Origin of the sequence: Kaistella solincola, assembly GCF_000812875.1 — a bacterium.
In the GTDB taxonomy this organism is placed as follows: Bacteria; Bacteroidota; Bacteroidia; order Flavobacteriales; family Weeksellaceae; genus Kaistella; species Kaistella solincola.
Genome location: NZ_JSYK01000003.1, coordinates 980,417 through 1,038,087 on the forward strand (window position 1 = coordinate 980,417; position 57,671 = coordinate 1,038,087).

Consider the following 57,671-nt stretch of genomic DNA (forward strand, 5'->3'; position numbering starts at 1 on the left):
GATCCGGAAAAAGACAACCATTTACGAAAGTAATGACATTTAAATAACATAAATAATAGGATATCAGTTAGTTGATATCCTATTTTACTTTTGTAACGGTAATTACATTATTCTTGTTTACATTTGTATTATACATTTGTAAAAATTAATATTACATTTGTAATATGGATTTAAAGGAAAGAATTTCACAGGTTATCGCATATTCGCAATTTTCGCTTTCAGAATTTGCAGACGAAATCGAAGTACAGCGTTCCAGCATTTCGCACATTACATCCGGAAGAAATAAACCGTCGCTGGATTTTCTGATGAAAATTAAAACCCGTTTTCCGGAACTGGAATGGGAATGGCTCATCGAAGACAAAGGTGAAATGCTAAAAAATGCCGAAACAGCGGCAAATAATTCGGAAATTGAACTGAAACGGAAAACTACTTCCCTGCCCGATTTATTTTCTTTAATTAATGACGAATCTTTCGGGGTAACCGAATCTGAAGATAAAATCGTGGCGCAGCCTTCCCCAGAATCGCGTGAAACTAACAGTGAGCCGGAAAAAAAAGAAATAATCGATTCTCAGCGATTAGAATCTGCAGCGATTTCAGAACCCAAAACTGCACCGGCGAGTCCTCAATCTAATGTGAAAAGAATTGTGCTGTTTTATGAAAACGGCAAGTTTGAAACTTTTGAGCCGTAAAGTAAAAAAAAATTATGTTGTACATTTGAGTATCATTCAAATTTATAATATGAAACTTGCTGAACTCGCTAAAGAATTAAAAATATCCATTCAAAGTTTTCTTAAATTCATTCAGGACTTCGACCTGGAACTCGCCGATTGTCTTACCACCACTTTTGAAGTAAAACCGGAATTCATCAAATTTGCACGCGAAAACAAAGATTTTCTGAGAAAATATGCTGAAGATTTAACCAAAACCAAATCAGTACAGCAAATTGCTGATAACATTAAGCAGCCAACCGAAAAAGTTGCACAGGTTATTAAGGACGAAAAGCCGCAAATTTTCGAAAATGGAATGTACCGTTCATCGGTTTCAAGCTTTGGTATCGATAATAAACTGGGCGGAAATTACCAGTTTGTTTATAACTATTTCGGGAAAAACACGAAACTTACCAAACGCAGTTTTATCGGATACCGCGACCTTTTTTTCTTCATTTCTGAAGCTTTGGAACCTTATCTAAGCAATGTTTCTGTGGAAAACTGGGGAATTCACAAGCCCGCGGGAATTATTCTTTATGGTCCACCGGGAAGTGGAAAAATTTTCTGGGCGAATAAAATTGCTGAGATAATTGGTTATGATTTTAAAGAAATTAAAAAACATTTTCTCGGAACTACGCTTGTTGATAATGAGAAAACCGATTTTAATGATTTTCTGGTAACGATGATGCAGGAAGAAAATGTGATTTTGTTCCTCGAAAATTTCGATCAGTTGATGGCTGTGAGAAATGAAGAAACTTCCGTAAATGGCTGCGATGAGGAAACCAAGGAAATTATTCTGCATTATATCGGCCATTTTGAAGAAGAAAAAATCCTGATGATTGGTGCGGCGGATTCTTTATTTAAAATTGACCGCGAATTGTTGGCGCCAGGAAGATTTGATGTTGCAATACCGATCTTTCCGCCGAATGCAAAAGAGCGCTCAGAAATGCTACTGTATCACATGACTAAAGAATTGGCGTCGGACGCGCTTTTGCTGAAAATTTTGGAATTTAACAAAGCAAATTTGCTCCCTTTCTGGCAGGAAATTGCTGAAAAAATGAAAGCTTATTCCAACACCATGTTGGTAGATTTTACCCAAAGTCTCAAAAAAAGGATTCGGAATCTTTATCAGACCGAAAATTCAACTGAGATTAAGATAACAAAAAACCTGCTGGAAGCTGCTTTTAAAGACGCTGCCACCAAACTGACCGACCAATACTTAAACCAGGTTGAGCAGTTTTTGAAGGAAGTATCACGAAATAATTTTGAGGATTTCCAGCTGCGCATACGCGCCTTGGCGGAAGAACTTGAATATTATCGTGTGGTGGAGAAACCACGGAAATCGATCGGTTTTAAATCCGGCACAGACAGCTAAAAAAAAATTACCGCTTAAAAGCGGTATTTTTTTTATTATTTCTTTTTTTGTTTTGGCACTTTCAAGCCGTCTTCTTTTGCTTCGGAAATGCCAATTGCCACCGCCTGTTTGCGGTTGGTTACTTTGTCGCCTGAAGAAGATTTCAGCTCTCCTTCTTTAAACTCGTGCATTACTTTTTCAATTTTGTCCTGCGCTTTTTTTGAATATTTTTTTTCTGCCATTTTGCTGTATTTTAATGGTTAGAATTCCGTAAAACACCTATTTCATAAACATTTGCATGTTTTAAATATTTTGATCTTTCGCGCGACGTGATGGATTCAAACTGGTCATTTTTCAAAACGATAATCGGATCTTCCGTCATTTGCGGTTCTGCATCGGTGATGTATATTTCCTCCGGGCTTTTTTCGCGCAAATCAGATTGAATTTCCTGCAGATGATCCGCATAATCTTTAAAATCCGGATCAGACGAGTGAATGAAACGATATTCCGGCCCAGCCTGAACATTAAAATGTAGTTTCCGGTTCACCAAACCTACTTCATTGGTCACCCGCGGATTATCATTTCCATCGGTAAAAGCAACTTCCACCAGTTCACCTAAATTCTGCGCTGCATATTCTTCAGCCGCCTGAAATGTGGGAAAACCAACATAAAGTTTTTGGTCATCGATCTCATATTTTACCAGTTTATCACTGTCAAAAGTTTCCATAATTGCGTTTTTTTAATGTGCTTCGATACATCAATAATTTTGCCAAGATAATGAGAGCAGAAGTTCGCCGCGTTTTGGTTATTTTATTATCTTTGAAAATTATCCTATTTAATTATGAAAAAAATCCTCATTTCGCTGGTTATTTTTAGCTCGATCTCCTTTTTCTCGCAGACGATAACTTTAGACAAAATTTACTCTGGTTATTACCGCGGCAAAGGAATTTCCGGAATTTCTTCGCTAAAAAACGGCGAAAATTATGTTGTTATCGAACCTGATGGAATCGCAAAATATTCCTATAAAACCACCAAAAAAGACGGAAATATAGTGGAAGGCAACTTCCAGTCGTATATTTTTAATGATGATGAATCCAAGATTTTATTATTAAAGGAGAGTCAGCCAATTTACCGTCATTCATTTTTAGGAAAGTTTGACGTCCGCGATCTGAAAACTGGAAAAACAGTGAGTTTAAACGGCGGAAATTTCGTTCAGGAACCCACTTTTTCACCAGACGGCACCAAAGTAGCTTTCGTGGCTGATAATAATCTTTTTTATCAGGAATTAAACTCCGGAAATATTCTAAAAATCACAAATGATGGAAAGAAAAATTCCATTCTGAATGGGCTTGCAGATTGGGTTTATGAAGAAGAATTCGGGCACGCGAGATTGTACGAATGGACTAAAAATTCTGATGCCATTGTTTTTGTAAAATCTGATGAAACCGAAGTTCCGGAAATGTACATCCCGATTTACGAAAAGCAGCTCTACCCGTCGGAAATGCGTTTTAAATATCCGAAAGCGGGTGAAAAAAACTCGGTTGTTTCAGCACAACTTTTCCGTTTGGATAATGCTAAAACCATTGCTTTAAACCTTTCCAACTTCAAAAATTATTACATTCCAAATGTATATCACACGGCAAAAGCTGATGAAATTATTTTAATCACTTCAGAAAGACTTCAAAATGCTTCCGATGTTTTAAAGGTGAATACAAAAACCGGAAATGTGACCAAACTCTTCACTGAATCGGACAAAAGATGGATTGATACCGACAATGTGACTTTGGAATTTTTAGATGACAATTCTTTTATTTGGGGCGCTGAGCGCGACGGTAACCGACATCTTTACTGGTACGATCAAAACGGAAAGTTGAAAAAGCAAATCACCAACGGAAACTGGGAAGTAACCAATTACTACGGCTACAGCCCGAAAACAAACGAGGTTTTCATCCAAACAACGCAGCTGGGAAGCATTAATAAAGTGGTATCAAAAGTAAATATCAAAACCGGGAAATCCACCGTAATTTCAAATAATTCCGGGACAAACAGCGCAAATTTCAGCCAGAATTTTAATTATTTCATTGAGACCTCATCTTCAGCACAAAAACCTTACACGTATGTTTTGAAAGACGGAAACGGAAAAGTGCTGAAAGAACTTCAGAATAATCAGGAACAACTGAAAAAATTGGAAGCTGATAATATGGTTACCAAAGAATTTTTCACCATTCCGAATGAAGCTGGCGACCAGATGAACGCCTGGATTATGAAACCAAAAGATTTCGATCCGGCAAAAAAATATCCGCTTTTCATGTTCCAATATTCCGGTCCGGGCTCGCAGCAAGTGACCAATTCCTGGGACACAGGAAATGGTTTATGGTTTAATCACCTCGTTCAGCAAGGTTATATTGTAGCGTGTGTTGACGGGCGCGGAACAGGTTATAAAGGAACCGATTATAAAAAAGTAACCTACATGAACCTTGGGAAATACGAAATTGAAGACCAAATTGCTGCTGCAAAATGGTTCGGAAAACAACCGTACATCAACAAAGACCGTATCGGGATTTTCGGCTGGAGTTACGGTGGTTATATGGCGTCTTTAGCGTTGACAAAAGGTGCTGATGTTTTCAAAACCGGAATCGCCGTGGCGCCAGTAACCAACTGGAGATATTACGATACGGTGTACACCGAAAGATTCATGAGAACGCCGCAGGAAAATCCGAAAGGCTATGATGACAATTCGCCGACGAGTTACGCACAGCTTTTGAAAGGTAAATTTTTGCTGATCCACGGAACAGCCGATGATAATGTACATTTCCAGAATTCAATGGAGTTTTCGGAAGCTTTAATTCAAAACAAAAAACAGTTTGAATTTATGGCGTATCCGGACAAAAACCACGGTATTTTCGGTGGACAAACAAGACCACAACTTTACCAGAAAATGACGAATTTCCTTTTGGAAAATCTTTAATCTCGTTCAAATTAAACTTAAAGCCGCTCAAATCTGAGCGGCTTTTTTTTGCCCTTAAAACAGCAAATTTTTCCAAAAATTCTAAAAGCAAAAAATTGGTCAAAATAAGGCGGAAAAAATTCAATTAAAAAAGTAAAAATTTAGAAAATCAGAAATAAATGCCGCTTTAGCAGCAAATTTTTTAAAAGCTTTCGCCGGTTTTGGTATTCGAGAAAAAATCCTATTTTTGAGAAAATTAAAAACTTTATGGAAAAATCGACCAGAAAACATCCGAAAGGATTGCCGTATTTATTTTTTACGGAAATGTGGGAGCGTTTCGGATACTATCTGATCCTCGGAATCTTTGTTCTGTACATGATCGACAGTGAAAAAGGCGGCCTTGCCTTCAGTGATAAAAGCGCCGATGATATCTTCGGGACTTTCATCGCTTTGACCTATTTAACGCCTTTCCTCGGCGGGTTTTTAGCGGACAAAGTTCTAGGTTATATCAAGGCAATTTATATTGGTGGAATATTAATGGGACTCGGATATTTGGGCGTTGGCTTGTTCAAAGAATTACCACTTTTTTATGCTTCTTTAGGTTTGGTTATTTTAGGAAACGGTTTCTTTAAACCAAGTATTTCCACGCTTTTAGGAAATCTTTATAACGAAGAACCTTACAAAGAAAACAAAGATGCGGGCTATAATATTTTCTATATGGGAATTAATATCGGTGCCTTTATCTGCAATATTATTGCCGCTTTTATGCGGAATAAATATGGTTGGGGACCGGCTTTTATGACGGCTGGTGCAGGAATGTTCATCGGTTTGATCGTTTTCACAATGGGAAGAAGGTATATTTTAGAAGCCAATATTTTGAAACCGTCGCAGGAAGGTGACACTAAAATTTCCGACATTTTAATTAAGGTATTTTTACCTGCAATTGTCGCTGGTTTTATCGGTTGGATGATCCCAAATAATATTTTCGGCAGCGATTCTACCGACGCGTTTATTTTCGCCTGCATACCGGTGATTTATTTCTACGTAATGCTGTATGTGAAAGCAAATTCCGAGGACAAAAGACCAATCGGCGCTTTGCTGGCAATTTTTGCGGTCAGCGTAATGTTTTGGGCGGTTTTCAAGCAAAACGGAACGGCATTAACCCGTTGGGCGAAAAACTATACCGACCGTTCTATTCCGGCGCCTTTTGTTGAACCGCTGCGTGCAATTAATTTAATTGACGGTAAAGACGGCGTACAGGGAAAAACCTACGAAATGAAGGAAGTTTCGGTTTACGATGACCAGTACAGAGCCGAAAAAGATGCAAATGGCGAACCGAAGAAAGAAGTAGCACCAGACATTTATTTCCGCAATATTTCCGAAGAGCAGAAAGCGCATTTAGCTGAAAATCCGCAGAAGGAAATTGCACTCTATAACACCGAACTTTTCCAGTCGATAAATCCGGGGTGGGTAATTTTGCTAACGCCTGTAGTTGTAGGCTTTTTCATGTATCTCCGCAGAAAAGGTAAAGAACCAACAACGCCTGGTAAAATTGTTTTAGGGCTTTTCATTTCAGCACTTTCGTGTCTCGTCATGGTCGGCGCGGTGTATGCCGGAGATAATGGTTTGGTAAAGGTTTCCGCTATTTGGCTTATCGCTTCCTACGGTGTAATTACACTGGGCGAACTGTGTCTTTCACCGATGGGACTTTCATTGGTGTCAAAACTTTCACCACCACGAATTACGGCTTTGATGATGGGCGGATTTTTCCTCTCCACGTCAATTGGCAACAAACTTTCGGGTGTACTTGCAAGTTTCTGGTATGAATATGATAACAAAGCCAATTTCTTCATCGTAAACTTTGGTTTGCTGTTGCTCGCCACTTTGCTGGGCTTATCAATCCTGAAAAGATTGAACAAGATTATGAAAGAAAAAGGGGTGAATTAAGGCTAATTTTCTTTAACGCTAAAACCGCAGAACAATTCTGCGGTTTTTTTGTTTAATATTGTGAAATATGTTTGTAAAAACCCAAAAAAAACTATATTTGCTAATCTTAACAAATAATTAACACTGAAAAATTATGGATAACACAGTACAGAAAGGCCACCCGAAGGGATTGTACCTTTTGTTCATGACCGAAATGTGGGAGCGTTTCAGCTACTACGGAATGCGAGCGATCTTCGTTCTGTATATGACCAAAATGCTTTTAATGGGCGATGCCGAAGCCTCCGAGATTTATGGAAGTTATACCGGCTTGGTTTATTTAACACCGCTTTTGGGAGGTTATCTATCTGACCGCTTTTTAGGAAACCGCCGAAGTATTGAAATTGGTGGTATTTTGATGGCTCTGGGTCAGTTTTTCATGTTCTTTTCAGCTTCTACTTCCGGCGCGAGCGCAATCACGCTAATGTGGGTCGGACTTACACTCTTGATTATTGGTAATGGATTTTTCAAACCAAATATTTCCACCATGGTGGGCCAGTTGTATCCAAAAGGCGACCGAAGAGTAGATTCAGCCTTCACTATTTTCTACATGGGAATTAACTTGGGAGCGTTCTTCGCACCTCTGGTTGCAGGTACATTAGCAGAAAAAGTTGATTTTAAATGGGGCTTTTTAGCTGCAGGAATTGGGATGATAATCGGTTTAATCACCTTCATGCTCCAAAAAAACAAATTATTGGTTGATGAAAACAAAGAACCTATCGGTTTGCCAACTAACAAATTTGGGATCGCCCAGTTCGGAATGGTTGCCGGCGCAATTGCCATGATTTTCTTCTTCATGAACTTTAAAACCATGTTCAAGAGCGATTTAGATATCATTGGATATCTAATTTATGGCGCAATGATATTAATGCCGTTAATCGTATTAACCGATAAAGGTCTTTCGAAAGAAGAGCGTGATCGTATTATGGTCATCTTTATCCTCGCTTTCTTTGTAATCTTCTTCTGGGGTGCATTTGAGCAGGCAGGAGCTTCATTAACAATTTTCGCAGACAGACAAACCGACCGTACCATTTTTGGTTGGGAAATGCCTGCCAGTTATTTTCAGTCTGTAAATCCACTCGCGATTATCTTGTTGGCACCACTATTCTCTTCACTTTGGTTAAATCTTGGAAACAGAAACCGCGAACCTTCTTCACCGAAAAAGATGGCATTAGGTTTAGCGCTAGTAGCTTTAGGATACGTTGTTATCGCCTTTGCAGTTTACGGAATGGGCGCAATGGACAAAGTTTCTATGTTCTGGTTAATCGCGTTGTACGTAATCCACACCATGGGTGAGCTTTGTCTTTCACCGATTGGACTATCAATGGTTTCCAAACTTTCACCACTTCGTTTCTCTTCATTATTAATGGGAACCTGGTTCTTGGCGAATGCCGCAGCAAACAAATTTGCCGGTACGCTTTCAGCTTTGATTCCAGGAACAGGCGAAGAAGGTTCTGGTGCAAAAGTGACTTCATTCCTCGGTTTCCAGATTGAAAACCTGTTCGATTTCTTCCTGGTATTCATCGTAATGTGTGGTATTGCAGCTGCAGTACTTTTCGCAATGAGCCGTTGGTTAGAAAAGAAAATGCACGGTGTGAACTAAAATTCACGTTTTAAATTAATACAAAAACCATCGATTATTCGGTGGTTTTTTCTATTTTCGTGTGTTCCATATTTAGGAAAAAGCTTGGACCAACTATTTTTTACCGCCTAAAACGACTATTTTTTATAAAATAATATGAATTTAACACTAGAACAAATACAGGATTTTAAAGGGAAATATCCGAAACAAATCTGGTCACTTTTCTTCTCCGAAATGTGGGAAAGGTTCTGCTTCTATGGAATGCGCGGAATGCTTGTCTTTTTCATGATTTCGCAACTGAAGTTCGGTGATGAGCAGGCGAATTTGCAGTATGGTGCCACGCAGGCTTTTGTATACGCATTTACATTCGTGGGTGGGCTTTTCGCCGATAAAATTCTGGGTTTCCGGAAATCGCTCTTTTGGGGCGGTTTGCTGATGATTGTCGGAAGTTTAATTTTAGCCACTAATCCGCATGATTTTTTCTTTTTGGGAATTTCATTTACCGTTGTCGGCACAGGTTTTTTCAAACCAAATATTTCCACCATGGTCGGCAAGCTTTACCGAAATGGCGATCCGCGTACAGATGCAGGTTTTTCCCTCTTTTATGCCGGAATAAATCTTGGCGCGCTGCTCGGCGGGTACCTTTGTATAGCAATTGGTAAAGGCGAAATGCTTTCAAATCTGATTCCGGAAGACAAAAGATGGAACGTCGCTTTCGGTTTGGCTGCAGTCGTAATGCTCATCAGCTTAATCAATTTTGTTTTCACCCAAAGAAGCCTTGGGCCGATCGGTTTAATGCCGCAGAAAACACTTGCCGACGGAACTTCTGTTCCAATTGAAAAATGGAAAGTTTATGGCGTTTATGCGCTGACATTAGTTTTCGTTCCGCTGATTATGACCATGGTTTCTGTGCCGCAATACACCGATTATTTTATGTGGACTGTAGGACCTTTAACCTTGATTTACCTCTTTTATGAAATGTCCAAAGTCACCCCTTCTGAAAGAAAAAAACTGTGGGCTGCGCTTGTCTTCATCATGTTTTCTATTATTTTCTGGGGAATTTACGAGCAATCCGGCGGTTCACTAAGCATTTTCGCGGCAAATAATTTAAATAAAGATTTGCTCGGACTTGATCCAAACGGCGTGAACAATTCCGGTGGCGCATTTTTCATTATTTTCCTGGCGCCGGTTCTGGGTTTATTCTGGATTTGGCTCAGCAAAAAAAGACTGGAGCCGAATACTTTAATTAAATTTGGGCTGGGCTTTATTTTCCTCGGTTTAGGTTATTATGTGCTCTTCGCGACAAGGTTTTTCGCTGATTTGCAAGGCGTAACTTCATTGAACATTTTCACCATCGCGTTGTTGGTCATCACTTTTGGTGAACTGTGCTTATCTCCTATTGGTCTTTCGATTATGACCAAACTTTCCACCGAAAAACTACAGGGAATGATGATGGGAATGTGGTTTTTGGCTTCAGCTTACGGCCAGTACGTCGCCGGTATTATCGGAGCAAGCATGGCGACCGCAAAAGAAGGCTCCACCAACATGGACGCGCTTTTGGCATATACCGAAGGTTATAAGCAGCTTGGCTTATATGCTGTAATTGCTGGTGTTGTTTTAATAATAATTTCACCTTTGGTTAAGAAATTGATGCAGGATGTTCGGTAAGCTAAAAAAATGGCTTATTCCTAAAGCAAATGAAAAAAATTTCCCTCTTTTTTACCCTTTTTTTTCTGATTTTTACGTCCGGTCAGATTAAGTGGATGACGTTGGAAGAAGCTGTGGAAGCGCAACGAACGGTTCCGAAAAAAATTCTGATCGAATTTTATACAGACGTTTGTGTGACGTGCAAAAAGATGGAAACCGAAACTTTTAACCATCCGCAGATTGCGGAAAATTTGCAGAAAAATTATTACCTCGTGAAATTTGATGCCGAAAGCAAAAAAAATATTACGCTGTTTGGCCGAAAATTTTCAAATTTAGGAACATCGAAAAGTAAAAATGGAGCCTCTCTTCACGAATTCACCAAGTTTATGAGCGTAAATGCGGTTCCAACAACGGTTTTTTTAGATGAACAAAGCATGCCGATCACGTTGCTGCAAGGCGCTATTACCGCAAAAGAACTGGAGCCGTACGTGACTTTTATTTCTACGGATGATTATAAGAAAATAAGTTCGCGTGATCAGTGGGAATCTTACCAGAAAAAATTTAAATCGAAAATTAAAGATTAACTTCGGTTTACTTGATAAAAAAGACTTTCAAATAATTTTTGGAAGTCTTTTCTATTTTGTCGAAATTCGCTACCGTTTAGAAAATTAAGCAATTTGACCTTAGAAACGCCCATAGAATTTTTAAAAGGAATCGGTCCCGAAAGAGCTAAATTCATTAAAAATGTCTTGGGCTTCACCACCGTTTACGATTTTCTCACCTTCTACCCTTTGCGTTATATCGACAAAAGCAAGGTGTACGCAATTAAAGATTTAAGAGCGGATTTCGAAAATGAAATTCAGCTTAAAGGAAAAATCACCGATTTACAAGAAGTCGCGTACGGCAGCGGAAAAAAGCGGCTTTCCGGGAAATTTCGGGATTCTACAGGATCAATTGAAATTGTGTGGTTTCGATATTCAAAATGGATGAAAGAGCAAATTCCGCTGAACCACGAAATCTTTATTTTCGGAAAAATTACCGAGTTTAACGGCATATTTTCTATGGCACATCCCGAAATTGAAATCGATGAGAAAAAAGCCATTTCAGGAAGTTTATTGCCGATTTATCCCGGTAGCGAAAAGCTGGCAAAACGCGGCCTGAACAATAAATTCTTTCAAACAGTTTTAAAGGAAATTCTGAAAAATTTGCCCAATTTAACAGCAGAAAATCTTCCGGAAAATTTGCTGAAAAAACTGAAACTCATCGGTCGACTTCCAGCGCTTTACAATATTCATTTTCCGAAAGATATCAATCATTACAAACACGCTGAAAAACGTTTAAAATTTGAAGAAGCGTTCTTTTTTCAGCTTGGTTTTGGTTTGAAAAAACAGCACCACAAAACTTCGGTGGTCGGTAATCCTTTTCCAAAAATTGGCGATAATTTCAATGATTTTTACAATAATCAAATTCCGTTTGAATTAACCAACGCACAAAAAAGAGTGCTGAAAGAAATCCGCACCGACCTGAAAAAGCCGATTCAAATGAACCGTTTGCTTCAGGGCGACGTCGGTTCCGGCAAAACGATGGTCGCGCTGTTATCGATGCTGATTGCGCTTGACAATGGTTTTCAGAGCTGTTTTATGGCGCCTACCGAAATCCTGGCGCAGCAGCATTATAATTCGTTGCAGGAACTTTTGGTGAATACCGATATTAAAATTCGCCTGCTCACCGGTTCCACCAAAACTTCGGAACGGAAAATTATTCATAAGGAATTGCTCAGCGGAGAACTCGCAATATTGGTCGGTACGCACGCGGTTTTGGAAGATATTGTGCAGTTCAAAAACCTTGGACTTGCCATCATTGATGAACAGCACCGTTTCGGCGTGGCACAGCGCGCGCGATTGTGGGCTAAAAACAGAATTCCGCCAGATATCTTGGTCATGACTGCGACACCAATTCCGCGCACTTTAGCGATGAGTTTTTACAGCGATCTGGATGTTTCGGTAATCGATGAACTTCCCGTCGGCCGAAAAGCCATTATCACCGCTCATCGCCGGGAGAAAGACCGTTTGACGATTTTCCGCTTCGCGAAAGAGGAAATTGAAAAAGGCAGACAAATCTATTTCGTTTATCCGCTGATTGAAGAATCCGAAACGCTGGATTATAAAAATTTATTGGAGAATTTTGACCATATTTTGGAGTTTTACAAAGGTTATAATGTCACCATGTTGCATGGCCGCATGAAACCTGCGGAAAAAGAAGCTGCGATGAAATATTTCGCTTCCGGAAATGCTCAAATTATGGTCGCAACGACGGTTATTGAAGTCGGTGTAAACGTTCCGAATGCCTCGGTAATGATCATCGAAAGTGCCGAAAGGTTCGGGCTTTCCCAACTCCATCAGCTGCGCGGCCGTGTCGGGCGCGGCGCGGAACAGAGCTATTGCATTCTGGTGACTTCCGACAAATTAACCAGCGACAGCCGCACCCGCATGAAAACCATGGTGGAAACCAATGACGGTTTTAAAATTTCCGAAGTTGACATGAAACTACGCGGTCCCGGCGATATTCTCGGGACTCAGCAAAGCGGCGTTGTAGATTTTAAAAAACTTGATTTAATTACCGACAGCAACATCATTAAAGCTGCTAAAGCCGCGGTAGAAGAACTTCTGGAAGCAGATCCGCGATTAGAAAACTCCGAAAATTTCGCATTGCGGACGTATTATGCAAAGCAGTATAAAGGCAAAAATAAATGGAGCCGGATTTCGTAGGTTTATAAAACTTTAAAAAAATTATGCGTTTTAACAGCTAATTTTTCACCGATTACCTTTTTTCGTTGCTAAAAATTTGCTGTTTTTATTCTATTTTTTTGAATACTTTTGCTTGGTATGAAAAAATGTTTATTCGCGCTCTTTTTCTTTGTTTCCCTTGCCGCTTTCGGGCAGTCCAAAATTACTGTTTTCAGCACCGGCGATCGTGTTCCAATAGTGAACGCAGAGATTTTCTGCAAAGAAAAATTAGCCGGTAAAACGGATAAAAATGGCGTTTTATCTTTTAAAACGAAATGCAAGCAGGTTTCGGTAAAAGCTGCCGGTTATTATGAAGACGATGTTGTCGTGGATAAAGTGATGGAAATTGCACTGTCTAAAACCGATCCGAAAACCCAGTCTATTCAGGCTGTAATTATCGCTGATAAAAGCGACCCGCGTGCTTTGGCGATTTTAAAAAAAGTGAATGATAATTATAAAGAAAATTCACCGAAAAGCCTGGATTCTTATTCTTATAAATCCTACGAAAAAATCTCCTACGATTTAGATCAGGACAGCATTCAGCAGTACAATCAGTCGCTGGATAAAATGATTGATTCGCTGAAAATGCTTCCTACGCCAACGCAAACCACAGAACAGAAAAAAGATTCGCTGGAAACCGAAAATGTAATGAAACTCCTCGGCCGCAACAAAATGTTTTTGTGGGAACGCGCCACAGAATTCCTGTTTTCAAAAAAATATGGTGAAAAAGTAAATATTCTGGATAACCGCATTTCGGGTTTGCAGGAACCTGTTTATGAACTGCTCGCGCTTCGCTCCAACAGAAACCAGATTCCACGCGAAATCCGCGAAGAAAACCGCGCGCTATACCGTTTTTTCCTCACCGACAGCATCATGATCGATGGGCGAAAAAATTACGTCATCCGCTTTCGTCAGGCAGATTATAAAAAACCGGTCCAACGAAGGAAATTCAACGGTTATCTTTACATCGATGCTGAAAATTATGCTTTGAAAAAAATCGAAAGCAACAGCAAAGTTAAAAGCAACGGTATGATGACCAGCATTTGGATACCGATAGACAATAAATGGTTTCTGCTGCAGGAAAATTTAAAACTGAAAATGGGCAGCACCAACTTCGATGCTGAACAGCCAAAAGATAAAAACGAAAAAAAACAGCAAAAAGACGGCAAAAAATTCGGGAGCTATGTTTACATACGTTCGGATTATTTTGATTTTAAAATAAATCCGGATCTGGAACCGAAAAAATTCTCTGGTTACTCGCTATCGGTAAAAAATTCTGACGGAAATTCGCTGGATTTATACCGAACGGAACCATTAACAGAACGCGAAGAACTGACTTACACCGCGATTGACAGCGTTGGGCAAAAGTATAAACTCGATCAAAAACTGAATATTTTGAGTGGCTTGTTGGACGGAAAACTGCGCGTTGGTAAAGTAGATTTTGACGCACTTCAGCTCTTCAAATATAATCTGTATGAAGGAGTTCGTCTTGGTGCCGGCGTGAAAACCAACGAAAAATTCAATAAATATATTTCGCCGGACGCTTATTTTGGCTACGGTTTTAAAGATCACAAGTGGAAATACGGCGCCGGAATCGACATTAAGACAACTTTAGAAAAAACCTCGTATTTCCGGGCAGAATATTACAACGATGTTGAAGCTGCCGGACGCTTCAATGAAGATTTGTGGAACTTCAAAATGAAAGTAATGAACGGTGGAATTGACGCCAGCAACGACCGTTTCTACGGTTTTAAAGGTTTCAAGCTCTCCTACCAAAATGATTTGACAAACACTTTAACGCTGAAAATTTCCGCAAAAAAGGACCGTGAAGCAGCAAAATTTAATTATAATTTTAATAATCTTGGTTTTGAGTTTGAAAATTTCGCCACGCAGCTGACTTTGAAATACACGCCACGCTCGAAAAGCATGATGACGCCTTCCGGAAAAGTGACCTACAACCAAAATTATCCGGAATTTTACTTTAATTATGAACAGGCTTTGAAAACTTTAGGGGGAGATTTTAATTTCAGCCGTTTTGATTTTTTAGCGCAACATCAGTTTAAAACTAAAGCCGGTCTTACTGGACTCCGTGCTTATACGGGTTTAACGACGGATGAAGCTCCAATTTGGCATCAGTTTGCGATGAATGGACTTGGAACTGCCAGCTCTTCTTTCAATTTTAATTTTACGTCGTATCTCGGTTTTGCGACCATGGAAGGCGGAAAATATTACAACGACAAATTCATCGGTTATTACTTCACGCACCGTTTGCCGTTTTACTTCCGCACGGTTGGAAAAACGACTTCAAGCTTCAATTTGCTGTATAAAGGAATTACCGGCGACATGAAAAACCCGGAATTTCACCAGTTTAAGTTTGAAAAACTGAATCATCTTTACCAGGAAATCGGTTTTGAAACCAACCATATTTTAGGTACACCGTTCGATTTAGGACTTTTCTACCGCGTTGGTCATTACGCGACCGATTCGTTCAAAGATAATTTTGCGGTTCAATTGAAATTGAGCCTTTTAGGATTTTAGAAATGAAAAATATACAGATTAAAGCAAGTTCTTTTTTTGAACTTTTAAAAGCGAAAGACACGTCGATGTGGGAAATTTTCACACAAATGATCGATGGTAATGAAAAAGAAATTATTTTTCTTGATGACGAAGACAAAATTCTTTTCACCTACATATTGCCCGAAAATTTAGAAAAACTTGAAAGTGACCGGAAGCAATTTGCCGCAGAATACGCCGAAAAACTCTCGGGTTTAAACTAATTTTCGAGGAAAATATCCAGCGTTTTTTTGGTTTCAGCAACATCGTGCACGCGTAAGATTTTAGCGCCGTTTTTCAGTGCTTTAAGGTGCAATTTTTGCGTTTCTTCTAAGATATCCAAAGCTCCTTTTCCTAAAGGCTTGTAAATAAAAGATTTCCGTGAAATACCGACCAACAGCGGAAAAGTGCCGAATGAAAGGTATTGCAGTTCATCAAGAAGTTGATGTTGTTGCGCCACAGTTTTCCCAAAACCAAAACCCGGATCCAGAATAATATCTATCACTCCAAGTTTTCGAAGCTGTTCTACCTTTTCGGAAAAATAATAGTTTAAGGCCAGAACAATATCGTCCGGAACGACTTTCACGTGCATCTCTTCATAACCTGGATTTACATGCATTAAGATGTATGGAAGTTGCGTTTCAGCCGCGGTTTCGAACATTTTGTCATCGTACATTCCACCGGAGATATCATTAATGATATCAATTCCTTCATCAAAACCAAATTTTACCGTTTCGGAATAGAAAGTATCCAGCGAAATTAAAGTGTCGGGAAACTGTTTTTTAATTTGAGAAATTATGCCTTTTAAGCGGGAAATTTCTTCTTTTGCAGTCAGCAGTTCGGCTTTGGGACGCGTGGATTGCGGACCGATATCAATTATGTCGGCGCCGTCTGAAATCATTTTTTCTGCCCTTAAAAGGGCATTTTTTTCTGAATTAAATTTTCCGCCATCGGAAAAGGAATCTGGCGTTAAATTTAAAATTCCCATAATTTTCGGTTCCGACAAATCGATGAGGCGACCACGACAATTTATGGTGCGGAAAACGGGGAAAATCGGTGGTGAAACTGCACTTTTCATCCGACAAAAATACAATTTCGGCGCATTCCGGCGCCAAAACTCTCAGCCGAAATTCTTATCTTTGAAAAGTTTAGAATTTTTATGCAAAAAACAGCTCAACAGTTTGACCAGGTAATTGCCGAATGCCGCGAACTTTTCAGTCATAAGCTAACAGATTATGGCGCATCTTTCCGGGTTTTGCGCACGGCGTCTTTAACCGACCAGCTTTTTATCAAGGTTAAAAGTCTCAGAAATTTTCAGACCATCGGTGTTTCTAAAGTTGGTGAATCCGAAGAAGAAAATTTTATCGCGATCGTGAACTACTCTATTATCGGTCTCATTCAGCTGGAAAAAGGTGTTGCCGACGATTTTAAACAGGACAAAGCTGAAATACTGAGCTTGTACGACCGCTTTGCACAGGAAGCAAAAGATTTGATGCTGAAAAAAAATCATGATTACGGCGAAGCCTGGCGCGAAATGAGAATTTCATCCATCACCGATCTCATTTACCAAAAAGTCCTCAGAACCAAGCAGATTGAAGATAATGCCGGCGAAACGTTGGTTTCCGAAGGAATTGATGCGAATTACTTCGACATGCTGAATTACGCTGTTTTCTGCCTTATTAAATTTTCCGAGGAAAAAACGACTTTTAAACCAGATTTTATTTGATTATGTTTAAAAATATTCTGCGTATTGTAATTGCGCTTATTTTTTTAGTTTCCGGTTTTGTAAAAGCAGTTGATGTTGTTGGTTTTTCCTTTAAACTTGAAGAATATTTTTCGCCCGCGGTTTTCAATATGCCGTTTTTCGAAAAGCAGGCGCTTATTATAGCAATAATTGTGGTTGTTCTGGAGCTTGTTCTTGGCTTTTTTCTTTTACTGAAAAGCTATTTGAAATTCACACTTACCGCACTTTTGGCGCTGTGCGTTTTTTTCGCTTTTTTAACCTTTTATTCAGCCTATTTTAATGTTGTTACCGATTGCGGCTGCTTTGGTGATGCTTTGAAACTTACGCCATGGCAGAGTTTCTGGAAAGACATTATTTTGCTGATTGGTTTGGCGGTGCTTTATTTTCTTTACCGAAATGAATTTGAGGAACCTGAAGAAAAAACACAATTTAAAAAATATCTTTCGGCATTCGCTTTCATGACGATGGTTTTTGTGATCAACTGGGGAATTACGCATGAGCCGGTGATTGATTTCCGCGATTATAAAATTGGGACGGACATGAAGCTGGAAAGAAAAAAAACCGATAAAAACCCGTCAATTTTTAAAACTTTTTATGTTTTGAAAAATGAAAAAACAGGTGAAACTTTGGAGGTAAATCAGGACGAATATGTGAACGACAAAAAATATTGGGAAACCGGCTCGCCGTGGAAAATAGATGAAGCGAAAACCACTTCGAAAATGACCAAACAAGGTTACGAATCTGAAATTGGTAAATTTAAACCTGAAACCGCGGACGGAAAAGATTTAACCGATGAAATTTTAAATGCGCCAAAAGCCATTTTGATTTTCGCGTATAAACCAAAGGAAGCAAACATCAATGTTTTAGCACAAGCTGAAGCCATTATAAATCAGGAAAAAAGTGCTTTTGTGCACGGAATTTCTACCGAACCGGACACTTTTAAAACACTTCCAAATGCTACGATGGACGGCACCGCGATTAAAACAATCGCGAGAAGTAATCCGTTTGTGCTTACGCTGGAAAACGGAAAAATAGTAGACAAACGTTCTGCTGAAGACTATATTAAACAAAAAAAATAAAACAAAAATGTATTCAAAAAAATCTAATAAATCTATTGCCGGATATCATTTGCTGATGATTCTCTCGGCAATTGACGGCGAATTTGCGCCTGAAGAAGGCATCTATATCCAAAAATATCTTGCGGATGAATTTCCATTTAAAATGGATTTAGATGATGAATTAGACACCATTGCAACGCTGAAACAGCAAGACTGGAAAAAACATTTTGAGTTTCATGCGCAATGTTTTCTGGACGATTCCACAGAGGAAGAAAGAATTTCTTTCGTGAAATTTGCCAAAACTTTAATTAAAGCAGATGAGCAGGTTTCCGAGCCGGAACACGATTATTATAAAATGATGAAAAATATCTGGAAACTGGATTAAAACGCTTTGAAATGAGAAAAAATATTGTTGCAGGAAACTGGAAAATGAACAAAAATGTAATTGAAGCTCAACAATTGATGTTGCAGCTGGTAAATTATACCAAAGAAAATGCTTCCAATTGCGAAATCTGGATTGCACCACCGGCGCTGTATCTTTTGATGGCGAAAGATTTATTTGCTTTAAATGAAGTCGGAATTTTTTCGCAGGATATGAGCGAATACGAAAGCGGCGCTTATACAGGTGAAATTTCTGCTGAAATGCTGGAATCCATTGGCGCGACCGGTTCAATTATCGGCCACTCTGAGAGACGTCAGTTTCACGGCGAAACCGATTCGCACTGCAATGCTAAAATTAAACTGGCTTTAGAAAAAGGTTTAACACCAATTTACTGCAACGGTGAAACCTTAGAGCAAAGAAAGTCCGGTAAACACCTGGAAGTGGTGAAAAACCAGACTGAAGTTGCTTTATTTACTTTAAGCGCTGACGAAATTAAAAAAGTGGTCATCGCTTATGAACCGGTTTGGGCAATCGGAACCGGTGAAACCGCTTCACCGGAACAGGCGCAGGAAATTCACGCGCATATCAGAAGCTTAATTGCTGAGAAATACGGAAAAGAAGTTGCCGATGAAATTTCTATTTTATACGGCGGTTCGGTTAAACCGGACAATGCAAAGGAAATTTTTTCACAACCAGACATCGACGGTGGATTGATCGGCGGTGCTGCATTAAAAATCGAAGATTTTTCTAAAATAATTGAGGCTTTTAACGCCTAATTCTTCAAATTTGCAAAAAAAAAATGCGCTTCATTTGAGGCGCATTTCTATTTTAATTTAAAGAAGATTATTTGTTTTCTACTTTTCTTTGGAGAACTTCATCCACCATTCCATAATCTTTTGCTTCGCTGGAAGTCATCCAATAATCTCTGTCCGACGCTTTTTCTACCCATTCGTAAGTTTGACCTGAATGTTCTGAAATAATATCGTAGAGTTCCTTTTTAAGTTTCAACATTTCACGCAGGTTAATTTCCATATCAGAAGCTACACCTTGGGCACCACCACTTGGCTGGTGAATCATCACACGCGAATGTTTCAGCGCAGAACGTTTGCCCTTTTCACCCGCAACCAAAAGAACAGCACCCATTGAAGCTGCAATTCCGGTGCAGATTGTAGCTACATCAGGCTTAATGATTTGCATAGTGTCATAAATTCCCAAACCTGCGTAAACGCTGCCGCCCGGCGAATTGATGTAAATCTGAATGTCCTTAGAAGCATCTGAACTTTCGAGGAAAAGAAGCTGAGCAGTTACAATATTTGCAACCTGGTCGTCAATTCCGGTTCCCAAAAAGATAATTCGGTCCATCATTAAACGCGAAAAAACATCCATTTGAGCGACGTTTAATCTACGTTCTTCCATAATATAAGGCGTAAGGTTATTAGGACCGTACATTCCCATATATTGATCAGTAGCCAAACCGCTGTTTCCTAAGTGTTTTACAGAAAAATCTCTGAAATCTTTTTTAATATCCATTTTATATTTTTTACGCAGATTGTTTTACAATTTTTGTTCCTTAAAAAAATTATGCCCTTTTGTCAGTTGCCGGTTCAGTTTTTTATTGATTTCATTTAGTAGTGATTTCAAAATCATAATTTTCTTCAAATTCTCCAAGTATTCATTTTCATCGCCTTCGGTGGAAGAACCCAGTTTTTTTACGATGTCATAAATTAGTTTTTCAATGAAATGACTTTTATGAATCAGGATGTCATCTTCAATTTCGGCTTCAAGTTTTTCGCCGGGTTTTGGCGGAAAAATATTGCTTTTCTCCCAATTGCTCAGTTCATCGGCTTCTAAAATCGCTGATGAAACTTTCTGCACCAGACTTTCATCCATTAAAGTTAAGAAAAAACCGCTCGTAATTATTTCGTTGTTTTGAAGGCCGTGCTTTAGTTCCGAAATAATTTTCGCATTAATTGGCGACTGAATTTCATAATCATCTTCTTCAAAATGGCTGATGATTTCCTCGATCACCGTGATTTTGAACGGCTTATTTTCAGCATCGCTTTTCTCCAGCACGCGATCACCGAAATTCAGCATATGCTTTACAAGTTTTTCTTCGAGTTCCAGAAGCGGATTTACCGAAATAATTTCCGGCGCCACCACTTCCATTTTGGCTTTCTGTTGTGGCTCGGATTTTTGCTGTGGCGAATTTTGCTGCTGGATCTGTTTCTGAACATTCAGCTCATTAAAAAGCGACTGTTCCGAAAGTCCGAATTTCGTGGCGACTTCCTTTAAATAAACTTCACGCTTCAGCGCATTTTTTACAAAAGCTACCGATTTTACAATATCACGGATGGCCTCCGCTTTTTTTATGGGATCATCACCAGCTTCTTTCAGTAAAATTTCGGCCTTAAAATCGATAAAATCTTTCGCTTCTTTGGCGATGAAATTTTCCACATATTCGCGCGGATGTTTTCGGGCAAAAGAATCTGGGTCGTCACCATCTGGAAAAAGCAGGATTCTGATGTTCATTTCCTCAGCGAGGAGCAAATCAATGCTTCGAAAGCTGGCTTTAATTCCTGCCGGATCGCCATCAAAAAGAATGGTTACATTTTCGGTTAATCGTTTAATCAGTTTAATTTGATCCACCGTTAAAGCGGTGCCAGAACTCGCCACCACATTTTCAATTCCTGCCTGGTGCAGCGCTACCACGTCCATATAACCTTCCACCAAAAGACAGAGATTATTTTTCGAAATCGCCTGTTTGCCTTGGTTTAAACCGTAAAGAACGCTGGATTTATGGTAAATTTCCGTTTCCGGAGAATTTAAATATTTTGCAGTTTTAACGTTGTTTTTTAAGATTCTTGCGCCAAAACCTAAAACACGCCCCGAGAAACTATGAATCGGAAAAACCACGCGTTCACGAAAACGGTCAATACCATTTGGTGCATTTTCGGGGAAAATTGAAAGTCCGGATTTTTCCAATATTTCTTTGCCGTAACCTTTATTTAAAGCAAATTCGGTAAAAGCATTTCGCTGCTCCGGCGAATATCCGAGGTGAAATTTTTTAATAATATCATCGCGAAGTTCACGCTCTTTGAAGTAGGAATAGCCAATTGTCCTGCCTTCTTCGGTTTCAAAAAGCAGATTTTGATAAAATTCACTTGCGATTTCATGAATTTTATAAAGCAATTCTTTATCGGTTTGCGCCTGCTTTTGCTCATCGGAAAGTTCCGTCTTGTCCTCTTCAATTTCAATTCCGTATTTTTTCGCGGCGTGACGCAACGCTTCTGGATAGGTGAAATTTTCAATATCCATCAAAAACGAAATTGCTGTTCCGCCTTTTCCGGAGGAAAAATCTTTCCAGATCTGTTTGCTTGGCGAAACCACAAAACTCGGAGTTTTTTCGTCATGAAAAGGGCTGAGACCCTTGAAATTTGAACCGGTACGCTTCAGCTGCACATATTCGCCAATGATTTCTTCCACGCGGACGGCTGAAAATATTTTGTCGATAGTTTGCTTCGAAATCATTTTGTAAAAATATGAAATAAGTTTTTGTTTTTGCGGAAAATTTGGGCGTATCCCTCGCCCACGCTTAAGTTTGAACTGTGCATATTTCCCGCCGCCCGGGTCGGGCTCTTCATTACAAGTCCTCATTTACCGCGCTGCGCCTGCGGCGTAGCGCGGCGCATTCCGGGCTTTCCATTGCGATCCCTTACGCGGAACTACAAATTAAAAAATTACCGGCTAAAAGGGCAGATTTTTAATTTTTTACAATTTTGCCAAAAAAACTTCCTTAAAACGCTAAAAAATTGCCCGCCAAAACACCCAATTTTTCCAGAACATTCACCAGCGAAATCCGCGCGAGAAATGTCAAATTAGATTTCACAAATCTGTGCAATCTGTGCGAAGGAAAAGCCACGAATGCACGAAAACAAAAAAAAATCGCCGCTATATAAGCAATATTTCACGTTTTATATTTACTTAAATCTGAAAAATTCCCTGCTAAAACGCTACAAAATCTCTTTTTGGCGCGCTCCGCCTGCGGCGGAGCGCGCTACCAAAAAATTCTATAAATTTGACTCACAATTTCCTGTTATGAAAAAAATCTTTTTATCCACATTTGTAGCGACATCCCTGCTGCTTTCAGCACAGAAAAAATACGTAATGGTCATTCATGGCGGCGCCGGCACCATTCTGAAATCCAATATGACGCCGGAAAAAGAAAAAGCATACGCAGCGAAGCTTACCGAAGCTTTAAAAGCCGGTTATGCTGAAATTCAGAACGGAAAAACATCGGTGGACGCCGTGGCTGTGGCAATTGTGGTGATGGAAGATTCACCGCTATTTAACGCGGGGAAAGGCGCGGTTTTCACCGCCGACGGTACAAACGAGCTCGATGCTGCGGTTATGTACGGAAAGGACAAATCGGCGGGCGCAATTGCGGGCGTTCATACCATTAAAAACCCGATCAGAACGGCAATTGCAGTGATGCAGAAATCAGAGCACGTGATGCTTTCTGGTGCCGGCGCAGAGCAGTTTGCAAAAGAGCAAAATTTGGAAATTGTAGATCCGAAATATTTCTGGACAAAAGACCGTTGGGACGGTTTGCAGAAACTTAAAGAAAAAGAAAAAACCGCTAAAAAGCAGCCAATTTCTCAAAATACTTTGCCGGAAGCTTACGAGATCGATCAAAAGTTCGGTACAGTTGGCGCTGTTGCTTTAGACAAAATGGGAAATCTTGCGGCCGGAACTTCTACCGGTGGAATGACCAATAAAAAATACGGCCGGATTGGCGATGCGCCAATTATCGGTGCAGGAACTTTCGCGAATTCTCAGGTCGGCATTTCTGCCACCGGCTGGGGCGAATTTTTTATCCGTTCCACGTCTGCGCGCACCATAGCGGCGAAAATGGAATATCAAAATAAAGACATTAAAACTGCAGCTCGGGAAACCATTGATGAAATTGAAAAAATGGGAGGCGACGGCGGTTTAATTGCGTTGGACAAAGACGGAAACATTGCAATGCCGTTCAACACTTCCGGCATGTATCGAGGAGCGATAACCCAGGATGGTGAAATTTTGGTTGAAATTTACAAGTAAATGGAATTTAAAATAGATAAAATTGAAGACTGGCAAAAGGTAATTGATGAAATTTTGCCCAAAATCAAGCACAATATTCTTTTGCTTAAAGGAAATCTAGGCGCGGGTAAAACTACTTTTACGCAGTTTCTGGTAAAAAATCTCGGCAGTTCCGCAGAAGTTTCTTCACCTACTTACGCGATCGTGAATGAATATGACACACCGAAAGGCAATATTTTCCATTTCGATTTATACCGTCTGAAAAATGCGCGCGAGGTGGACGACATAGGCATTGATGAATACCTGGACAACGCTTTTTTGTGTATTATTGAATGGCCGGAAGTTTACGAAGAGGAACTTTCTCAGAGTCCGCACCACGAAATGCACATTGAAACCCAAGGTAATTCACGCGTGGTGAACTTCCGCTAAAATTTCTTCATTAATACTTAAATCATTGTATCTTTGCGTCTTAATTTCTACGGAATAGCCGTGGTTATATAAATTTTACACTATGGGGAACACGCATGTTTTCACTCCTTTTACCGAACAGGAATTATTACCTAAGGAGGAAAAACTCGAAATTGTAAAAAAAGGAAAACAGTTCAGCATCGGAATTCCGAAAGAAACCTGCCTGAACGAAAGACGGACATGTATCACTCCGGACGCCGTACAGGTTTTGGTCGCAAACGGACACCAGATTATTGTGGAATCCGGCGCCGGCGACGGTTCTTTTTTCACCGACCTGCAATACTCCAATTCAGGTGCGAAAATTACACAGGATCCGCGCGAAACTTTTGAGCAGGATTTGGTTTTAAAAATCAATCCGCCAACGGTAGAAGAAATAGAACTGCTGAAACCAAACATTTATCTGGTTTCTGCTTTGCAAATTAACCTACGTGATAAAGAATATTTCAAAAAACTCGCGGAGAAAAAAGTAAACGCCATCGCGTTTGAATTCATCGCCGACGAATACAAGCAACTTTCACTCGTAAGATTAATCGGTGAAATTGCCGGAAATATTTCAGTGCTTTATGCCGCCGAATTATTGGCACTTTCAAACGGTTTAATGTTAGGCGGAATCACAGGAGTCCGTCCGACAGAAGTGGTGGTGATGGGCGCCGGAATCGTAGGCGAATTCGCGACAAAAGCGGCTTTAGGCCTGGGCGCGAGCGTAAAAGTCTTCGATAATTCGCTTTCAAAACTTCGCCGGTTGCACATGATGGTGGACGGCCGCGTTCCCACTTCAATTATTGATCCCAAAGAACTGGCAAAAAGCTTAAAAAGAGCGGATGTTGTAATCGGGGCGCTTTCGAAATTAAGCTACGTCCCAATTATCACCGAAGAAATGGTCATTGGCATGAAAAAAGGCAGCGTCATCATCGATGTAACGATCGATAACGGTAAAATGATAGAGACTTCGGAGCTTACCGATATGGAAAATCCGTATATCATTAAGCACGGCGTAATCCATTGCGGTTTACCAAATCTAACCTCGAAAATGCCGCGTACGACTACCAAAGCGATTTCCAATTTCTTCCTGTCCTATCTCCTCAACTACGACGAAGAAGGCGGTTTTGATAATATGCTTGTCCATAAAAACGAAATGAAACAGTCGCTGTATATGTACAAAGGCCGACACACCAAAAAAATGATCTGCGACCGTTTCGACCTGACTTACCACGACATCAATCTTTTAATTTTCTAAATGAGAAAACTCAAATTCTTTTTATTAGGTCTTATTCCGGGCCTGGTTATAGTATTTTTTATTCTGAACAAAAAAGGCGCAAGTTGCAGCGGATATTTGCCTAATTCTCGCGTGATCGCGGAAACACTTTCAAAAGAATTCACCTATTCACCCGACTTTCAGGCTGAAATGAAAATTCTGAAAATTGATGAAAAATTTTTAAAAGACAGCATTCTCACCAAAGGAAATATTGATTTTGAACGTAGTGAAGCTCAAAAAAAGCCATGTCCGGCCTACACTTTAAATTATCCGAAAAATAACCCGCGTTTTGAGATCATTTTTGAAAAATGCGCGGAACAGTCTCATTTTCAAAGTCTGCAAAAAATCCGCTAAAATCTCAACCAATTTATAATGAAAGTAACAATTATCGGTGTTGGATTAATTGGCGGTTCAATGGCTTTAAAACTCAAGGAAAAAGGTCTTGCAGATTACGTGTACGGCGTTGATTTCAGCGAAAATCATTTGCAGCAGGCAAAAACGCTCGGAATTATTGATGAAATTTCTACGCTGGAAAATGCTGTAGAAAGTTCTGACTTGGTTATCCTCGCCATACCCGTGGATGCGACGCGAAAATTGTTGCCGAACGTTTTGGACTTGGTGACTGAAAAACAAACCGTAATGGACGTAGGTTCCACAAAATCCGGGATTGTAAATGCGGTAAAAAATCACCCGAACAGAAAACGCTTCGTTGCGTTTCACCCAATGTGGGGAACGGAAAATTCCGGCCCGGAAGCAGCCAAAAAAGACAGTTTTTCAGAACGCGCCGGCGTAATTTGCGACAAGGAAAATTCCGCGGAAGAGGCACTAAAACTTGTGGAAAAAGTAGCAGAAAATCTCGAAATGAATTTGCTCTATATGGACGCAGAAAGCCACGACATTCACACCGCGTACATTTCCCACATTTCGCATATTACGTCATACGCGCTGGCAAACACGGTTCTGGAAAAAGAGCGCGAAGAAGACACCATTTTTCAGTTGGCGAGTTCCGGATTTTCAAGTACGGTTCGTTTGGCGAAATCGCATCCGGAAATGTGGGTGCCGATTTTCAAACAGAATAAAGAAAATGTTTTGGACGTTTTGAATGAACACATTACACAGCTCCGCAAATTCAAATCGGCGCTGGAAAAAGATAATTACGAATACCTGGAAGAGCTGATTCGAAACGCGAATAAAATTCGTGGAATTTTACGCTAATTTTCTATTTTCAAATTTATTTTCTAACGCTTAAAAGCACATTTTTTTTGATTTTATTAAATTGAAAAAATTGCCACGAATAGCACGAATTTTTTTTGAATAAAATTTTTACCGCTTAAAAGCAGCTTTTTTTTCGTTTTGCGATTAAATAAAATTTGCCACAAATAGCGGCAAATTTTTTATTTTGAAATTTTTTGAGCTCGTGCTAAAACCGACTTGTAGACCGGATGGAAACGGCATCCTTTTTATTTTTGCAAAAAAATAAAAAGATACAGTGGACAGCCGGAACCCGTCTTCTAAGAAGCGAAAATCGTGTTGCTCCTCAGAAAAATCTAACATTCTGCTACGTTAACCGCTATTGCCAGGCCGCCTTCCGACGTTTCCTTGAAACGATCACTCATGCTTTGCGCGGTTTCCCACATCGATTGGATGACTTCGTCCAAGGTGACGCGCGCTTTTGCAGGATCGGATTCCAGCGCGATATTTGCGGCTGTAATTGCTTTTATAGCACCCATGGAATTGCGTTCAATGCACGGAATCTGCACCAAACCGGCGATCGGATCGCAGGTGAGACCGAGATGATGTTCCATGGCGATTTCTGCAGCCATCAAAACCTGTCCCGGCGTGCCGCCCATAATTTCTGTCAAACCCGCAGCAGCCATCGCCGAAGAAACGCCGATTTCTGCCTGACAGCCGCCCATTGCTGCAGAAATGGTCGCATTTTTTTTAAAAAGTGTGCCGATTTCACCTGCCACTAAAAGGAAACGCACGACATTGTCGTCGCTTTTAAACTCCGTGAACACCTGGGAATACATGAGAACCGCTGGTATCACGCCGCTGGCGCCGTTTGTAGGTGCGGTAATAATGCGGCCAAAGCTGGCATTTTCCTCATTTACGGCAAGCGCAAAACATGAAACCCATTTGTTAATATTGGTAAAACTTACGTCGGCATCAACTAATAATTGATACCACTCCGGAAGGTTTTTATAGATTTTGTCGCCGAGTAATTTCCGGTTGATATTTGCGGCGCGGCGCGTCACTTTCAGGCCGCCCGGAAGCACGCCTTCTTTGTTCACGCCTTTGTAAACGCACTGTTTGATTTGTTCCCAGATGTACAGCGCTTCCTTTTCGGTTTCTTCACGGGTGCGCCAGGATTCTTCATTCAAAAAGACCAAATCTGAAATTTTGTCGAGTGAAAGTTTTGCCATATTTCGCTCGATATCTTTGCCGTTATGGCACGGATAAAGCGTGCGGACACATTGCAAATCGTAGGAATTGTTTTCTTTAGTGGCAATAAAGCCGCCGCCGACCGAGTAATAATCCTGCACGATTTCGTCACCATTTTCAAAAACAGCTTTGAAAATCATTCCGTTTGGATGAAAATCGAGGGATTTTTTTTTATTTAAAATGAGGTGATGACCGTAAATAAAAGGAATTTCTTTTTCGCCGGCGAGTTTCAAGATATTTGAAGTCTTGATTGCGGCAACTTTTTCCTCGATTTTGGTGGTATCAATTAGTTTAAAATCTTCACCGGAAAGTCCGAGCATTCCGGCGATATCAGTTCCGTGGCCAATACCGGTTTTCGCTAATGAGCCGAAAAATTCCACAAAAACTTCGGAAACATTTTCGAGCTGATGCGTGGTTTTTATTTTTTTTATAAAACTTTCGGCGGCGTTCCAAGGTCCCATGGTGTGCGAGCTTGACGGGCCTATGCCCACTTTTATAATTTCAAATACACTGATTGATTCCATTATTTTTAAAGCGAAGACTAACTTCGAAATTTTAAGACAAAGATAAGCCTTATTTTATGCATTCTAAAAGTTTAGCGTGGCTGAAATATTTTTGAAAATAATTTCAGCGTTAGGTAAAAAGCAAAAATTTGCCTTTAAAGCAGGTAATTTTTACGATTCAGCTTTTTCAGTTTGAGGCTGGAAAATTTCGGCGAGAATTTTTGAGACTTGTCGCGGTTTCGTCGCCGGAAAAAGGTGCGTACCGTTTTCGATGACATAATCAGGCTTGGAATATTTTAAGGGAAAAACGATGTCTTTGCTGCCTAAAACTTGAATAACTTTCGGGTTTTCCTCGAACTTCCAGTCGGACACTTTTTGAATTCCCCATTTCAAATAATAAGGATCGGTAACCTGAAGATAATCCATGATTTTTGGATTTTTCGGATCCACGAGCTGGCGCGCGAAAGAATACACCGTGGCAGATTTTACATTGAACAATTTTTGGGGCAAAAAACGCGGAATTTTTGAGATTTCACCAAATTTAATGAAGCGCGATTTTTCTTTGTCGGATTTAATGCTGCCGAGAATTACGACTTTTTCAGCAGGTTTTATTTTATCGATTTCCTGAACAATCAGGCCGCCAAAAGAATAACCTAAAAGCGCGAACGGTTCGCTGCCGTCAACTTTTTCTGCCATTCTTTCGACATAATGGTGAAAATCTTCATTTAAAGTTGGAATGAGCCATTCGATAAAAGCAACTTCCACATTGGGTGGAAATTTTATTTTCTCCAGGACTTTGAAAGCAGCGCCGAGCCCGCTTACGACATAAAGTTTCATGGTATAAAATTAAAAAAAAGAGCAGACAAAGCTGCTCTTTTTTCGTTTTAATATGCGCGAAAAATTATTTCGCTGTTACGTTGATCAGCATATCGATTTCGTCTTTTACGATTACATCTTTCGCTGCAGATTGGTAAGCAATATCAAATTTCTGACGGTCAAAGCTGAATTTATCAGAAGTGATGTTTAAAACTCCTTTGTTCAAAGAAATTTTAGCTGGGAAAGCAACTGGATTTGTTTTTCCTTTAGCAGTTAAATTTCCGTAAACCATGAAAGGAAAGGCTTTGTCAGCATTTTTTTTCACAGAAGTAATTTTGTAAGTCGCAGTTGGGAATTTTTCTGTTTCGAAAAAATCGCCTGATTTCAGGTGATTGTTTAATTTGGTTTGGTATTCACCGGTTAAATCTGTGGCATTAAGGCTGTTCATATCCAACACGAAAGTTCCGCCTACGATTTGGTTATTTTTCAGCGTTACATCACCTGATTTGACATTGATTAAACCGTTGTGTGAAGAAGCTTCGGTTTTTGCAATTTTATAACCCCACCACTGAACGTTGGAATCTGTTACTTTTTTGGATTGTCCGAAAGCTAAACCGCTTGCTAAAAAAGCTGCTAAAACTAATTTTTTCATATATTTTTATTAAAATTTTCAAGTGCAAATATAATCAGAAGTTTAAAGAACCCATCTTGATGTAAGATAAGTTTGCATCTTTAAAAAAAACTTCGCGATCGCGAAGTTTTAATAATTAGAAAATAAATTCTTTAGTTCTTATTAAAAGCTGCGTACAAAGCTGCACCATTAATAATTGTTTTTTCATCTTTCACAAGATAAATGGGGATATCGGAAAGGATATTTTCCATTTTATCGCTGATGATAAAGTTTTTATAGAATTTTTTATTGGTTAAAAATTGCTCCAGCATCACCGGAATTTGTCCCGTAAGATACAGTCCGCCAGTAGCTTTCATTTTTAAAACTAAACTGTTGGCTTCGCGGGCTAAATAAGTTAAAAATGTTTCAATCGTCATTTTACAAACTCGGTCTTTATCTTCTATAGCACCTTGAATAATGGCTTCGGTGAAATTGTCGGCTTCAATTTCTTTGGTAAGCCAATCGGGTTGTTTTTGCTGTTTCACATCGCGTAAAAAGCGGTAAACATTGAATAAACCTGCGGTAGAAAGCACAGATTCCCAGCTGACGATGCCGTAAATCTTCTGCAGAAACGAATAAAATTCGACCTCATCATTGGTTCTTGGTGAAAATTCGCAGTGACCACCTTCTGTAGCAAAAGGTCTTAAATGTTGTCCGTCCCAAAATAATGCTGCTTCACCTAAACCTTCGCCCGGTGCTAAAAGCGCGACATTTCCGGGTGTAAAAGTTCCGCAATCGTGCACTTTAACGAAATCACTTTCGTCAACATTCTGTAAACCGTAAGCGGATGCTTCCAAATCATTAATCAAAAAAACGTGGCCTACTTTCGTTTCGCGTTTTATTTCTTCTTCTTCTAAAATCCACTGCAGTCGTTGCGGTTCACTTTTTCCGGCGATTACAGGTCCTGGAACAGCAACTGAGATTAGATCGATGTTTTCCAACGCAAAATCGCTGATAAACTGGTTGGCAATTTCCGAAAAAGAGCTGAAATCCTTCGTCGCGTAAGATTTTTCCGCAAGAAGATTTACTTTTTGGTTTTTTGCTTTATAGTGGCCAACGACCGTTACTTTTTCCCGAAGGTCTGCAGCAATTAGCGAAACATCGTTATTGCTGTCTGACTGCAGGCCGGGTAAGAAAAGATTAAATTTGTTTTTAGCATCCATTTTTTAGTGTTTAATCCAAAGATAATAATAGTTTTTTAAAAAAAGCGAAATAAAAAAACCTCCTCTTTAAAAGAGAAGGTCAGTTTTTGTGCTGAAAAATTAATTTCCTAATGGAATATTGTAGCCAAGACCTACGCCGATAGCACCGGCATTGTATTTTTGGCTTCCGATTTCGCCTTTGTCACCGGTGAAAGTTTTTTGGTACTGCAGCGCCACGTTCCAATCGCGGTTGTGGTAACCAATTTCCGGTTTAATGTAGAAACCACCGTCTGGTCTTGCAGTAGCATTGTTGCTTGCCACTTTGTCATCACCCACGATGAAACCGTAACCTAAGTCAGTTCCAAGGTAAAAGCCGGTTTGTTTTGGATAAACTCTGATCAAGGCTGCTACAGGAACTACACCGAAATCGTTGTTATCAATACTTCCGTTTTCTCTACCGAAGAAGTGACTATAACCAGTAGCGACACCCAAACCGAAACCTGGAGTTACCAAGTTCTGGTAAGAAAGGTCCAAACCTAAATTTCCACCTGCATTTTCAGCCGGAACTGCGATTCCTCCGTTCACCCCAATTTTAATCATATTGTTCATGTCAGCACTCTGCGCACTTACTAATCCTGCGGTAACTATACCTAAAGCAAAGATTGATTTTTTAATTGATTTCATAATTTTAAATTTTAAGTTTTACACGGCAAACCTTGTCAAAATCGTGCCAAATAGCAGGCAATTTTCTTATGCAGGTCGCAGCATCAGGCTTAAAACATTATGATTCAGAAGAATAAAGTTAATAAAATTTAAACATTCATTTACTTTTTGGCAGCAATGCCAGATTAAATAATTTCAGGCTAAAATGGCATAAAAAAACCGGCTTTTAACCGGTAATTTTTATTAAATACTTTCAAGATTTTTGCTTAAATCGCTGTATCCACCGCCGTTGTAGACATCTTCCATACCTTTGGATTTGAAAAAGTCCACCGCTTTGCCACTTCTGTTTCCGCTTCGGCAGAAAAATATTTTCGGTCCGTCCAAGCTTTCAATTTCTTCCTGGTGACTTTCAATTTCACCTAACGGAATATTTACCGCTTCGTCAATCTGGCCATCCATTTCGAGTTCCATCGGTTCGCGAACATCGATTAAATGGTAGTTTCCGCTTCTTAAAATTTCTTCTACTGACATATTTTTCATTTTAAATGTTACAATTAATGATTAACAAATTTATAAAATAATGTTAGTTTTGCAAGTCTAATGCTGCCACAAAGTGCCGAAATATACGCAACGCTGATAAAATCCAAAGCTGAAAAATTTGGGTTTCAAAGCTGTGGAATTTCGCGGGCAGATTTTTTAGCGGATGATGCAAAGCCATTTGAAAATTATCTTAAAAATAATTACCACGGCGAAATGTCTTATATGGAAAATTATTTCGATAAAAGACTGGATCCGCGCTTGCTTGTAGAAGGCTCTAAATCCGTTATTTCGCTTTCTTACAATTATTTCCCCGAAGAAGATTTAACTAAATTCGGGCAGCTGAAAATTTCCAAATATGCGTACGGACAGGATTACCACGAAATCATTAAAAATATTCTGCGCGAAATGGTTGCCGAACTTCAGGAAGAAATCGGTGATTTCGAATGCCGGGTTTTTACCGATTCAGCGCCGATTTTAGAACGCAGTTGGGCAAGAAAATCCGGAATAGGCTGGGTGGGAAAGAACGCAAACTTAATAACCAAACAAACTGGTTCGTTTTATTTTTTAGCGGAAATCATCTGCGATCTGGAACTTGAAATTGATGCACCCACGACCGACCACTGCGGCAGCTGCCGAAAATGCATCGATGCGTGCCCGACCGAAGCCATTGTTTCTGAACGAATTATCGACGGCAGCAAATGTATTTCGTATGCGACCATCGAACTAAAAAACGAAATTCCCGAAAGTTTTCAGGGGAAAATGGAAGATTGGATGTTCGGTTGCGACATTTGCCAGGACGTTTGCCCTTGGAACCGCTTTTCAAAACCTCATCAGCAGGAATTATTTAAACCAAATCAGCTTTTACACAAGTTCGAAAAGTCAGATTGGCAGGAATTGTCGCAGGATCTGTTTTCGGAAATTTTTAAAAAATCTCCCGTTAAAAGGGCAAAATTTTCCGGTTTGAAAAGAAACATCGATTTCATTACCCAAGACAGCGACGTTGTTGACTTTAAAGCAAATCTTAAGCTTTAATAAAATTTCATTTTTTTGCCCTTAAATCAGCAAATTTTTTAAATTCTTTTTAGCGTTAAAACAACTACATTTGAGAATGAAGAAAATTATTCTTGTAGTTTTAAAAAGTATTTTGGCCTTAATCGCAATAATCGCGGTTTACATGCTTTTCGTATTTACGCTTCCCTATTTTGAAATCCCAGCGCAAAAAATTTCGGAACCTAAAACGGTGGAAACTTTTATATTAACCAATGGTGTACACACTGATATTGTAGTACCCGTAAAATCGAAGCAGATAAACTGGAGCGATGACATTCTTTTTAAAAATACAACTTCTAAAAGCACAGATTATAAATATCTATCCATTGGTTGGGGCGACAAGGGATTTTACCTCGACACGCCCACTTGGGCAGATTTGAAATTTTCTACTGCTTTTGAGGCCACTTTTTGGCTAAGCGAATCTGCGATGCATTGCACCTTTTACAAAGAAATGAAGGAATCGGAAGATTGTAAACGAATTATGCTGAGTGAAAAACAATACGCAGCACTCATCAATTTCATTCAGAAAAAATTTGATCGAGATAAAAATGGCAAACCAATTTTAATTAAAACTGATGCAGTTTACGGTAAAGACGACGCCTTTTATGACGCAAAAGGAAGTTACAGCTTTTTGAATACCTGCAACACCTGGACAAATAATGCGCTAAAAAGTGCAGGACAAAAAGCTGCACTTTGGACCGCGGCCGATTTCGGAATTTTTCAGCACTATAAATAGGTTTTTTTAAATTCTTCTGGTTCGGACTCTCAAAAAAAAAGCTTCCCCGAAAGGAAGCCCACATTAAACTGATACTATGAAAAAACTATTTAATCGTTCGTTTTTAAGCTGAAGACAAGATCTAATTCATCTTTTACGTAAACCATTCCGCCCATTTTTTTCGGTGGCACGATTTGGAAATCGGAGAATTTCAACCTTTTGTTTCCCATTAAACTGTTTTGAAAATAAGTGAATTCAATCGGATATTTTCGGGAAACGGTCATCATTTTCACTTCTACAACTGCCTGAAAGGTATTGGAAGATGTTTTTTTAAATTGTAAAAATTTAATTGTTAATTCCGGAAATTTTTCAGCTTTCAAAGTTTTTTGAAAATCGCCGGTCATCAATTTGTTTCCGCAATCGAAATTGGTGATTTTAAAAGCGATATTCGGCAGTTGTGCGCCAGTAAACGAATAAACGTTTGCAGACCCTTTGAACTGGTTTTCAACACATTTGAAAGTATTGATATTAGTCCATCCGTTGATTTCCAGTACGTTTTTCTGTGCAGAAAAAAGTGCGGAGATTAAGAGAAGGATAAAAATTTGCGTTTTCATGACCGGAAATTTAGAAAAAAGGGCTGCAAAACAACCCTTTTTTCTGAAAAATTAAAATTAGAAACCAATGGTCGCTTCGAACATTACGCCGTTGAATTTACCACCTTGTAATGCGCTTGTTGCTCCCCACACTTTGTCGTTGTTGTATTCTTGGTTAACATACTCCACTTTTGCAAGTATATTTTTGGTCATAAACCAACCACCACCAAGGTTGTATCTGTCAATTTTTCTTTCAGCAGCAGCCTCGTTATCTTTTCCACTAATTGTGTTATATCGGCCACCGAAATAAAACTGCTCTCTTCCACCAAATCTGTATAGCAATTCTGCTGCAAGTTGGGTGTAATTTCCTCTGCTTGGCGCTGTAGCACCTTTAATACCTGTTACATGTTCATAAATTCCGAAGAATTCTAAACCTTGATATTTGATGAACGGGTTGATTTGGATCGCTTTATTTTTCTTGAAACCAGGATTGAATCTACCTGTTGCATAGCTGTCTTGACCAACTAAATCATTCTCGGTTAGGAGCGTGTAATAGTATCTAGAACCTGCTCTGTCCGAACCGTATAAATATCCACCCGTAGACATACCGTTCGTTTGCAATACAGATCCTGTTAATCTAACTCTTAAATCAGGACTGATCTGTTTGTCATACCCGACTTTCGCATAGATTGAAGGCGCATTGTCGTTTGTACCTTTTACTGCTGTCTGGTTCAGTTTACCATTAGAAAGCCCTGCCATAGCGATGAAGTTGTTGTAGAATACATACGCTTCACCAAAAGCTTCAGTGGTAAAACTATCCATAATATAGTTTCCTACAAACGGATTGTTAATGGTTTCAGCATTATCACTTCTTCTGAAATGCGCGTCACCGTAGTTAATCTCGTCCATACCAACTTTTACGCGGGCATGTTGCATAATTCCTGAGGCAAAACCTTCCTGGATGAAATCTAAGTTATCAACCTGAATGTAACCACCTTTCACCCAAGCTTCGTTGTGGTGACGTGCAGAAAGATAAGTTCTCAAGTGCATTTTCACCCCTTTTGCAAGGTAGGCGTTAACATCTAAGTTAGCAGTTGGCAAGTTGAAATCGGAACCCATTACTCTTAAACTATTTGGGGTTGTGGTTCCGGTTTTCAAACCTAATGACGCTGCTTCAGTAGAATGGTCTAAAGCCTGAAACTGTAATGCAAAATCGCCACCTACAGAAACCTGTACTCCATTATAAGCCGGAGCTTCTACTTTTGGATCTTCGAAAACATTTCTAGTTGATTTTTCCGGTGCAAGATAATCCCGCATTGAAGTGGTTGTATCCTGTGCGCTTACAAAGCTGATTCCGGAAACTAATACTGCGAGCATTGAAGCTCTGATGACCATGGTTTTCATATTCTAAATTTTAATTTTTTAATAGTTTATTTATTTTGCTACCGCATTAACGGTAATTTTTACCTCGTTGCCGGTTTTCACGGTGTTCATCATAAATGCAGGCGGAGTAACTCCGTAGTCTGTCATTTTAATAGAAGCTGTTCCCCAGATGGTGTAAGTATCGCCGGATTTGGTTACATTTACCGGTACAGTTACGGTTTTGGTTACATTTGTTACGGTAAGTTTTCCAGTCATAGTACCTTTACCTACATTAATAGAAGAAGCGGTAAAACTGATGTTTGGATATTTATCTGCTAGAAGGGCTTTGTAAGCGTTGGCATCCATTGGTCCTTTGCCACTTTTCAGTGTTTTGCTGCCCATTGCGTAACGTACATCCTGGATGCTGTTACCTGAAACATTTCCAGAAAAATTTCCGCCGGTAGAAGTCATGCTCCACTCATGTAAAGTAGATGTACCGGAAACTACTGTTTTAACAGAGTTGCTGCTGATTTTTTGTGCTGCAACGATGCCAGAAAAAAGTGTGGCTGCTAAAACGAGGGATCGGAGGTTTACTAAATTTTTCATAATATCTGATTTTTAAATTTTCGTGTTATCTATACCTTGATTTTCTTATACAAAGATACTTCAAGCAATTATCAAATTGTTATAATTGGCCCTAAATCTTTTATGATATAAATCTTTATTTTAAATAATATTATAATTTTATTTGATAAAGAGGCAAATTTCTACATTTTACATAATTAAACATCAATTTAAATTTCTATTAAGTAAAAAAAATGGAAAAACGTTAATTATAGTTAAAGAAGACCTGAATATCCGCTATTTAGAAAAATGACGGATATCATTAAAGCAAAATGACTTTTATCGAAAAAGTATCTTATTTTGAGAATAGTGGAGAAATAAATCCTCTTTTACTTTGTAAAAATCAAAAAAAACCGCTTTATAGCAGGAAATTTTTCAATAAGCCGGAAATGCTAGAAAGTTTGAAAAATAAAAAACCTCTGCGAATCGAAGATTGCAGAGGTTTTTGGTACCCGGTGCCGGAATCGAACCGGCACATCTTGCGATACTAGAGTTTGAGTCTAGCGCGTCTACCAATTCCGCCAACCGGGCTTTTTAAATTGGTGTGCAAATATAGAATTATTTTTTATTTCAAAAAAATAAATGTGCACATTCTGCTTAAAAATCCAGCACAAGACCGTCATACGCTAAATGGATGCCGGCCGGAAGCTCTTTTTCCATTTTTTTATATACATCCATATGGTGGGAAATGTGCGTTAAAAACATTTTTTTCGGCTGTAGTTCCTTATATAAGGAGATCACATCAGGTAAAATAAAATGCGCGGGATGCGGCACCTCTTTTCTGATGCAGTTCACAATCAAATAATCCAGATTTTGAAGTTGTTCTTTTTCATAATCCGAAATAAAACTCGCATCCGTAAGATACGCCAGCTTTTTAAACCTGAAACCATCGATAGAGATGGAACCGTGCATTACCTCGATAGGAAAAATTTCGGTGTTAAAGAGGCTGAAATTTCCTGTCATATCGTGCAGGTTGAAAGATGGCGCGCCTGGGTATTTCACCTCAGCAAACGCGTAAGGAAAACGATTTCTCACTTCATCTCCTACTCTTTTTCGGGCATAAATGTCTATATTTTTCCGATTTTTAAAAATCAGCGGACGCAGATCATCAAGGCCGATAATATGGTCGTTATGTTCGTGTGTGAGTAAAACCGCGTCAATTTGCTCTTCTTTATTATCCAGCATCTGCAGTCGGAAATCAGGACCACAATCAACCAATATTTTCTTTGCGGAATAAGTGGTAATTAAAACCGAAGAACGAAAACGCCGATCTTTAGGATCAGCGGACGTGCAAACTTCACAGTGACAACCAATTACAGGAACACCTTGCGAAGTTCCGGTACCTAAAAATTTCAACTGCATTTTTTTGAGGTTGGTTTAATTTTGGTAAATTTACAAAAAATTAGATTTGCCCGTGATTCACCAGAAATTAACTCCTAAGCAGAAAGCTTTAGCGATAAATTTAGACCCTCTCATCTACGGAACTTTTGCAGAAATCGGCGCGGGTCAGGAAACTGTTCGTCATTTTTTCCGCGCGGGCGGCGCTTCACAAACCATTGCGAAAGCAATGTCAGCTTACGACAAAGACTTCAGTGACGCCATTTATGGTAAAGAAGTCAAAAACCGATACGTTACCCAAAACCGACTGCGCAAAATGCTTCGCTATGAGGTTGCCTTGATAGAGGAAAGACTTTCGCGTGATACTTTTCCGGGCCGCAAATTCTTTTCTTACGCAAACACGGTTACAACGATTAATTTCGATAAAACCATGAAAGGCCACGGCTGGGTTGGTTTGCGCTTTCAGCTGGATGAAAATGAAGATTATAACGAAATAGTACTGCATGTAAAGTTTAATGAAAATGATGCGACTTTACAGCAGGAAACGCTCGGCGGTTTGGGCGTAAACCTTATTTACGGCGCTTTTAATTACAGCGACAATCCGCGGAAAATGATCAATTCACTTTTTGATGATATTAATAAGGACAATCTCGAAATTGATATGATCGATTTCAGCGGACCGGCATTTAGCTATGTTGATAACCGTTTGATGAGCCTTCAGCTGGTAAAAAATGGCATGACTGATGCCGTAATCTTCAATTCCGAAGGAAATAATATGCTTCCGGCGGATATTCTTTACCGAAAAAATATTTTTGCCGTTCGCGGAAGTTTCCGCCCTGTAACTTTGGTTAATATTGATATGTTTCTCAAAGGTTTGGAAATGTTTAACCAGGACTGGCAATGCAGCACAGATGAAACCGAAGTTCTTTTTGAAATTACGATTGCGAATTTGCGCGCCGCCGGCGACATCGATGAGCGCGATTTCCTGGACCGTGTAGACGTTCTTGGAAAGCTGGGTTACACTGTAATCATCTCAAATTTCTCCGAATATTACCGACTCATCGATTATTTTGCGACTTATACAAACGGTAAAATCGGTGTGGCAATGGGCGTTAACAATCTATTGGATGTTTTTGATGAGAATTATTACAAAAATCTTTCAGGTGGAATTCTGGAAGCTTTCGGTAAATTTTTCCGCCAGGATATGCGCGTTTACCTGTATCCTTACAAAGATCCGGAAAGCCACGAGCTGCTTACAGCCGACAATTTAAAGGTGAAAGACAGTTTGAAAGAACTATACAAATATTTCAAACACAACAACAGAATTGTAGATATCAAAAATTATAACCCCGATTATTCTGAAATTTATTCCCGCATTATTCTGGAAAAAATTGCAAATCACATTTCCGGTTGGGAAAAAGAAGTTCCCGACGGTGTTGCAGAATTGATTAAAGAACGCGGTTTATTCGGTTATAAAGAAGAATTGAAATTAAAAGAATTTTCTTAAAAAAATAAAAATGTCAGAAATTAAAAAACGACTTTCGTCGATTATTGAAAGTCCCGCTCACGATACGCAGGTGAAATTGCAGAAAATCTGTCAACTGTTGGATCAGGAAATCCCGTACTTCAATTGGACCGGTTTCTATTTCAAAAATGGAGACAAAGATGAGCTGATTTTAGGCCCATATGTTGGCGCGCCGACCGATCATACCATTATTCCGTACGGAAAAGGAATTTGCGGTCAGGTTGCGGTGTCCAATGAAACTTTTGTGGTTCCGGACGTTCACGAACAGGACAATTATTTAAGCTGCTCCATTGATACCAAAGCCGAAATTGTGGTTCCGATTATTGTGGATGGAAAAAACATTGGTCAAATCGACATTGATTCGCATAAAGTTGATCCATTCACCGATGAAGACAGCGAAATGCTGGAATGGCTTTGCGCTGAAGTCGGAAAGATATTGTAACCGATTTTGCCTAAAAATAAAAAAGTGTGGATTTTACGGTCCACACTTTTTTTTGAATTAAATTTTACTGAGCTAAATCCGCGATGCCTTTTTGGTCTAAACGGTAAACAGTCCATTCGTCCATCGGTTTTGCCTGAAGCGATTCGTAGAAGTCGATTGCCGGCGTATTCCAGTTCAGCACCGACCATTCCATTCTACCGCAATTTTCTTCCCGCGCAATTTTTGCGAGTTCAATGAGCAATTTTTTACCGTAACCTTTTCCGCGGAATTCCGGCTCTACGAAAAGATCTTCCAGGTACAAGCCCGGTTTCCCCACGAACGTTGAAAAATTAAAAAAATACAGGGCAAAACCGACCGGATTTTCGTTTTCTTCCGCGATCAACACTTTTGAAAAGTTGTGCGTGAAAATATTTTCGCGCAGCTGTTCGACGGTTGTGGTGACCTCATTTTCCATTTTTTCGTAAACCGCAAGTTTTTTAATTAAATCAAAAATTACCGGCGTATCTTCAGGTGTTCCTTTTCGGATTGTGAACATATATTGTTTTTTGTTTAGACATCAAAGTTAAGGTTTTTGCTTAAAAACTTTTACCAATGCTTAAATTATCAGCAAATATAAAAGCAGAAATTTACCCTGTTTAGCAGCAAATTTTTCAATTTAAATGTTTGAAAGTTCCATGGTATTTAAGGTGATTTTTAAAAAAATTAGATAAAAGCGCTGTTAGAGCTTTGAGCTCTAAAAGCGCTAAAAAACTCAAATGATGAAATTAATTTCAAACCTGAGATTTTAAAAAATTTGCCGTTAAAACAGCGAATTTTTTTCCAAACTGGAACTAAACATTTTTCTAATAACCCGCGGTTTTTAAACCAAAAATTTCCAATTGAAGACGGCTTTCTAGCCCCGATTGAACGGCATGTTTGAGCTCTTTTTTCTTTCGGGGGCGGCGGCGGAGCCGCCGAAAGAAAAAAAGCGAGTAGTGAAAGCGGGAAAAAGCTCCTAAATAAACAGCAAACCGCAATAGCAGCTAAAAAAAACCTCCGAAAATTTTCGGAGGTTTTGCTGTTTTTCTCGTTTTACCGAAATTAAATCTCGGTATTCATATCCCAGTTTTGCAGATAATCATGAACGTGTTTCAGAAACATTCCTCCCAAAGAACCGTCAACCACGCGGTGATCGTAAGAATGCGACATAAACATCAGGTTTCTGATGGCAATAACATCGCCGTCTTTGGTTTCCAAAACTGCTGGTTTTTTCACGATGGCACCAACGGCTAAAATCGCAACCTGCGGCTGCGGAATAATTGGTGTTCCCATGAGATTACCGAATCCGCCAACGTTGGAAATGGTGTAAGTCGCACCTTGCGTATCTTCCGGACGAAGTTTCTTGTTTCGTGCACGGTATGCAAGATCATTAATGGCTTTCGCCAGGCCGGAAAGTGAAAGCTGGTCAGCATTTTTGATGACCGGAACGATCAGGTTCCCGTCCGGAAGCGCAGTTGCCATTCCGATATTGATATTTTTCTTTTTGATAATTTTATCGCCATCAACGGAAATATTGATGAGCGGAAAATCCTGAATAGCTTTTACAATTGCCTTCACGAAAATCGGCATGTAGGTCAGTTTTTCACCTTCACGCCTTTCGAAAATATCTTTGTGCTTGGTTCTCCATTTTACCACATTGGTCACGTCAGTTTCAATAAACGAAGTAACGTGCGGTGAAGTTCTTTTGGAATTGACCATGGCCTCAGCGATAATTTTGCGTACTCTGTCCATCGGGATCACTTCGTCTCCTGCGTTCACCTGAACCGGCGCTGAAACCGGCGCGGCCGCTTGTCGAGCTGGTGTCACTGGCGTTTGAGCTGTTGCCGGAGCACTTTGCGGCGCTTTTCTGTTGGCTACGAAAGCCAGAATATCTTCTTTGGTGATGCGGCCTTCTAAACCTTTTCCCTTAATCGACTGCAATTCCGACTCAGAAATATTTTCCTGCTGCGCGATCGATTTTACCAAAGGTGATAAATATAAATCAGAACCTTCAAAACTGGTAGATGCTTTCGCGCTTTCTATCGCTTCTTCCAAACCTTTCACCACGTCGGAATCTACGTTTGGAATTTGCGTTTTCACTTCTTCCGCAGTTTTCGGTTCCTGTGGCTGCTCTGCCACGGCATCACCTGCGCCGGAAACTTCCAGAATCGCAATGGCTTCTCCTACTTTTGCTACTTCATCTTTCTGTTTCAGAATTTTTACAATTTTCCCCGAAACTGGCGTCGGTACGTCGCTGTCCACTTTGTCGGTTGCGATTTCTACCACGGAATCATCTTCTTTCACGCTGTCGCCTTCGCTAAACATCCAACTGATAATCGTCGCTTCCATCACGCCCTCTCCCATAGAAGGCAATAGTAATTTATATTCTGCCATTTTAATTTTCGGTTTTTACAAAGATAAAAATTTTTACCATTAAGAAAAATTGAATTAAAAAGCCGATTTTTTGATTTTTTTCTAAAATTTACATTTCCAGTTTCTATCTTTGGTGTCTTATTTTAAAACATGAAAAACTTATATATCGTCGCGCTGTTTCAGTTCAAAGAAAATGACATTATGGATGCTTTGGAACTGCTGAAAAAGCTCGTCATTGAAACCCGGAAGGAAAACGGCTGTTTACAGTACGATTTGGTGGAAGACCGCGAAAATAAAGGCGTGTTTTTTATCGTAGAACTTTGGGAAAGCGAAGAACACCATCACCAGCACAACGGTACCGACCATTTGATGAATTTCCGTTTGCAGTCTGCATCCTTATTGCAGAAATCCGCAGAAGTCTATAAAGGTTACAAAACTTTTTAGCCGCTAAAAAGGCATTTTTTTCCGTTTTCCCGTGCACCTTTCTAATAAGAAATTTAAAGAAAATCTGCCTCAAAAACATCCAAAAAATGCTTTTTGATTTTCTCTTTCAGCTCGGCCATTTCATCCTCTGAAAATTTTCTTTCCAGTTCGCGTGCTAGTGATGTTACCGATTTATCCCGAATTCCGCACGGAATTATATATTCAAAATACCGCAAATCGGTGTTTACATTCAGCCCGAAACCGTGCATCGTCACCCATTTTGAGGTTTTCACGCCCATGGCGCAAATTTTCCGCGCGTACGGTTTGGCCACGTCCAGCCAAACGCCAGTTTCGCCTTCACTGCGCTCGCCTTTCAGCCCGTATTCCGCAATAGTGCGGATAATCACCTCTTCCAGGTTACGCATGTAAAGGAAAATATCCGACTTAAAATTATCCAAATCCAGGATCGGATAACCCACCAGCTGCCCAAAACCGTGGTACGTAATATCGCCGCCGCGGTTCGTTTTCACAAAAGTTGCGTTGATTTCCTCCAGCTTTTTCGCGTTCGCCAGCATATTATGATCGTCGCCCGATTTCCCAATCGTATACACGTGCGGATGCTCCACAAAAAGCAGGTAATTGGGCGTTTCTTCCTGCTCTTCCTCGCTTTTTTGGCGATTTTCCAGCTTCAGGTCGATGATTTTTTTCATCAGTTTTTCCTGCAGTTCAAAAGCCGGCAAATAATCCATCAAACCTAATTCCTGAAAATGCAAACTTCTGTTTTGGGTGCGTGTCATTTGGTAGTATTTATTAGGGCAATCCCCTCGCCTGGGCTTTTCAGCAGCTCGGGTCGGGCTCTTCGCTGCAATCTTTTTTGCGCGGCGGCGTAGCCGCCGCGCAAAAAAGGATTTTCACTACGATCCCTATTGCGAAAAATTCGCCGCTAAAAGCCGTTTTTTTTAAAATATAATTTTAATAAAATCACATTGTAACCCCGGCGGCAGCAAATTTCTCTCTAGCTTCTGAAGTGAAAAATTGCCGTCACAAAAGTACAAAATTAATTTATTATGCTGCGAATAAAACTTTCACCTTCTTCAGCCCAATTTTCCTTCTTCAGCAAAATGTTTACGAAGGCAGTTCCGATGATTCCGCCCGCGGCTTTTTCAGTCACCTTTTCAAAATCGTTTTTGTTTTTGATTCCAAAACCGATCATCACCGGATTTTTCAGATTCAGACCTGATAATCTTTCCAAATATTCTTCGTTGTTGATTTCTTTCGCGCTATTTCCCGTCGTTGAGGAGCTGGAAACAGCGTACAGAAATCCTGAGCTTAAAGAATCCAGATATTTTATTCTTTCATTCGGTGTTTCCGGCGTCACGAGAAATATGAAATTCAGACCAAATTTTGCGAGTATTTTGGCATAATTTTTCTCAAATTCTATAGCGGGTAAATCCGGAATTATCACGCCAGAAACTCCTGCATCGCGGCATTTTTGGCAAAATTCTTCGAAACCAAAACTTAAAATCGGGTTAATGTAGCCCATTAATACAATGGGAATGCTTATTTCATCTTTCACAGATTTAATCTGCTCGAGAAGTTTCGCGATGGTCATTCCATTTTTCAGCGCAATTTCGTGTGCTTTTTGGATCACGGGTCCGTCTGCCACCGGATCGGAATACGGCATTCCGATTTCCATAATCTGCGCACCGGAATGCTGAATAAGTTTCATAATTTCCGTGGTGTCCTCCAGTTTCGGGATTCCCGCGGTGAAATAAATGTTGAGTTTTTTGGAGTGCGGACTGTTGGGTGTCGGATGCTGAGTGTTGCGTGTTGCGTGTTGGCTAGTATTTTGGTCAGTCATAATTCTGTTTTTACTAAATATTTTTAAAAAAGCCGAAACCCGCGCCACGGCCTGAGTGGAGCTCTTTTGCGAGGAGGAACGACGAACAAAAAGCGGGAACGGAGGACGGAAAAGGCGCCCAATCCTTTAAAGATTTTGCAAGTAAGTTTCCATGTCTTTGTCGCCGCGTCCCGAAAGGCAAATCACGACAACCTCGTCTTTCGCAAACTTTTTCTTGTCCAAAACGGCCAGCGCGTGCGCCGATTCCAGCGCGGGAATAATGCCTTCGGTATTGGTCAGTTCAAACGCCGATTTCAGCGCTTCGTCATCGGTAATACTGAAAAATTCTGCCCTTTTAGCGGCAAATAAATTCGCGTGAAACGGCCCGATTCCCGGATAATCCAAACCCGCGGAAATGGAATGCGGCTCGATGACCTGACCGTCTTCGGTTTGCATCACAATGCTTTTGCTGCCGTGCAAGATTCCTAACGTTCCTAGAAATGTCGTAGCTGCAGACTTCCCGGAATCCAGGCCAAAACCGCCGGCTTCTGCTGCGATTAATTTTACATTTTCTTCGTTCACAAAATGGTAAAAAGTGCCTGCAGCATTGCTACCACCGCCTACGCAAGCTATTACATAATCCGGATTTTCGCGCCCGATTATTTCTTTCAGCTGCCATTTTATTTCCTCCGAAATCACGCTTTGAAAACGCGCCACCAAATCCGGAAACGGGTGGGGTCCCACGACGCTGCCGATGATATAATGCGTCGTCGTCGCGTTGTTGATCCAGTCGCGCAAAGCTTCGTTCACCGCATCTTTCAACGTTTTGGAACCTGAAGTTGCGGGAATTACCGTTGCGCCAAGCATTTTCATGCGGCCCACATTGGGCGCCTGGCGCGCAATATCCACTTCGCCCATGTAAACGATGCATTCCAAATTCATGAGCGCGCAGGCCGTGGCGGTCGCAACTCCGTGTTGACCGGCGCCGGTTTCCGCAATAATGCGCTTTTTTCCGAGTTTTTTCGCGAGCAAAACCTGCCCCAGAGCATTGTTGATTTTATGCGCACCGGTGTGGTTCAAATCTTCTCTTTTCAAATAAACCTGTGTTTGGTATTTTTCGCTGAGATTTTTTGCGAAATAAAGTGGCGTAGCGCGACCGACATAATTTTTCAGCAAATCCTGAAACTCGGTTTGAAATTCTTCGGAGTCGATAATTTCAATGTATTTCTGCTTAAGTTCCGCCACATTTGGATACAACATTTCGGGAACGAAAGCGCCGCCAAATTCGCCGTAATAGCCGTTTTCGTCTGGATTTTTATAATTTTTCATAGAGCTTTTTTATTTTTTCGAGGTCTTTTACGCCGGGTTCAATTTCAAATTTTGAATTGATGTCAAACGCAAAAGGTTGATTTTTAATATTTGAAATTTGATCTACATTTTCGAGGGAAATTCCACCGCTCAAAAAGTAAGGTTTTGGAATTTCAAGACCATTTAAAATTTGCCAGTCAAAAGTTTTTCCGGTTCCGCCAAACGCCGCGGAATCAGTGTCGAAAAGGAAATAATCAACAAATGGATAACGGTTAATTGTAAATTGTAAATTCTTACAGTCGCTTCCTATTCGGATTGCTTTTATAATTTTGATTTCGGGCCTTAAAAAATTCCGAAGTACTTCGACATATTTTTCGTTTTCATCGCCGTGGAGTTGAATAAAATTTAGGCAACTTTTCTCGGCGATTTCAGCTATTTTTTCCACATTTTCATTTACGAAAACTCCAATTTTTCCGGAATGTTCAATACATTTAATTTCGTCAAAGGTTAAAAGATTTAATACAAAACGTGGCGACTTTTCATAAAAAATAAAGCCCAAAAAGTAAGTTTTCAGCGAAATTAATTCCTGAATTTGATCAAGTTTTGTGAGTCCGCAAACTTTTAATTTCATCACAATATTGTATTTGTAAATTCTTCAAAAGCTTTTCCGGGATTTTCGTTTTTCATAAAATATTCGCCCATTAAAAATCCGTCGAAACCTTTTTCCTTTAAAAATTTGAAATCTTCAACATTGTAAATTCCGCTTTCGGCGATTGATAAAGTTTCTTTTGGAAGTAGATTTTTAAGATTGACTGAATGTTGTAAATCGACTTTAAAATCTTTTAAATTGCGGTTATTAATGCCGACCAAATCGATATTTTTATTAAAATGCTGCAATTCTTCTTCGGTGTGAATTTCCAGTAAAACTTCCAAGCCGAGTTCGTGCGAAAGTTCTGTAAATTCCTGTACCTGAGCTGGTGAAAGAGAGGCAGCGATCAGCAAAACGACATCAGCTCCAATTGATTTTGCTTCGTAAAACTGGTATTCATCGATCATAAAATCTTTTCGCAAAAGCGGTATTGAACTCTCTTTTCGAACTTTCGAAAAATCTGCCAAATTACCGCCGAAAAAATCCTGATCGGTGAGAATTGAAATTCCACTTGCGCCAAATTTTTGGTAAGCTTCCGCAACTTCTAAAACGTCAGCTTTATCATTTATAATTCCTTTGCTTGGAGATTTGCGCTTAAATTCAGCGATAATTCCGGATTTTTCTTTCAGTGATTTTTTCAAGGAATAGGTTTTGCGTGCAAAAGATTCGGTGTTTTTTAGCTCGTTAACAGAAACTTTATTTTTTGCCTGCAAAACCTCGGTTTTTTTCCGTTTTACTATCTGTTCTAAAATATTCATTTTTAAATCTTACATTAATTTAATGACAATCTGCGACCCGGCTTGAACGGATCCCGATGTAAAATCGGGAGAGATTGGAAGACGGAATTTGTCGCCATAAAAATTTTAATTGATAATATTATTCAGCGAGCGCAACGCATTTCCGCTTTCTAAACTTTCCGTTGCCAACGCCAAACAATCATCGTAGCTGCCGTATTTTTCGGTGTTTCTCAACGCCATCGCCGCATTTGCAAGCACGACGGAATTCTGTTCGAAAGTACCATTACCGTCCAGAATATTTTTGAAAATTTTCGCTGCTTCCTGTTTGGAATTTCCACCAAAAATAGTTTCAGCTTCGATATTTTTGAAACCTAATTCTTCTGCGGAAAAAATATACTCGCCGGATTTATCGAAAATTTTGGTGTCTGAGGTCAGAGAAATTTCGTCGTAGCCATCCAGCGCGTGCACAATCAGAAAATTTTGATTTTTTTTCTGAAGCAAATACTGGTAAATCCGTGCGATTTCTAAACTGTACACGCCGATCATGGAATATTTCGGCTTCGCGGGATTGACAAGCGGACCCAAAATATTGAAAAAAGTGCGTAAACCCAAACCTTTTCGAAGTGGACCAACCGATTTCAAAGCCGGATGAAAAACAGGCGCGTGCAAAAAACAGATATTTCCTTTTTCCAAATCGCTTTGCAATTCTTCCGAAGTCGTTTTAAATTCGTAACCTAATTCTTCGAGAACATTTGAAGAACCGGAGATTGTAGAAACACCGTAATTGCCGTGTTTTGCCACTTTCTGTCCCGTTCCCGCAACTACAAAACTCGCCAAAGTGGAAATATTGAAGGTGTCTTTGCCGTCGCCACCGGTTCCCACAATATCAACCAAATCATTCGTTCCCAAATCCACGGGCACCGAAAGCCGAAGCAGCGCCTCCTGAAAACCCGCCATTTCGTCGAGCGTAATGCTGCGCATCAGGAAAACGGTAACAAAAGCTGTGACTTCATTTTCGTTGAATTTATTTTGCGCAATTTCGGTGAGAATCGCCTTGGCTTCAGCTTTTGAAAGCGTATTGTGATTGAATAAATATTGTAAAATCTCTTTCATTTTTTAAATTGAGAGTTGATAATTAATAATTGGCAATTAATAATTAACCATTAAAAGCTAACCATTAATAAAGTTTTCAAGAATTTGCTTTCCATGCGGTGTTAAAATGCTTTCAGGGTGATATTGTACGGCATGAACGTCGTAGGTTTTGTGCTGTAAACTCATGATCATCCCGTTTTTATCAACGCTTGTAATTTGGAGTTCTGCCGGAAAATCTTCGGTGTTTACTGCCCAGGAATGATATCTGCCGACTTCTAAAATATCGGGCAAATTGTGCAAAATTTTGTGATTTGAAATTTTTGTAGCTTCGGTAGCAACGCCATGATAAATTTCGGCAAGATTGATTAAACTTCCACCAAAAGCTTCCGCAATCGCCTGCTGACCGAGACAAACGCCCAAAATTGATTTTGTTGGCGCGAACTTTTTAATGACTTCAAGCAAAATTCCGGCTTCTTCGGGAATTCCAGGTCCTGGTGAAAGTATGATTTTATCATATTTTTCGATGTCTTCCAGCGAAATTTGGTCGTTGCGGAAAACATCAACTTTTTCCTGCGTAATCTGCTCAATCATCTGAACGAGGTTGTAGGTAAAACTGTCGTAATTATCGAGAACTAAAATCATTTTTTAATTGTTAATGGTTAATTTTTTCCGCTTTTAAAACTGCTTTTTTCAGCGCGCCAAGTTTATGGTTAACTTCCTGCAATTCGTTTTCAGCGGAAGATTTTGCCACAATTCCAGCTCCAGCTTGGTAAAATAAAGTATTGTTTTTGCTTAAAAAAGTGCGGATCATAATCGCCTGATTACAGCTTCCGTCGAAACCGACAAAACCAATAGAACCACCGTAAAAACTTCTGGAAGTTTTCTCGTATTCATCGATAAGCTGCATGGCACGATATTTCGGCGCACCGCTTAAAGTTCCTTGCGGAAAAGTAGTTGCAATCATTTCATACGGATTTTGATTTTCCGAAACATCAGCAGTAACTTCAGAAACCATATGAATAACATGCGAAAAAAACTGAATTTCCTTGAGTTTTGAAACCTTTGTATTTTTCCCCAAAATGCTTAAATCATTTCGTGCTAAATCAACAAGCATGGTATGTTCCGCGTTTTCTTTCGCGTCTTTTCGAAGTTCTTCTGCTGCTTTTAAATCATCTTCTACATTTCCGGTGCGCTTGAAAGTTCCTGCAATCGGGTGAATTACTGCTTTTTTATCCTTAATTACCAATTGACTTTCCGGGCTAGAACCCATTAATTTATAATCGCCGTAATCAAAGAAAAATAAATACGGCGACGGGTTGATATTTCGCAAAGCGCGGTAGACATTGAATTCATCGCCGACAAATTTTTGCTGAAATCTTCGGCTTAAAACCAGCTGAAAAACATCACCACGGAAACAGTGTTTTTTTGCCGTTTCAACGGCGAATAAATATTCATCGTTGGTTAAATTGGATTCTTCATCACCCACTTTTTCAAAAGGAAAAGTTGGCGCATTTTTTTGCTGAATCAGATTTTCGATTGTAGAAAGTTCAGATTTTAAACCCTCGATTTTGTTTTCGATCAAAAACATTTCATCGTTGTGGTGATTAATCGCAATCACGTACTGATAAAGACGGTAACGTAAAAGCGGAATTTTATTTTCGCTGCTTTTTTCACTAAATTTTATATTTTCAAAAAACGGAATCGCGTCGTAAGAAGTATAACCAAAAAATCCCTGCGCCGATGTCCCGAGCGGCAAATTCGGTTCTTCACATTGGAAAACGTCAGAAAAATTCTGAAGTAAATCGGTTAATTTTTCGGTTTTAATATCGATTTTTTCTGCACTTTCAAGCGGAAATTTTATCTGTGCTTCCTCATAATTTCTAATTTCAATTCCGGCAATCGCATTCACCGCGATAAATGAAAAATTATTGTCGGTATTTTGGTTTCCGGCGCTTTCCAAAAGAATGGTATCGCGGAACTGGTCGCGCAGCCTGAGGTAAATTCCAATCGGCGTGAAAAGGTCGCTCAATGTTGATTTTACCGTGGTTTTCAGCTTTATTTTTTGGTTGAATTTCATGCAGATTTTTGATTTTTGGATATAAAAAAAGACTTTAACACAATGTCAAAGTCTTCTTATTATTTTGATAAAATATATTTTTTTACACAAAAGAACAGTGCTCAAGACTTTGAAAGTTTTGAGGCCACCACCAATTTGTATTGTTTACCAATTTCATTGTTGCAAATGTATAAATCATTTTCTTACCACCAAGAAAAAATGTTATAAATATTTAATAAAATCTATTCTTCAACATTTTTCAGCGCCATCAGCAAAGCGTAAGCACCTTTAGTTACATACTTTTTGCTGCGGTTTTTCGGTACGAAATTTACAAGCTCGGTTAACCCATTTTCAGAATTTCCTATGGTCACAGGAAACATTGCAAAAGTTTTAGGCTGTATTTCTTCAAAAATATATTGTCGGTTTTCCCAGGTCACCACCGCATCATCGGGAATTACGAAACCGCTTTCCGCATTGACCTCAACTTCGGCGTTCATAAATGTTCCGGGAATTAACGATTCGTCCTTGTCAATCAAATCACAATGAATTGTCACACTTCGGTCCGGCGCGAAATCTTTACCAATAAGTTTCACTACAGCGGCATATTTTTTCTCCGGATTTTGGTTCGTAAATGCACGGACGCGCTGTTCCAGAGAAATTTTACTGAGGTCTTTTTCAAAAACTTTAAGTTGGAGGTGTGTGGAATTGTTATTGATGATGGTAAAAAGTACTTCCGCCGGCGAAACGTATTGCCCAACAGCAACATTTACCGTTGAAATATAACCGGAAATTGGTGCTGTAACCGAAATACTTTTATGGATTTTTCCCGCGCTTACACTTTTCGCATCAATTCCGTATGAACGCAACTGCGACGCAATACCGCGAACAGCCGCATTTTGAGTTTCTGTATCATTCAGCGCTCGCTGCGTAACTTTGTTGGAACTTGCCTGATATTGATTTAAATATTTCTGTCTTTCGTAATCTTTTTGCGCGTAACTGAGTCCGGATTTTGCCTGAAGATAATCCTGTTGAAGTTTTGCGAGTTCAGGATTTTCAACAACGGCAAGCGTCTGACCTTTGGAAACAAAATTTCCGGGCATAAAACGGGCAATTTTTACAATTCCGCCAGACGACGACGAAACGCTCGACATCGCTTGAGGCGGCACATCAATTCGCCCCGAAAGCATAAGTTTGTTCGCAATCTCCTGACTGCCGAGCGTTTTGGTTTCAATGCCGGCATTTTTCAGCTGTCGATCCGTTAGCGTGATTTGATTACCCGAAACAGTAAACGTATCTTTTACCACCACTTCTCCCTTTTTTGAACAGGAAAAAAGGAGCGCAACAGCAGAAATTATGGTTATTAAATGTTTCATTTTTTTATTTTTTTATTCGCCTTTTAAAGCGTTCAGTTCTATAATTTTTTCGTTAAACAGTTTTTGCGCGTCAATATAGCGGCTCTGAATTTCGAGACTTTGATTGACGAGCATGGTGTATTCCAGGTAATCTATTTCGCCTTCTTTTAAAAGCAGATTCGCCGTGAACATGATGGTTTCCGCGTTTTTCAGCCCGGCATTTTTGTAATATTCAAGTTCTGACTTCAGTTTTTCCGATTCAGCAACAGCTACGGCGTATTGATTTTTCAGATTTTCGAGGGCTATTTGGTAATTATTTTCGGCAATTTGCTGATTGATTTTCTGACCTTCAATCACCGATTTCTGCGCAGAATTAAATACCGGCAAACCAACACCAACCAATCCGCTTTGGAAACGTTTTCCATGATTATAGAATTTCTCGTTTGCACCAAAACCGTATTGTGTCGCGGAGGTTATTCCGAAATTAAAAGTCGGCAGAAGCTTGGTTTTTTCGGCGTTTAAACGGGCATTTTCTATATTTTTTTGCTGTTCAATCTGCTTCAGAATTGTTGGATTTCCTTCGTAAATATGACTTTCATTCAGTTGCGTTTTGTAGAAATCATCTTTAATATTCGTGAAAATTTCAGTATCATTAATTAAATAATTAAACTGCTGAAGTGCCACTTCGCGGTCTTTTCTCAAATTCTGTAATTGAATTTCAGCCTGACTTCGGTAATTCTCCGCTGTTGTTTTCTCTACAATATTGCTTTCTCCCGCGCGCAACCGAAGCTCCGCTCTCTGAAGGTATTTTGAGTAAATGCTGTCGGTTTTTTCAAGAAGTTTCTGCTTTTCGTCGAGGTAATTTAAAGTATTGTAAACCTTTGCCAAGTCACGTTTCAAAAACGATTTTTGAACCTCAAGACTCAATTGCGCATTTTTCCATTCCTCCACCAAAACCTGAGTTTGGCTTTTGTAAAATTTCGGCAAACGCAGCGTTTGCTGCACCGAAACCGCGTTGTCCACATAAGCAGAATTCATTTGGCCGATTTCACCGGTAATATTTAACGGGTCAATCGTTACCGCGGAATTTTTAATTTTCTGCTGGTAATCAATTTTTAGCTGACCTGCTTTTACCGAAAGGTTATTTTCATTTGCTTTCTGCTGCGCGATTTCAAGCGAAACAGGAATTTGAGAAAAAACCCTCAAATAGGCCAGAAAAAATAGTATTGTTAGATATTTTGTTTTCATTTTTTAAGTTTATTCGTCAAGATTTACAGTTTTTTTGCGCTGTGGAAAATGCTTTTCAAACCAAATATATACAGTTGGCAAAATGAAAAGCGTTAGGAAAGTCGCGAGTAGTAAGCCACCGATAACCACGGTTGCAAGCGGTCTTTGCACTTCTGCCCCTTCGCCCTGACTTAAAGCCATTGGTAAGAATCCAAGTGAGGCAACCAAAGCGGTCATTAAAACCGGGCGAAGTCTCATTTTACCACCAATTCTTACTACTTCATTCAAATCTGAATGGGTTTCTTTCTGCCGGTTGAATTCGGCAATCAAAACAATCCCGTTGAGCACCGCAACGCCAAAGAGCGCGATAAAACCGACACCTGCGGAAATGCTGAAATTCATGCCGCGAAGCCACAATGATAGAATTCCACCGATTGCTGATAATGGAATTGTAGTGAAAATGATCAGGCCGTATTTTATCGAGTTGAATGCGAAGTAAAGCAGCAGCAGGATTAAAGCTAAACTCACCGGAACTGCGATTCCCAGACGTTTTTGTGCCTGCTGTAAATTTTCGAAAGTTCCGCCGTATTTTATGGTATAACCAACCGGAAGTTTCAGTTCTTTATCAACAACTTTCTGTAAATCCGTAACCGTAGATTTGATGTCGCGACCTTTGACATTGAAGCCAACGATGATTCTGCGGTGCGCCTGTTCGCGCTGAATTTGGTTTACACTTTCTTTAATATCCACCTGCGCAACAGAAGCCAGTGGAATTTCACCACCTGAAGGCAACGGAATCAAGAGGTTTTGTACGTTTTGCAAATTTTTACGAAGGTCGCCGTCCAGCCGCACCACGAGATCAAACTTTTTCTCCTCTTCAAAAACAGAACCCGCAGTTTGGCCGGCAAAAGCCGTATTCACCATTTTGTTGACTTCGCCAATATTCAAACCGTATTGCGAGAGCGCGGCACGATTGTATTCAATGACGATTTGTGGCAGTCCGGAAACGGGTTCAACGTAGATGTTTTCAGCACCATCGATTTTCTTGGAAATTTCTCCCAAATTTTCAGCGTAAACTTTCAGCGAGTCGAGATTTTCACCAAAAATTTTACAGACAACATCTTGCCGCGCGCCGGTCATGAGCTCATTAAAACGCATATTTACCGGATACTGAAAAGAGTAAGTAACTCCAATGAGATTTTTTTTGAGCTCTGCGGACATTTTTTCTGAAAGTTCATCGTAAGTAGTTGCGGACGTCCATTCAGCGCGCGGTTTCAAAATAATCATCATATCGCTGGCATCAATAGGCATTGGGTCCGTAGGAATTTCGCTGCTGCCGGTTTTCCCCACAATTTTTTCGATTTCAGGAAATTTTTTCAGCAGAATTTGCTGACTTTTTAGTACTGCTTCGGTGGAAGTTTTTAGATTACTTCCCGGTAAAACCCGCGTGTCTACAGCAAAATCGCCTTCAGGCAATGTTGGAATAAACTCGCCACCCAATCTTGACATGATAAAAACAGAAATAAAGAAAATAACCAAGGTTCCGAAGAAAAGCGGATTCTGATATTTCAAAACTTTTTTCAAAATTCGGTCGTACGCAGCTTCCAGTTTCGCCATCATCCGGTCCGCATAATTTTTCGTGTGCCTAATTTTCTTTGAGAGAAACAGTGCGCTCATCATGGGAACGTAGGTCAAAGACAGAATAAATGCACCTAAAAGCGCAAAAATTACCGTTTGCGCCATCGGTTTAAACATTTTGCCTTCGACACCTTCCAAGGTTAAAATCGGCAAATAAACGATCAGAATAATAATCTGCCCGAAGACCGCTGAGTTCATCATTTTTCCGGCAGAACTTTGTACGGTTTGGTCCATTTCACTTACGGTCAGCATGCTTTTGTTCTGAAGTGTTGGACCGTGAAGCCGATGGAGAATTGCTTCGACGATGATTACAGCACCGTCCACAATCAAACCGAAATCCAGAGCGCCCAAACTCATTAAATTTCCGCTGACTCCAAAAATATTCATCATAATAAAGGCAAACAGCATCGATAGCGGAATTACTGAAGAAACAATAAGCCCTGCGCGCAGATTTCCGAGGAAAACCACCAAAATGAAAATGACGATAAGCGCACCTTCAATTAGGTTTTTTGAAACCGTTGAAATAGCGTTGTTCACCATTTTGGTACGGTCCAGAAATGGATCGATTACCACGCCTTCGGGCAAGGTTTTTTTTATTTCTTCAATCTGGGATTTTACCTTTTCGATCACCTCATTAGAGTTGGCACCTTTCATCATCATCACCACCGCGCCCGCAACTTCGCCTTTTCCATTGTACGTCATTGCCCCGTATCTTATCGCATTTCCGTACTGAACTTTACCAATATTTTCGATTAAAACTGGTGTACCGTCGGGAAGGTTCTTCACCACGGTTTTTTCAATATCCTGAATTTTTCCCATTAAACCTTCCGTTCGGATGTAGAGAATTGTGGGACCTTTTTCGATATAAGCGCCGCCCGTATTTTGGTTATTATTTTCAAGCGCAGTGAAAACTTCCTGCATCGTGACGCCCATCGATTTCAGCTGTGATGGATTAACAGTAACCTCGTACTGTTTTAGGTTTCCGCCAAAACTCGCAACATCAGCAACACCATCGGTGCCGAGAAGTTGCCGTCGAACAATCCAATCCTGAATCGTGCGCAGTTCCATTGCATTAAACCGATGTTCGTAGCCGGTTTTTGGCCGGATGATGTACTGATATATTTCTCCAAGACCTGTGGAAATTGGTGCCATTTCGGGGACGCCGAGTGTTTTCGGAATATCTTTGGAAACATTTTGCAACCGTTCGGAAACCTGTTGTCTTGCAAGATAAAGATCTACACCTTCTTCGAAAACGATGGTAACCACGGAAAGTCCGAAGCGCGAAAAACTCCGCATCTGCTTAATGCCCTGAATATTGTTCATCGACTGCTCAAGCGGAAAAGTGATGAACCGTTCGATATCCGGAGCGCCCAAACTTGGTGACGAAGTGATGATCTGAACCTGATTGTCCGTTATGTCCGGCACCGCATCTATTGGCAGTTTCCGGAGTTCTATAATTCCATAAATTATCCAGCCGAGCGTCATCAGAATAATGATCAGCTTGTTTTTTATGGAAAAACTGATGATTTTGTCTAACATTGTAAAATTTTAAATTAATTATTTAGCAAAGTTTTTTACGCGCTAATGATCTCATAATTACCAAACTATGAGATTCATTAGCCATACAAAGACATTAATCATCGTGTTCGTCTCCTACATTTTCAGCAGCATTATTGCCGACATTATCAGTTTGCGCATCGTTTCGGATCTCAGTGTGACGAATTTCACCACCGGTTGTTCCGGCTTTTTGGGCAAAAAACAGGCTCGAGACAGCAAAAATTCCGACCAAAAAAGGCATTATTTTGGAAAATGTAAAACTTCTGAAACTCGCGAACAGTGCGACCAAACTTAAACCGCCAACGACATAGGAAAGTCCGGCGAAAAGCTCAGCAGCTTCTTCATGAGTTTTAATTAAACTTTCGGCAACGCCGGGAAGATGTTCCACGCCTTCTTCGGCGCCTTCGCCAGTAGCCATCGCCGCGATGGAAGCAACAGCACCCAAAATAAAAATGATATAAGCATTGCGTTTTGAAACTTCGGATTTAGCAAAAATTCCGATAAGCAGAAGCACGATTCCTACGAAAGGAAATATAATTGGCAAATGGTTTACAACCAAGTGCAGATGTGAATTGTTCATTGTTTTTGATTTTAAAATTTAAATAATAAGATTGGCGAAAACTTTTCAGCAAACGGTTTTGCTGAAAATACTTCCTGTGCGGTTTTACTAATTAAATAAAAATCGGCGGACGGAAAATAGACGCGAACGCGTCTGAAGTGTGTCCGGAGAAATAGGAAAAAATTGGTGCTTTTTGCCCGAAATTTTCCGGTGCTTTTAGTTTAATGCTGAAAATTTCCGGAACGGCAAGCGAGCCAATAGAAAAAACATTGCTTTCGTGCGTCTTAAAAGGCAATTTCATATCCTGGCTGTAATCGGAATCTATGCCGTGATCTTCGAAATAATGCATTTTTATAAAAGAGAAAAAAGTGGTGTTTTTGCCGGTAATTTTGTGCGAAATGTAATGTTCGACGAGGTTCGGCAACTTCAAAATCTGGCGCGCCTCTGTAAAAGACAAGAGGTAAATGCAGAGAAAGAAATATATAACCGGCTTTTTCACATCACAAAGGTACGACGGGAAACACCCAAAAAGTACGGCAAAAAGTAATTTGGAATTACTTTAATTAAAAATAAAAAATTGGTCATTTAGCCTGCAAAAAATTTGAATTTAATACTGAAACTTTCAGGTAAATTTTAGCCGTTATATTGCCATTTTTTTCGTTATTTCAGTTGCAGAAAATTCTGTAAATTTGCCATCTTAAAATTTGTCAGCATCATGCAGTTATCAGAACAGGAAATTATCCGCAGAGAAAAGTTAAAAAGTCTGGAAAAATTGGGCATCAACGCATTTCCCGCCGAAGAATTTAAAACCACCGAAACCACCGAAACCATTAAGCAGGATTTTGCTGAAGGTAAAAAAGTTGTTATCGCCG

56 protein-coding genes and 1 tRNA gene (2 of these 57 running past the window's edge) are annotated in these 57,671 nt (G+C 39.8%); 26 read left to right on the top strand and 31 right to left on the bottom strand.

Going from position 1 to position 57,671, the window contains the following annotated elements; all coding sequences use genetic code 11:
- The 3 genes from OA84_RS08530 to OA84_RS08540 form a co-directional block, all read left to right on the top strand.
- Nucleotides 1–33, top strand: the 3' portion of a protein-coding gene (locus OA84_RS08530; RefSeq protein WP_039344788.1) for a TerC family protein. The gene continues 1,059 nt to the left of window position 1, outside the view; only the last 33 of its 1,092 coding nucleotides appear in the window; its start codon lies off the left edge, out of view; it ends in the stop codon at nucleotides 31–33.
- A gap of 131 nt (nucleotides 34–164) precedes the next feature.
- Nucleotides 165–689, top strand: coding sequence for a helix-turn-helix transcriptional regulator (locus OA84_RS08535; RefSeq protein WP_039344792.1), 525 nt, complete (start codon nucleotides 165–167; stop codon nucleotides 687–689).
- 49 nt (nucleotides 690–738) lie between these two features.
- Entirely contained in the window at nucleotides 739–2,082 is a 1,344-nt protein-coding gene (locus OA84_RS08540) for an AAA family ATPase (protein ID WP_039345938.1), read from the top strand.
- Nucleotides 2,083–2,117: 35 nt separating this feature from the next.
- Here the strand turns inward: OA84_RS08540 and OA84_RS08545 are convergent, their stop codons facing one another.
- Together OA84_RS08545 and OA84_RS08550 are read right to left on the bottom strand one after the other, a co-directional pair.
- Nucleotides 2,118–2,303, bottom strand: coding sequence for a DUF6496 domain-containing protein (locus tag OA84_RS08545; protein WP_039344795.1), 186 nt, complete (start codon nucleotides 2,301–2,303; stop codon nucleotides 2,118–2,120).
- A gap of 11 nt (nucleotides 2,304–2,314) precedes the next feature.
- Nucleotides 2,315–2,788: a hypothetical protein gene (locus OA84_RS08550; protein WP_039344798.1), complete on the bottom strand. Its 474-nt coding sequence runs from the start codon at nucleotides 2,786–2,788 to the stop codon at nucleotides 2,315–2,317.
- A 114-nt stretch (nucleotides 2,789–2,902) separates the two neighbouring features.
- Between OA84_RS08550 and OA84_RS08555 the strand changes: the two genes are divergently transcribed.
- The 8 genes from OA84_RS08555 (at nucleotide 2,903) to OA84_RS08590 (ending at nucleotide 15,783) form a co-directional block, all read left to right on the top strand.
- Nucleotides 2,903–5,029: a S9 family peptidase gene (locus tag OA84_RS08555; RefSeq protein ID WP_039344801.1), complete on the top strand. Its 2,127-nt coding sequence runs from the start codon at nucleotides 2,903–2,905 to the stop codon at nucleotides 5,027–5,029.
- A gap of 246 nt (nucleotides 5,030–5,275) precedes the next feature.
- Nucleotides 5,276–6,955: a peptide MFS transporter gene (locus OA84_RS08560; RefSeq protein WP_039344804.1), complete on the top strand. Its 1,680-nt coding sequence runs from the start codon at nucleotides 5,276–5,278 to the stop codon at nucleotides 6,953–6,955.
- A 133-nt stretch (nucleotides 6,956–7,088) separates the two neighbouring features.
- Nucleotides 7,089–8,594, top strand: a complete 1,506-nt coding sequence (locus OA84_RS08565) for a peptide MFS transporter (RefSeq protein WP_039344805.1) — start codon at nucleotides 7,089–7,091, stop codon at nucleotides 8,592–8,594.
- 135 nt (nucleotides 8,595–8,729) lie between these two features.
- Complete coding sequence (locus OA84_RS08570) at nucleotides 8,730–10,241, top strand: peptide MFS transporter (protein ID WP_039344807.1); 1,512 nt, start codon at nucleotides 8,730–8,732, stop codon at nucleotides 10,239–10,241.
- A gap of 29 nt (nucleotides 10,242–10,270) precedes the next feature.
- A complete protein-coding gene (locus tag OA84_RS08575; protein ID WP_039344810.1) occupies nucleotides 10,271–10,804 on the top strand; it encodes a thioredoxin family protein in 534 nt (177 codons plus the stop codon).
- 93 nt (nucleotides 10,805–10,897) lie between these two features.
- Complete coding sequence (gene recG, locus OA84_RS08580) at nucleotides 10,898–12,988, top strand: ATP-dependent DNA helicase RecG (RefSeq protein WP_039344814.1); 2,091 nt, start codon at nucleotides 10,898–10,900, stop codon at nucleotides 12,986–12,988.
- A 117-nt stretch (nucleotides 12,989–13,105) separates the two neighbouring features.
- Entirely contained in the window at nucleotides 13,106–15,544 is a 2,439-nt protein-coding gene (locus OA84_RS08585) for a DUF5686 family protein (RefSeq protein WP_039344815.1), read from the top strand.
- A gap of 2 nt (nucleotides 15,545–15,546) precedes the next feature.
- Nucleotides 15,547–15,783 carry a BTB/POZ domain-containing protein gene (locus OA84_RS08590; RefSeq protein WP_039344817.1) on the top strand — a complete coding sequence of 79 codons (237 nt, stop codon included), beginning with the start codon at nucleotides 15,547–15,549 and terminating at the stop codon, nucleotides 15,781–15,783.
- Here OA84_RS08590 and folP read toward each other — a convergent pair.
- Nucleotides 15,780–16,637 (bottom strand): dihydropteroate synthase, encoded by an 858-nt coding sequence (gene folP, locus OA84_RS08595; protein WP_052252155.1) that lies wholly within the window; start codon nucleotides 16,635–16,637, stop codon nucleotides 15,780–15,782. The two genes, OA84_RS08590 and folP, sit on opposite strands and share 4 nt — an antisense overlap.
- An 81-nt stretch (nucleotides 16,638–16,718) precedes the next feature.
- Here folP and OA84_RS08600 point away from each other — a divergent pair, with 81 nt between their 5' ends.
- Genes OA84_RS08600 through tpiA form a run of 4 tightly spaced genes read left to right on the top strand, consistent with a single transcriptional unit; the run spans nucleotide 16,719 to nucleotide 19,519 of the window.
- Nucleotides 16,719–17,285 (top strand): DUF1599 domain-containing protein, encoded by a 567-nt coding sequence (locus OA84_RS08600; RefSeq protein ID WP_039344819.1) that lies wholly within the window; start codon nucleotides 16,719–16,721, stop codon nucleotides 17,283–17,285.
- Nucleotides 17,286–17,287: 2 nt separating this feature from the next.
- Nucleotides 17,288–18,382 (top strand): BT_3928 family protein, encoded by a 1,095-nt coding sequence (locus OA84_RS08605; protein ID WP_039344822.1) that lies wholly within the window; start codon nucleotides 17,288–17,290, stop codon nucleotides 18,380–18,382.
- Between the two features lie 7 nt (nucleotides 18,383–18,389).
- The gene (locus OA84_RS08610) at nucleotides 18,390–18,746 is read left to right on the top strand and encodes a tellurite resistance TerB family protein (protein ID WP_039344825.1); all 357 of its coding nucleotides are present in this window, start codon (nucleotides 18,390–18,392) and stop codon (nucleotides 18,744–18,746) included.
- A gap of 11 nt (nucleotides 18,747–18,757) precedes the next feature.
- Nucleotides 18,758–19,519 (top strand): triose-phosphate isomerase, encoded by a 762-nt coding sequence (gene tpiA / locus OA84_RS08615; RefSeq protein WP_039344828.1) that lies wholly within the window; start codon nucleotides 18,758–18,760, stop codon nucleotides 19,517–19,519.
- Nucleotides 19,520–19,586: 67 nt separating this feature from the next.
- Here tpiA and clpP read toward each other — a convergent pair whose 3' ends face one another.
- Both clpP and dnaG read right to left on the bottom strand, forming a co-directional pair.
- A complete protein-coding gene (clpP, locus tag OA84_RS08620; protein WP_039344830.1) occupies nucleotides 19,587–20,273 on the bottom strand; it encodes an ATP-dependent Clp endopeptidase proteolytic subunit ClpP in 687 nt (228 codons plus the stop codon).
- Nucleotides 20,274–20,297: 24 nt separating this feature from the next.
- Nucleotides 20,298–22,271 carry a DNA primase gene (gene dnaG, locus OA84_RS08625; RefSeq protein WP_052252156.1) on the bottom strand — a complete coding sequence of 658 codons (1,974 nt, stop codon included), beginning with the start codon at nucleotides 22,269–22,271 and terminating at the stop codon, nucleotides 20,298–20,300.
- Nucleotides 22,272–22,838: 567 nt separating this feature from the next.
- Here dnaG and OA84_RS08630 point away from each other — a divergent pair.
- The 5 genes from OA84_RS08630 (at nucleotide 22,839) to OA84_RS08650 (ending at nucleotide 26,760) form a co-directional block, all read left to right on the top strand.
- On the top strand, nucleotides 22,839–23,843 hold the full coding sequence (locus OA84_RS08630) for an isoaspartyl peptidase/L-asparaginase family protein (RefSeq protein WP_039345946.1): 1,005 nt from the start codon (nucleotides 22,839–22,841) through the stop codon (nucleotides 23,841–23,843).
- On the top strand, nucleotides 23,844–24,251 hold the full coding sequence (gene tsaE, locus OA84_RS08635; protein WP_039344832.1) for a tRNA (adenosine(37)-N6)-threonylcarbamoyltransferase complex ATPase subunit type 1 TsaE: 408 nt from the start codon (nucleotides 23,844–23,846) through the stop codon (nucleotides 24,249–24,251). It abuts the gene before it with no gap.
- An 82-nt stretch (nucleotides 24,252–24,333) separates the two neighbouring features.
- On the top strand, nucleotides 24,334–25,527 hold the full coding sequence (locus tag OA84_RS08640; RefSeq protein WP_039344835.1) for an alanine dehydrogenase: 1,194 nt from the start codon (nucleotides 24,334–24,336) through the stop codon (nucleotides 25,525–25,527).
- Nucleotides 25,528–25,899, top strand: a complete 372-nt coding sequence (locus OA84_RS08645; RefSeq protein ID WP_039344838.1) for a hypothetical protein — start codon at nucleotides 25,528–25,530, stop codon at nucleotides 25,897–25,899.
- 18 nt (nucleotides 25,900–25,917) lie between these two features.
- Nucleotides 25,918–26,760: a prephenate dehydrogenase gene (locus OA84_RS08650; RefSeq protein ID WP_039344842.1), complete on the top strand. Its 843-nt coding sequence runs from the start codon at nucleotides 25,918–25,920 to the stop codon at nucleotides 26,758–26,760.
- Between the two features lie 332 nt (nucleotides 26,761–27,092).
- Here the strand turns inward: OA84_RS08650 and OA84_RS08655 are convergent, their stop codons facing one another.
- From OA84_RS08655 to OA84_RS08680, 6 genes are all read right to left on the bottom strand, one after another.
- Nucleotides 27,093–28,511: an L-serine ammonia-lyase gene (locus tag OA84_RS08655; RefSeq protein WP_039344844.1), complete on the bottom strand. Its 1,419-nt coding sequence runs from the start codon at nucleotides 28,509–28,511 to the stop codon at nucleotides 27,093–27,095.
- Nucleotides 28,512–28,661: 150 nt separating this feature from the next.
- Nucleotides 28,662–29,327: an alpha/beta hydrolase gene (locus tag OA84_RS08660; protein WP_039344847.1), complete on the bottom strand. Its 666-nt coding sequence runs from the start codon at nucleotides 29,325–29,327 to the stop codon at nucleotides 28,662–28,664.
- 64 nt (nucleotides 29,328–29,391) lie between these two features.
- A complete protein-coding gene (locus OA84_RS08665; protein WP_039344850.1) occupies nucleotides 29,392–29,958 on the bottom strand; it encodes a YceI family protein in 567 nt (188 codons plus the stop codon).
- 131 nt (nucleotides 29,959–30,089) lie between these two features.
- Nucleotides 30,090–31,139, bottom strand: a complete 1,050-nt coding sequence (locus OA84_RS08670) for a glucokinase (protein ID WP_039344853.1) — start codon at nucleotides 31,137–31,139, stop codon at nucleotides 30,090–30,092.
- Nucleotides 31,140–31,238: 99 nt separating this feature from the next.
- A complete protein-coding gene (locus OA84_RS08675) occupies nucleotides 31,239–31,802 on the bottom strand; it encodes a hypothetical protein (RefSeq protein ID WP_039344856.1) in 564 nt (187 codons plus the stop codon).
- 222 nt (nucleotides 31,803–32,024) lie between these two features.
- Nucleotides 32,025–32,312: a rhodanese-like domain-containing protein gene (locus tag OA84_RS08680; protein ID WP_185093404.1), complete on the bottom strand. Its 288-nt coding sequence runs from the start codon at nucleotides 32,310–32,312 to the stop codon at nucleotides 32,025–32,027.
- A 69-nt stretch (nucleotides 32,313–32,381) separates the two neighbouring features.
- Here OA84_RS08680 and queG point away from each other — a divergent pair, with 69 nt between their 5' ends.
- Both queG and OA84_RS08690 read left to right on the top strand, forming a co-directional pair.
- Nucleotides 32,382–33,353, top strand: a complete 972-nt coding sequence (queG, locus tag OA84_RS08685; RefSeq protein ID WP_156965056.1) for a tRNA epoxyqueuosine(34) reductase QueG — start codon at nucleotides 32,382–32,384, stop codon at nucleotides 33,351–33,353.
- A gap of 76 nt (nucleotides 33,354–33,429) precedes the next feature.
- Complete coding sequence (locus OA84_RS08690; protein ID WP_039344861.1) at nucleotides 33,430–34,107, top strand: TIGR02117 family protein; 678 nt, start codon at nucleotides 33,430–33,432, stop codon at nucleotides 34,105–34,107.
- A gap of 89 nt (nucleotides 34,108–34,196) precedes the next feature.
- Here the strand turns inward: OA84_RS08690 and OA84_RS08695 are convergent, their stop codons facing one another.
- The 5 genes from OA84_RS08695 to OA84_RS08715 all read right to left on the bottom strand — a co-directional run bounded on the left by OA84_RS08695 (nucleotide 34,197) and on the right by OA84_RS08715 (nucleotide 38,027).
- Entirely contained in the window at nucleotides 34,197–34,700 is a 504-nt protein-coding gene (locus OA84_RS08695; protein WP_039344864.1) for a YceI family protein, read from the bottom strand.
- A gap of 57 nt (nucleotides 34,701–34,757) precedes the next feature.
- Complete coding sequence (locus OA84_RS08700) at nucleotides 34,758–36,083, bottom strand: hypothetical protein (protein ID WP_039344868.1); 1,326 nt, start codon at nucleotides 36,081–36,083, stop codon at nucleotides 34,758–34,760.
- A 30-nt stretch (nucleotides 36,084–36,113) separates the two neighbouring features.
- On the bottom strand, nucleotides 36,114–36,647 hold the full coding sequence (locus OA84_RS08705; protein ID WP_039344871.1) for a YceI family protein: 534 nt from the start codon (nucleotides 36,645–36,647) through the stop codon (nucleotides 36,114–36,116).
- A 464-nt stretch (nucleotides 36,648–37,111) separates the two neighbouring features.
- Nucleotides 37,112–37,196: transfer RNA gene (locus tag OA84_RS08710), tRNA-Leu, on the bottom strand.
- 66 nt (nucleotides 37,197–37,262) lie between these two features.
- Nucleotides 37,263–38,027, bottom strand: coding sequence for an MBL fold metallo-hydrolase (locus OA84_RS08715; protein WP_039344874.1), 765 nt, complete (start codon nucleotides 38,025–38,027; stop codon nucleotides 37,263–37,265).
- Nucleotides 38,028–38,082: 55 nt separating this feature from the next.
- Between OA84_RS08715 and OA84_RS08720 the strand changes: the two genes are divergently transcribed.
- Both OA84_RS08720 and OA84_RS08725 read left to right on the top strand, forming a co-directional pair.
- Entirely contained in the window at nucleotides 38,083–39,510 is a 1,428-nt protein-coding gene (locus OA84_RS08720) for a hypothetical protein (protein WP_039345953.1), read from the top strand.
- Between the two features lie 10 nt (nucleotides 39,511–39,520).
- Nucleotides 39,521–39,970: a GAF domain-containing protein gene (locus OA84_RS08725; protein WP_039344877.1), complete on the top strand. Its 450-nt coding sequence runs from the start codon at nucleotides 39,521–39,523 to the stop codon at nucleotides 39,968–39,970.
- Nucleotides 39,971–40,034: 64 nt separating this feature from the next.
- On the opposite strand, the gene OA84_RS08730 is transcribed toward OA84_RS08725, so the two are convergent.
- On the bottom strand, nucleotides 40,035–40,505 hold the full coding sequence (locus tag OA84_RS08730; protein ID WP_039344879.1) for a GNAT family N-acetyltransferase: 471 nt from the start codon (nucleotides 40,503–40,505) through the stop codon (nucleotides 40,035–40,037).
- Nucleotides 40,506–41,050: 545 nt separating this feature from the next.
- Nucleotides 41,051–42,382 (bottom strand): dihydrolipoamide acetyltransferase family protein, encoded by a 1,332-nt coding sequence (locus tag OA84_RS08735; protein ID WP_039344882.1) that lies wholly within the window; start codon nucleotides 42,380–42,382, stop codon nucleotides 41,051–41,053.
- 129 nt (nucleotides 42,383–42,511) lie between these two features.
- Here OA84_RS08735 and OA84_RS08740 point away from each other — a divergent pair, with 129 nt between their 5' ends.
- Nucleotides 42,512–42,805, top strand: a complete 294-nt coding sequence (locus OA84_RS08740; protein WP_039344885.1) for a putative quinol monooxygenase — start codon at nucleotides 42,512–42,514, stop codon at nucleotides 42,803–42,805.
- Between the two features lie 53 nt (nucleotides 42,806–42,858).
- Here the strand turns inward: OA84_RS08740 and lipB are convergent, their stop codons facing one another.
- The 13 genes from lipB to OA84_RS08805 form a co-directional block, all read right to left on the bottom strand.
- Nucleotides 42,859–43,581 (bottom strand): lipoyl(octanoyl) transferase LipB, encoded by a 723-nt coding sequence (gene lipB, locus OA84_RS08745; protein WP_039344888.1) that lies wholly within the window; start codon nucleotides 43,579–43,581, stop codon nucleotides 42,859–42,861.
- Between the two features lie 260 nt (nucleotides 43,582–43,841).
- Nucleotides 43,842–44,645 (bottom strand): tryptophan synthase subunit alpha, encoded by an 804-nt coding sequence (gene trpA / locus OA84_RS08750; protein WP_084060892.1) that lies wholly within the window; start codon nucleotides 44,643–44,645, stop codon nucleotides 43,842–43,844.
- 126 nt (nucleotides 44,646–44,771) lie between these two features.
- Nucleotides 44,772–45,953: a tryptophan synthase subunit beta gene (gene trpB, locus OA84_RS08755; protein ID WP_039344890.1), complete on the bottom strand. Its 1,182-nt coding sequence runs from the start codon at nucleotides 45,951–45,953 to the stop codon at nucleotides 44,772–44,774.
- Nucleotides 45,940–46,563 (bottom strand): phosphoribosylanthranilate isomerase, encoded by a 624-nt coding sequence (locus tag OA84_RS08760; protein WP_039344893.1) that lies wholly within the window; start codon nucleotides 46,561–46,563, stop codon nucleotides 45,940–45,942. Before OA84_RS08760 ends, trpB begins: the two co-directional genes overlap by 14 nt.
- Nucleotides 46,563–47,339 (bottom strand): indole-3-glycerol phosphate synthase TrpC, encoded by a 777-nt coding sequence (gene trpC, locus OA84_RS08765; protein WP_039344896.1) that lies wholly within the window; start codon nucleotides 47,337–47,339, stop codon nucleotides 46,563–46,565. Before trpC ends, OA84_RS08760 begins: the two co-directional genes overlap by 1 nt.
- A 105-nt stretch (nucleotides 47,340–47,444) precedes the next feature.
- Nucleotides 47,445–48,431: an anthranilate phosphoribosyltransferase gene (trpD, locus tag OA84_RS08770; protein WP_039344899.1), complete on the bottom strand. Its 987-nt coding sequence runs from the start codon at nucleotides 48,429–48,431 to the stop codon at nucleotides 47,445–47,447.
- Between the two features lie 57 nt (nucleotides 48,432–48,488).
- A complete protein-coding gene (locus tag OA84_RS08775) occupies nucleotides 48,489–49,052 on the bottom strand; it encodes an anthranilate synthase component II (protein ID WP_039344902.1) in 564 nt (187 codons plus the stop codon).
- Between the two features lie 10 nt (nucleotides 49,053–49,062).
- Nucleotides 49,063–50,487 carry an anthranilate synthase component I family protein gene (locus tag OA84_RS08780; protein ID WP_039344905.1) on the bottom strand — a complete coding sequence of 475 codons (1,425 nt, stop codon included), beginning with the start codon at nucleotides 50,485–50,487 and terminating at the stop codon, nucleotides 49,063–49,065.
- A gap of 221 nt (nucleotides 50,488–50,708) precedes the next feature.
- Nucleotides 50,709–51,839: an efflux RND transporter periplasmic adaptor subunit gene (locus tag OA84_RS08785; RefSeq protein WP_039344908.1), complete on the bottom strand. Its 1,131-nt coding sequence runs from the start codon at nucleotides 51,837–51,839 to the stop codon at nucleotides 50,709–50,711.
- Nucleotides 51,840–51,851: 12 nt separating this feature from the next.
- Nucleotides 51,852–53,066 carry a TolC family protein gene (locus OA84_RS11620; RefSeq protein ID WP_039344910.1) on the bottom strand — a complete coding sequence of 405 codons (1,215 nt, stop codon included), beginning with the start codon at nucleotides 53,064–53,066 and terminating at the stop codon, nucleotides 51,852–51,854.
- A 9-nt stretch (nucleotides 53,067–53,075) separates the two neighbouring features.
- Nucleotides 53,076–56,222, bottom strand: coding sequence for an efflux RND transporter permease subunit (locus OA84_RS08795; RefSeq protein ID WP_039344913.1), 3,147 nt, complete (start codon nucleotides 56,220–56,222; stop codon nucleotides 53,076–53,078).
- A 94-nt stretch (nucleotides 56,223–56,316) separates the two neighbouring features.
- Nucleotides 56,317–56,820 (bottom strand): hypothetical protein, encoded by a 504-nt coding sequence (locus OA84_RS08800; RefSeq protein ID WP_039344916.1) that lies wholly within the window; start codon nucleotides 56,818–56,820, stop codon nucleotides 56,317–56,319.
- A gap of 91 nt (nucleotides 56,821–56,911) precedes the next feature.
- The gene (locus OA84_RS08805; protein WP_156965057.1) at nucleotides 56,912–57,256 is read right to left on the bottom strand and encodes a hypothetical protein; all 345 of its coding nucleotides are present in this window, start codon (nucleotides 57,254–57,256) and stop codon (nucleotides 56,912–56,914) included.
- Between the two features lie 258 nt (nucleotides 57,257–57,514).
- Here OA84_RS08805 and lysS point away from each other — a divergent pair, with 258 nt between their 5' ends.
- Nucleotides 57,515–57,671: the 5' end (the start) of a lysine--tRNA ligase gene (gene lysS / locus OA84_RS08810; RefSeq protein ID WP_039344919.1), read on the top strand. 1,544 nt of this gene lie beyond the right edge of the window; only the first 157 of its 1,701 coding nucleotides appear in the window; the start codon lies at nucleotides 57,515–57,517; its stop codon lies off the right edge, out of view.

Coding starts and splice junctions, on each gene's coding strand:
- OA84_RS08535 (WP_039344792.1), top strand. CDS start 165: ATGGATTTAAAGGAAAGAATTTCACAGGTTATCGCATATTCGCAATTT.
- OA84_RS08540 (WP_039345938.1), top strand. CDS start 739: ATGAAACTTGCTGAACTCGCTAAAGAATTAAAAATATCCATTCAAAGT.
- OA84_RS08545 (WP_039344795.1), bottom strand. CDS start 2,303: ATGGCAGAAAAAAAATATTCAAAAAAAGCGCAGGACAAAATTGAAAAA.
- OA84_RS08550 (WP_039344798.1), bottom strand. CDS start 2,788: ATGGAAACTTTTGACAGTGATAAACTGGTAAAATATGAGATCGATGAC.
- OA84_RS08555 (WP_039344801.1), top strand. CDS start 2,903: ATGAAAAAAATCCTCATTTCGCTGGTTATTTTTAGCTCGATCTCCTTT.
- OA84_RS08560 (WP_039344804.1), top strand. CDS start 5,276: ATGGAAAAATCGACCAGAAAACATCCGAAAGGATTGCCGTATTTATTT.
- OA84_RS08565 (WP_039344805.1), top strand. CDS start 7,089: ATGGATAACACAGTACAGAAAGGCCACCCGAAGGGATTGTACCTTTTG.
- OA84_RS08570 (WP_039344807.1), top strand. CDS start 8,730: ATGAATTTAACACTAGAACAAATACAGGATTTTAAAGGGAAATATCCG.
- OA84_RS08575 (WP_039344810.1), top strand. CDS start 10,271: ATGAAAAAAATTTCCCTCTTTTTTACCCTTTTTTTTCTGATTTTTACG.
- OA84_RS08585 (WP_039344815.1), top strand. CDS start 13,106: ATGAAAAAATGTTTATTCGCGCTCTTTTTCTTTGTTTCCCTTGCCGCT.
- OA84_RS08590 (WP_039344817.1), top strand. CDS start 15,547: ATGAAAAATATACAGATTAAAGCAAGTTCTTTTTTTGAACTTTTAAAA.
- folP (WP_052252155.1), bottom strand. CDS start 16,637: ATGAAAAGTGCAGTTTCACCACCGATTTTCCCCGTTTTCCGCACCATA.
- OA84_RS08600 (WP_039344819.1), top strand. CDS start 16,719: ATGCAAAAAACAGCTCAACAGTTTGACCAGGTAATTGCCGAATGCCGC.
- OA84_RS08605 (WP_039344822.1), top strand. CDS start 17,288: ATGTTTAAAAATATTCTGCGTATTGTAATTGCGCTTATTTTTTTAGTT.
- OA84_RS08610 (WP_039344825.1), top strand. CDS start 18,390: ATGTATTCAAAAAAATCTAATAAATCTATTGCCGGATATCATTTGCTG.
- tpiA (WP_039344828.1), top strand. CDS start 18,758: ATGAGAAAAAATATTGTTGCAGGAAACTGGAAAATGAACAAAAATGTA.
- clpP (WP_039344830.1), bottom strand. CDS start 20,273: ATGGATATTAAAAAAGATTTCAGAGATTTTTCTGTAAAACACTTAGGA.
- dnaG (WP_052252156.1), bottom strand. CDS start 22,271: ATGATTTCGAAGCAAACTATCGACAAAATATTTTCAGCCGTCCGCGTG.
- OA84_RS08630 (WP_039345946.1), top strand. CDS start 22,839: ATGAAAAAAATCTTTTTATCCACATTTGTAGCGACATCCCTGCTGCTT.
- tsaE (WP_039344832.1), top strand. CDS start 23,844: ATGGAATTTAAAATAGATAAAATTGAAGACTGGCAAAAGGTAATTGAT.
- OA84_RS08640 (WP_039344835.1), top strand. CDS start 24,334: ATGGGGAACACGCATGTTTTCACTCCTTTTACCGAACAGGAATTATTA.
- OA84_RS08645 (WP_039344838.1), top strand. CDS start 25,528: ATGAGAAAACTCAAATTCTTTTTATTAGGTCTTATTCCGGGCCTGGTT.
- OA84_RS08650 (WP_039344842.1), top strand. CDS start 25,918: ATGAAAGTAACAATTATCGGTGTTGGATTAATTGGCGGTTCAATGGCT.
- OA84_RS08655 (WP_039344844.1), bottom strand. CDS start 28,511: ATGGAATCAATCAGTGTATTTGAAATTATAAAAGTGGGCATAGGCCCG.
- OA84_RS08660 (WP_039344847.1), bottom strand. CDS start 29,327: ATGAAACTTTATGTCGTAAGCGGGCTCGGCGCTGCTTTCAAAGTCCTG.
- OA84_RS08665 (WP_039344850.1), bottom strand. CDS start 29,958: ATGAAAAAATTAGTTTTAGCAGCTTTTTTAGCAAGCGGTTTAGCTTTC.
- OA84_RS08670 (WP_039344853.1), bottom strand. CDS start 31,139: ATGGATGCTAAAAACAAATTTAATCTTTTCTTACCCGGCCTGCAGTCA.
- OA84_RS08675 (WP_039344856.1), bottom strand. CDS start 31,802: ATGAAATCAATTAAAAAATCAATCTTTGCTTTAGGTATAGTTACCGCA.
- OA84_RS08680 (WP_185093404.1), bottom strand. CDS start 32,312: ATGTCAGTAGAAGAAATTTTAAGAAGCGGAAACTACCATTTAATCGAT.
- queG (WP_156965056.1), top strand. CDS start 32,382: ATGCTGCCACAAAGTGCCGAAATATACGCAACGCTGATAAAATCCAAA.
- OA84_RS08690 (WP_039344861.1), top strand. CDS start 33,430: ATGAAGAAAATTATTCTTGTAGTTTTAAAAAGTATTTTGGCCTTAATC.
- OA84_RS08695 (WP_039344864.1), bottom strand. CDS start 34,700: ATGAAAACGCAAATTTTTATCCTTCTCTTAATCTCCGCACTTTTTTCT.
- OA84_RS08700 (WP_039344868.1), bottom strand. CDS start 36,083: ATGAAAACCATGGTCATCAGAGCTTCAATGCTCGCAGTATTAGTTTCC.
- OA84_RS08705 (WP_039344871.1), bottom strand. CDS start 36,647: ATGAAAAATTTAGTAAACCTCCGATCCCTCGTTTTAGCAGCCACACTT.
- OA84_RS08715 (WP_039344874.1), bottom strand. CDS start 38,027: ATGCAGTTGAAATTTTTAGGTACCGGAACTTCGCAAGGTGTTCCTGTA.
- OA84_RS08725 (WP_039344877.1), top strand. CDS start 39,521: ATGTCAGAAATTAAAAAACGACTTTCGTCGATTATTGAAAGTCCCGCT.
- OA84_RS08730 (WP_039344879.1), bottom strand. CDS start 40,505: ATGTTCACAATCCGAAAAGGAACACCTGAAGATACGCCGGTAATTTTT.
- OA84_RS08735 (WP_039344882.1), bottom strand. CDS start 42,382: ATGGCAGAATATAAATTACTATTGCCTTCTATGGGAGAGGGCGTGATG.
- OA84_RS08740 (WP_039344885.1), top strand. CDS start 42,512: ATGAAAAACTTATATATCGTCGCGCTGTTTCAGTTCAAAGAAAATGAC.
- lipB (WP_039344888.1), bottom strand. CDS start 43,581: ATGACACGCACCCAAAACAGAAGTTTGCATTTTCAGGAATTAGGTTTG.
- trpA (WP_084060892.1), bottom strand. CDS start 44,645: ATGACTGACCAAAATACTAGCCAACACGCAACACGCAACACTCAGCAT.
- trpB (WP_039344890.1), bottom strand. CDS start 45,953: ATGAAAAATTATAAAAATCCAGACGAAAACGGCTATTACGGCGAATTT.
- OA84_RS08760 (WP_039344893.1), bottom strand. CDS start 46,563: ATGAAATTAAAAGTTTGCGGACTCACAAAACTTGATCAAATTCAGGAA.
- trpC (WP_039344896.1), bottom strand. CDS start 47,339: ATGAATATTTTAGAACAGATAGTAAAACGGAAAAAAACCGAGGTTTTG.
- trpD (WP_039344899.1), bottom strand. CDS start 48,431: ATGAAAGAGATTTTACAATATTTATTCAATCACAATACGCTTTCAAAA.
- OA84_RS08775 (WP_039344902.1), bottom strand. CDS start 49,052: ATGATTTTAGTTCTCGATAATTACGACAGTTTTACCTACAACCTCGTT.
- OA84_RS08780 (WP_039344905.1), bottom strand. CDS start 50,487: ATGAAATTCAACCAAAAAATAAAGCTGAAAACCACGGTAAAATCAACA.
- OA84_RS08785 (WP_039344908.1), bottom strand. CDS start 51,839: ATGAAACATTTAATAACCATAATTTCTGCTGTTGCGCTCCTTTTTTCC.
- OA84_RS11620 (WP_039344910.1), bottom strand. CDS start 53,066: ATGAAAACAAAATATCTAACAATACTATTTTTTCTGGCCTATTTGAGG.
- OA84_RS08795 (WP_039344913.1), bottom strand. CDS start 56,222: ATGTTAGACAAAATCATCAGTTTTTCCATAAAAAACAAGCTGATCATT.
- OA84_RS08800 (WP_039344916.1), bottom strand. CDS start 56,820: ATGAACAATTCACATCTGCACTTGGTTGTAAACCATTTGCCAATTATA.